The 57,671-nt window shown below is 58.5% G+C and carries 56 protein-coding genes, 1 tRNA gene and 1 riboswitch (1 of these 58 running past the window's edge); of the genes, 7 read left to right on the top strand and 50 right to left on the bottom strand.

Annotated elements, in window-relative coordinates:
• The 17 genes from HMPREF9452_RS01150 to rplS all read right to left on the bottom strand — a co-directional run.
• Positions 1-658, bottom strand: the beginning of a protein-coding gene (locus tag HMPREF9452_RS01150) for a proline--tRNA ligase (protein WP_040362191.1). The gene continues 1,046 nt to the left of window position 1, outside the view; only the first 658 of its 1,704 coding nucleotides appear in the window; it begins with the start codon at positions 656-658; the stop codon falls past the left edge of the window.
• Positions 659-742: 84 nt separating this feature from the next.
• Positions 743-1,813 (bottom strand): flavodoxin-dependent (E)-4-hydroxy-3-methylbut-2-enyl-diphosphate synthase, encoded by a 1,071-nt coding sequence (gene ispG, locus HMPREF9452_RS01145; RefSeq protein WP_009140258.1) that lies wholly within the window; start codon positions 1,811-1,813, stop codon positions 743-745.
• A gap of 15 nt (positions 1,814-1,828) precedes the next feature.
• Positions 1,829-3,187, bottom strand: a complete 1,359-nt coding sequence (locus HMPREF9452_RS01140; RefSeq protein WP_009140257.1) for a M50 family metallopeptidase — start codon at positions 3,185-3,187, stop codon at positions 1,829-1,831.
• Positions 3,188-3,198: 11 nt separating this feature from the next.
• Positions 3,199-4,362 (bottom strand): 1-deoxy-D-xylulose-5-phosphate reductoisomerase, encoded by a 1,164-nt coding sequence (gene dxr / locus HMPREF9452_RS01135; RefSeq protein ID WP_009140256.1) that lies wholly within the window; start codon positions 4,360-4,362, stop codon positions 3,199-3,201.
• Entirely contained in the window at positions 4,362-5,222 is an 861-nt protein-coding gene (locus HMPREF9452_RS01130) for a phosphatidate cytidylyltransferase (RefSeq protein ID WP_232204994.1), read from the bottom strand. Before HMPREF9452_RS01130 ends, dxr begins: the two co-directional genes overlap by 1 nt.
• Before the next feature lie 90 nt (positions 5,223-5,312).
• A complete protein-coding gene (locus HMPREF9452_RS01125) occupies positions 5,313-6,095 on the bottom strand; it encodes an isoprenyl transferase (protein WP_009140254.1) in 783 nt (260 codons plus the stop codon).
• Between the two features lie 2 nt (positions 6,096-6,097).
• A complete protein-coding gene (frr, locus tag HMPREF9452_RS01120; RefSeq protein WP_009140253.1) occupies positions 6,098-6,631 on the bottom strand; it encodes a ribosome recycling factor in 534 nt (177 codons plus the stop codon).
• Positions 6,632-6,633: 2 nt separating this feature from the next.
• Positions 6,634-7,356, bottom strand: a complete 723-nt coding sequence (pyrH, locus tag HMPREF9452_RS01115; RefSeq protein ID WP_009140252.1) for a UMP kinase — start codon at positions 7,354-7,356, stop codon at positions 6,634-6,636.
• A 120-nt stretch (positions 7,357-7,476) separates the two neighbouring features.
• Positions 7,477-8,355: a translation elongation factor Ts gene (gene tsf / locus HMPREF9452_RS01110; RefSeq protein WP_009140251.1), complete on the bottom strand. Its 879-nt coding sequence runs from the start codon at positions 8,353-8,355 to the stop codon at positions 7,477-7,479.
• Positions 8,356-8,407: 52 nt separating this feature from the next.
• Positions 8,408-9,142, bottom strand: coding sequence for a 30S ribosomal protein S2 (gene rpsB / locus HMPREF9452_RS01105; protein ID WP_009140250.1), 735 nt, complete (start codon positions 9,140-9,142; stop codon positions 8,408-8,410).
• A gap of 244 nt (positions 9,143-9,386) precedes the next feature.
• Positions 9,387-10,280: a tyrosine recombinase XerC gene (locus HMPREF9452_RS01100; protein WP_009140249.1), complete on the bottom strand. Its 894-nt coding sequence runs from the start codon at positions 10,278-10,280 to the stop codon at positions 9,387-9,389.
• Positions 10,281-10,321: 41 nt separating this feature from the next.
• Complete coding sequence (trmFO, locus tag HMPREF9452_RS01095) at positions 10,322-11,647, bottom strand: methylenetetrahydrofolate--tRNA-(uracil(54)-C(5))-methyltransferase (FADH(2)-oxidizing) TrmFO (RefSeq protein WP_009140248.1); 1,326 nt, start codon at positions 11,645-11,647, stop codon at positions 10,322-10,324.
• Between the two features lie 11 nt (positions 11,648-11,658).
• Entirely contained in the window at positions 11,659-12,567 is a 909-nt protein-coding gene (locus HMPREF9452_RS01090; RefSeq protein WP_232204992.1) for a DNA-processing protein DprA, read from the bottom strand.
• Between the two features lie 19 nt (positions 12,568-12,586).
• Positions 12,587-14,116, bottom strand: coding sequence for a YifB family Mg chelatase-like AAA ATPase (locus HMPREF9452_RS01085; RefSeq protein ID WP_009140246.1), 1,530 nt, complete (start codon positions 14,114-14,116; stop codon positions 12,587-12,589).
• Positions 14,113-14,595: a YraN family protein gene (locus HMPREF9452_RS01080; RefSeq protein WP_009140245.1), complete on the bottom strand. Its 483-nt coding sequence runs from the start codon at positions 14,593-14,595 to the stop codon at positions 14,113-14,115. Before HMPREF9452_RS01080 ends, HMPREF9452_RS01085 begins: the two co-directional genes overlap by 4 nt.
• 173 nt (positions 14,596-14,768) lie before the next feature.
• The gene (locus tag HMPREF9452_RS01075; RefSeq protein ID WP_009140244.1) at positions 14,769-15,557 is read right to left on the bottom strand and encodes a ribonuclease HII; all 789 of its coding nucleotides are present in this window, start codon (positions 15,555-15,557) and stop codon (positions 14,769-14,771) included.
• Positions 15,558-15,689: 132 nt separating this feature from the next.
• Positions 15,690-16,031 carry a 50S ribosomal protein L19 gene (rplS, locus tag HMPREF9452_RS01070; RefSeq protein WP_009140243.1) on the bottom strand — a complete coding sequence of 114 codons (342 nt, stop codon included), beginning with the start codon at positions 16,029-16,031 and terminating at the stop codon, positions 15,690-15,692.
• A 281-nt stretch (positions 16,032-16,312) separates the two neighbouring features.
• Here rplS and HMPREF9452_RS01065 point away from each other — a divergent pair, with 281 nt between their 5' ends.
• A complete protein-coding gene (locus tag HMPREF9452_RS01065; protein ID WP_009140242.1) occupies positions 16,313-16,873 on the top strand; it encodes a DUF308 domain-containing protein in 561 nt (186 codons plus the stop codon).
• Positions 16,874-16,994: 121 nt separating this feature from the next.
• Here the strand turns inward: HMPREF9452_RS01065 and ppdK are convergent, their stop codons facing one another.
• From ppdK to rpsP, 9 genes are all read right to left on the bottom strand, one after another.
• Complete coding sequence (gene ppdK / locus HMPREF9452_RS01060) at positions 16,995-19,739, bottom strand: pyruvate, phosphate dikinase (RefSeq protein WP_009140241.1); 2,745 nt, start codon at positions 19,737-19,739, stop codon at positions 16,995-16,997.
• 197 nt (positions 19,740-19,936) lie between these two features.
• Entirely contained in the window at positions 19,937-20,794 is an 858-nt protein-coding gene (locus tag HMPREF9452_RS01055) for a pyruvate, water dikinase regulatory protein (protein WP_009140240.1), read from the bottom strand.
• A 161-nt stretch (positions 20,795-20,955) separates the two neighbouring features.
• Positions 20,956-23,043, bottom strand: a complete 2,088-nt coding sequence (glyS, locus tag HMPREF9452_RS01050) for a glycine--tRNA ligase subunit beta (RefSeq protein WP_040362084.1) — start codon at positions 23,041-23,043, stop codon at positions 20,956-20,958.
• Entirely contained in the window at positions 23,043-23,936 is an 894-nt protein-coding gene (locus HMPREF9452_RS01045; protein WP_009140238.1) for a glycine--tRNA ligase subunit alpha, read from the bottom strand. Before HMPREF9452_RS01045 ends, glyS begins: the two co-directional genes overlap by 1 nt.
• Positions 23,937-24,109: 173 nt before the next feature.
• Positions 24,110-24,667, bottom strand: coding sequence for a signal peptidase I (lepB, locus tag HMPREF9452_RS01040; protein ID WP_009140237.1), 558 nt, complete (start codon positions 24,665-24,667; stop codon positions 24,110-24,112).
• A 2-nt stretch (positions 24,668-24,669) separates the two neighbouring features.
• On the bottom strand, positions 24,670-25,437 hold the full coding sequence (gene trmD / locus HMPREF9452_RS01035) for a tRNA (guanosine(37)-N1)-methyltransferase TrmD (protein WP_009140236.1): 768 nt from the start codon (positions 25,435-25,437) through the stop codon (positions 24,670-24,672).
• A gap of 22 nt (positions 25,438-25,459) precedes the next feature.
• On the bottom strand, positions 25,460-25,975 hold the full coding sequence (rimM, locus tag HMPREF9452_RS01030) for a ribosome maturation factor RimM (RefSeq protein WP_009140235.1): 516 nt from the start codon (positions 25,973-25,975) through the stop codon (positions 25,460-25,462).
• 4 nt (positions 25,976-25,979) lie between these two features.
• Positions 25,980-26,285 (bottom strand): KH domain-containing protein, encoded by a 306-nt coding sequence (locus HMPREF9452_RS01025; RefSeq protein WP_009140234.1) that lies wholly within the window; start codon positions 26,283-26,285, stop codon positions 25,980-25,982.
• 6 nt (positions 26,286-26,291) lie between these two features.
• Complete coding sequence (rpsP, locus tag HMPREF9452_RS01020) at positions 26,292-26,636, bottom strand: 30S ribosomal protein S16 (RefSeq protein ID WP_009140233.1); 345 nt, start codon at positions 26,634-26,636, stop codon at positions 26,292-26,294.
• A 190-nt stretch (positions 26,637-26,826) separates the two neighbouring features.
• Between rpsP and dinB the strand changes: the two genes are divergently transcribed.
• Positions 26,827-28,122 (top strand): DNA polymerase IV, encoded by a 1,296-nt coding sequence (gene dinB, locus HMPREF9452_RS01015; protein WP_009140232.1) that lies wholly within the window; start codon positions 26,827-26,829, stop codon positions 28,120-28,122.
• Positions 28,123-28,175: 53 nt separating this feature from the next.
• Here the strand turns inward: dinB and rsfS are convergent, their stop codons facing one another.
• The 20 genes from rsfS to HMPREF9452_RS00915 all read right to left on the bottom strand — a co-directional run bounded on the left by rsfS (position 28,176) and on the right by HMPREF9452_RS00915 (position 50,011).
• Complete coding sequence (gene rsfS, locus HMPREF9452_RS01010; RefSeq protein ID WP_009140231.1) at positions 28,176-28,643, bottom strand: ribosome silencing factor; 468 nt, start codon at positions 28,641-28,643, stop codon at positions 28,176-28,178.
• A gap of 10 nt (positions 28,644-28,653) precedes the next feature.
• Entirely contained in the window at positions 28,654-29,250 is a 597-nt protein-coding gene (gene yqeK / locus HMPREF9452_RS01005; RefSeq protein WP_009140230.1) for a bis(5'-nucleosyl)-tetraphosphatase (symmetrical) YqeK, read from the bottom strand.
• Between the two features lie 62 nt (positions 29,251-29,312).
• Positions 29,313-29,966: a nicotinate-nucleotide adenylyltransferase gene (nadD, locus tag HMPREF9452_RS01000; RefSeq protein ID WP_009140229.1), complete on the bottom strand. Its 654-nt coding sequence runs from the start codon at positions 29,964-29,966 to the stop codon at positions 29,313-29,315.
• A 1-nt stretch (position 29,967) separates the two neighbouring features.
• Entirely contained in the window at positions 29,968-31,383 is a 1,416-nt protein-coding gene (gene obgE / locus HMPREF9452_RS00995) for a GTPase ObgE (protein ID WP_009140228.1), read from the bottom strand.
• Positions 31,384-31,485: 102 nt separating this feature from the next.
• On the bottom strand, positions 31,486-31,743 hold the full coding sequence (gene rpmA, locus HMPREF9452_RS00990) for a 50S ribosomal protein L27 (RefSeq protein WP_009140227.1): 258 nt from the start codon (positions 31,741-31,743) through the stop codon (positions 31,486-31,488).
• A 35-nt stretch (positions 31,744-31,778) separates the two neighbouring features.
• Complete coding sequence (rplU, locus tag HMPREF9452_RS00985; RefSeq protein ID WP_009140226.1) at positions 31,779-32,141, bottom strand: 50S ribosomal protein L21; 363 nt, start codon at positions 32,139-32,141, stop codon at positions 31,779-31,781.
• Between the two features lie 274 nt (positions 32,142-32,415).
• Entirely contained in the window at positions 32,416-33,201 is a 786-nt protein-coding gene (locus HMPREF9452_RS00980) for a TIGR03936 family radical SAM-associated protein (protein WP_009140225.1), read from the bottom strand.
• Positions 33,198-35,075, bottom strand: a complete 1,878-nt coding sequence (locus HMPREF9452_RS00975; RefSeq protein WP_009140224.1) for a TIGR03960 family B12-binding radical SAM protein — start codon at positions 35,073-35,075, stop codon at positions 33,198-33,200. The genes HMPREF9452_RS00980 and HMPREF9452_RS00975 overlap by 4 nt, the downstream gene beginning before the upstream one ends.
• 74 nt (positions 35,076-35,149) lie before the next feature.
• Entirely contained in the window at positions 35,150-36,046 is an 897-nt protein-coding gene (locus HMPREF9452_RS00970; RefSeq protein WP_009140223.1) for a hypothetical protein, read from the bottom strand.
• A gap of 26 nt (positions 36,047-36,072) precedes the next feature.
• Entirely contained in the window at positions 36,073-37,281 is a 1,209-nt protein-coding gene (locus HMPREF9452_RS00965) for an FtsW/RodA/SpoVE family cell cycle protein (RefSeq protein WP_009140222.1), read from the bottom strand.
• Positions 37,282-37,298: 17 nt separating this feature from the next.
• Positions 37,299-39,350, bottom strand: coding sequence for a penicillin-binding protein 2 (gene mrdA, locus HMPREF9452_RS00960; RefSeq protein ID WP_009140221.1), 2,052 nt, complete (start codon positions 39,348-39,350; stop codon positions 37,299-37,301).
• A gap of 17 nt (positions 39,351-39,367) precedes the next feature.
• Entirely contained in the window at positions 39,368-39,922 is a 555-nt protein-coding gene (mreD, locus tag HMPREF9452_RS00955; RefSeq protein ID WP_009140220.1) for a rod shape-determining protein MreD, read from the bottom strand.
• Between the two features lie 10 nt (positions 39,923-39,932).
• A complete protein-coding gene (gene mreC, locus HMPREF9452_RS00950; protein ID WP_009140219.1) occupies positions 39,933-40,856 on the bottom strand; it encodes a rod shape-determining protein MreC in 924 nt (307 codons plus the stop codon).
• Positions 40,857-40,934: 78 nt separating this feature from the next.
• Complete coding sequence (gene mreB, locus HMPREF9452_RS00945; protein ID WP_040362080.1) at positions 40,935-41,966, bottom strand: rod shape-determining protein; 1,032 nt, start codon at positions 41,964-41,966, stop codon at positions 40,935-40,937.
• A gap of 102 nt (positions 41,967-42,068) precedes the next feature.
• On the bottom strand, positions 42,069-43,355 hold the full coding sequence (locus tag HMPREF9452_RS00940; RefSeq protein ID WP_009140217.1) for a tetratricopeptide repeat protein: 1,287 nt from the start codon (positions 43,353-43,355) through the stop codon (positions 42,069-42,071).
• A gap of 39 nt (positions 43,356-43,394) precedes the next feature.
• Positions 43,395-43,937, bottom strand: a complete 543-nt coding sequence (locus HMPREF9452_RS00935; RefSeq protein WP_040362079.1) for a peptidylprolyl isomerase — start codon at positions 43,935-43,937, stop codon at positions 43,395-43,397.
• 87 nt (positions 43,938-44,024) lie between these two features.
• Complete coding sequence (locus tag HMPREF9452_RS00930; RefSeq protein WP_009140215.1) at positions 44,025-45,128, bottom strand: zinc ribbon domain-containing protein; 1,104 nt, start codon at positions 45,126-45,128, stop codon at positions 44,025-44,027.
• Between the two features lie 96 nt (positions 45,129-45,224).
• Positions 45,225-48,125 carry an HAD-IC family P-type ATPase gene (locus HMPREF9452_RS00925; RefSeq protein WP_009140214.1) on the bottom strand — a complete coding sequence of 967 codons (2,901 nt, stop codon included), beginning with the start codon at positions 48,123-48,125 and terminating at the stop codon, positions 45,225-45,227.
• A 41-nt stretch (positions 48,126-48,166) separates the two neighbouring features.
• A tRNA-Arg gene (locus tag HMPREF9452_RS00920) sits at positions 48,167-48,243 on the bottom strand.
• Between the two features lie 463 nt (positions 48,244-48,706).
• Positions 48,707-50,011 carry a M20/M25/M40 family metallo-hydrolase gene (locus HMPREF9452_RS00915; protein WP_009140213.1) on the bottom strand — a complete coding sequence of 435 codons (1,305 nt, stop codon included), beginning with the start codon at positions 50,009-50,011 and terminating at the stop codon, positions 48,707-48,709.
• A gap of 275 nt (positions 50,012-50,286) precedes the next feature.
• Positions 50,287-50,453, top strand: a riboswitch (Lysine riboswitch).
• Between the two features lie 88 nt (positions 50,454-50,541).
• On the opposite strand from HMPREF9452_RS00915, the gene HMPREF9452_RS00910 reads away from it, so the two are divergent.
• From HMPREF9452_RS00910 to dapD, 4 genes are all read left to right on the top strand, one after another.
• Positions 50,542-51,906, top strand: a complete 1,365-nt coding sequence (locus HMPREF9452_RS00910) for a diaminopimelate decarboxylase (RefSeq protein ID WP_009140212.1) — start codon at positions 50,542-50,544, stop codon at positions 51,904-51,906.
• 2 nt (positions 51,907-51,908) lie between these two features.
• Positions 51,909-52,799, top strand: coding sequence for a 4-hydroxy-tetrahydrodipicolinate synthase (gene dapA, locus HMPREF9452_RS00905; protein WP_009140211.1), 891 nt, complete (start codon positions 51,909-51,911; stop codon positions 52,797-52,799).
• On the top strand, positions 52,792-53,541 hold the full coding sequence (gene dapB, locus HMPREF9452_RS00900; protein ID WP_009140210.1) for a 4-hydroxy-tetrahydrodipicolinate reductase: 750 nt from the start codon (positions 52,792-52,794) through the stop codon (positions 53,539-53,541). Before dapA ends, dapB begins: the two co-directional genes overlap by 8 nt.
• A gap of 101 nt (positions 53,542-53,642) precedes the next feature.
• Positions 53,643-54,359 carry a 2,3,4,5-tetrahydropyridine-2,6-dicarboxylate N-acetyltransferase gene (gene dapD / locus HMPREF9452_RS00895; RefSeq protein ID WP_009140209.1) on the top strand — a complete coding sequence of 239 codons (717 nt, stop codon included), beginning with the start codon at positions 53,643-53,645 and terminating at the stop codon, positions 54,357-54,359.
• Between the two features lie 138 nt (positions 54,360-54,497).
• On the opposite strand, the gene HMPREF9452_RS00890 is transcribed toward dapD, so the two are convergent.
• From HMPREF9452_RS00890 to HMPREF9452_RS00875, 4 genes are all read right to left on the bottom strand, one after another.
• Positions 54,498-54,701 (bottom strand): hypothetical protein, encoded by a 204-nt coding sequence (locus HMPREF9452_RS00890; RefSeq protein WP_009140208.1) that lies wholly within the window; start codon positions 54,699-54,701, stop codon positions 54,498-54,500.
• A 19-nt stretch (positions 54,702-54,720) separates the two neighbouring features.
• Positions 54,721-55,341, bottom strand: a complete 621-nt coding sequence (locus HMPREF9452_RS00885) for an SOS response-associated peptidase family protein (protein WP_009140207.1) — start codon at positions 55,339-55,341, stop codon at positions 54,721-54,723.
• 33 nt (positions 55,342-55,374) lie between these two features.
• On the bottom strand, positions 55,375-56,379 hold the full coding sequence (locus HMPREF9452_RS00880) for a nucleoid-associated protein (RefSeq protein WP_009140206.1): 1,005 nt from the start codon (positions 56,377-56,379) through the stop codon (positions 55,375-55,377).
• A gap of 114 nt (positions 56,380-56,493) precedes the next feature.
• Positions 56,494-57,054, bottom strand: a complete 561-nt coding sequence (locus tag HMPREF9452_RS00875; protein ID WP_009140205.1) for a PTS sugar transporter subunit IIA — start codon at positions 57,052-57,054, stop codon at positions 56,494-56,496.
• A 276-nt stretch (positions 57,055-57,330) separates the two neighbouring features.
• Between HMPREF9452_RS00875 and HMPREF9452_RS11905 the strand changes: the two genes are divergently transcribed.
• Positions 57,331-57,671, top strand: a 341-nt coding sequence (locus HMPREF9452_RS11905) for an IS110 family transposase (RefSeq protein ID WP_009140204.1), incomplete at its 3' end; no start/stop codon positions are given.

The raw sequence follows: 57,671 nt of genomic DNA, 5'->3' as shown, positions 1-57,671 counted from the left end.
TCGCCTCGCCAGCGTCCGCCAAAGCCATGAACTCGACGGAGGTATCGCCGCCGATCTGACCGGAGTCGGCGACTACGGGCAGGGCCTTAAGGCCGCAGCGCTCGCAGATGCGGGCATAGGCGTCCTTCATGTCGTCGTAGATCTCCTGCAGGCTCTCCTGCGTGGCGGAGAAGGAATAGCCGTCCTTCATGATGAACTCGCGGCCGCGCATGAGGCCGAAGCGGGGACGCATCTCATCGCGGAACTTATCTTGGATCTGATACAAGTTGACGGGCAGCTGCTTATAGGAACGCAACTCGTTTTTCACCAAATCGGTGATGGTCTCCTCATGAGTGGGACCAAGAACAAACTCACGGTCGTGGCGGTCCTTCATACGCATCAGCTCGGGCCCATAAGCGTTCCAACGGCCGCTCTCATGCCACAGGGCGCCATCGACGACCATGGGCATAAGAAGCTCCTGTGCCCCGGCGGCGTCCATCTCGTCGCGGACGATGTCCTCGATCTTCTTGAGCGAGCGCCAAGCCAGCGGCAGGTAGCTATACAGGCCGGCGGCCTGCTTGCGGATCATACCGGCGCGCAGCAGCAGACGATGGCTGGCGAGCTCGGCCTCCGCCGGATCCTCTTTAAGCGTGGGGGCGTACAACGCGGACATCTTCATGGCCTTGGTGCGTTTGGTAGACACTATGGAACTCCTCTGATATATGTGCAAAACAACAGCAATGATACCGCAAACGGGACGACGCTACAGCGCCTCCACCTCTTCGATGAGGGCATCGACGATCTGAGACTCATCGACCTTCCTCACAACTTCGCCATGGCGGAACAACAAGGCGGAACCTCGTCCGCAAGCAACGCCCACGTCCGCATCCGAAGCCTCACCGGGTCCGTTGACAACGCAACCCATGACGGCAACAGTGACGGGCTTGGTGCAAGACGCAAGGCGACGAGTCACTTCGTCCGCGATCTCGATAAGATCGACCTGGCAGCGGGCACAGGTTGGGCACGAAACAATCTCCGGTCCACGACGACGAAGCTCGAGCGCGGACAAGATACCCCAGGCGACGGGGACCTCCTCGACAGGGTCGGCCGTAAGGGACACACGCATGGTGTCGCCAATACCCTCCGCTAGCAGCGCACCCAAAGCGATAGAGCTCTTAATGGTGCCCTGCTGGATACCGCCGGCCTCAGTCACGCCAAGATGCAAGGGGATCTGCGGCAATTCGGAAGAGAGCCTGCGGTAGGTCTCGAGCGTGGTGGAAACGCTGTGAGCCTTGGCAGACAAGACGATATCGGTAAAGCCTCGGGTCTCGAAATGCTCGACGAACTGCATGGACGAGGCGACGAGCTTGTCAACTTGCGATAAGTCCTCGCGCGAGGCGATATCTTTATCAAGCGACCCCGCATTCACACCAATGCGAATCGCAGCGCCAGCCTGGCCGGCAGCGTCGATGACGGCGTCGACACGATCCCAAGACCCAATGTTTCCGGGGTTGATGCGCAGCTTTGAAGCCCCGTGTTCGACCGCAGCGATGGCGAGCCGATAGTCGAAATGAATATCGGCCACAATGGGAACGGGGCTTAACGAGCAGATTCGTCCAAACGGCTCGACGGCTTCCGCCGTGGGCACGGACACCCGGACGATGTCACAGCCCGCCTGGACAAGAGTATTGACCTGCGCGAGCGTGACATCGGCATCGGTGGTGGGAGTGCACGTCATCGACTGGACGACAACGGGCGCTCCCCCGCCAATCTGCACCCCGCCAACATTAACGGGACGCGTGAGGTTACGTGCGGGAACGGACGCCTTCGACATGGGAAACCCCCTTCTCTAAAGCAAGCGCAGGATATCAACCCTGAGCATGTATACAAACAGCAATCCGAACAAAATGATACCCAGCCAGGAAAAAGCAGCCTGGACCTTGATGGGCACCTGCCGGCGAGACAGAGCTTGGACGATTTCAATCAGCAGCTTGCCGCCGTCTAGCGGCGGAATGGGCAACAGGTTCATGAATCCCAGCGAGAAAGAGATGAGCGCCGCAAAGCTGAGGAACGTGCCCGCACCGGCTTGTGCTGCTTGGGCGGAAAGAACCGAGATGCCAACGATTGACGCGGAGTTATTCAGCATCTCAACCGTATGCTGCGGGGTAAGCATGCGAATGACGCCCTGCGCTGTTTGGACGATGTACATGGCTCCCACCCGCATGGAATCCAATGGATTAAGGCGAACCGTGCGGACGGACGCGCTGATACCAAGCGTGCCCTGATCGCTTAGCTCGATACTCATCTGCCGTTGAGAGCCGCCATGCTCGACCGTGAGGTCAACGGTGCCGTCCTCCCCCGATTCCTGTAAGGCGTTATACACCTCTTCCCACGTAGCGGTACTCTCTCCATCGACCATGAGAATAGCGTCTCCGGCTTTAAGGCCAGCGCTCGCCGCAGGAGACCCCGCTTCGACAGCCCCGATGGTATTGACGTTGTCAACTGACTGAATGCCAACAATTGAGTAGACACCCACCATGAGAATGAATCCGGTCAAGATGTTCACGATAATGCCCGCAACAAGCATGAACGCGCGCTTCCAAAAACCCTTGCCCAAATAGGTATGGGAGCGCTCGCAGCGATAGAACTCATCATCACCCATGGGAGGAACCCACGCATCGCCCTGCTTAGTCGCATGGGTTCGGTCGAAGGCCTTGCCATCATATACGGTGTTTCCCGCAGCGTCGCGCGGCATGGACGCATACGTCATGGGGTAATACTTGGAGCTCTGCTTGCTCTCGTCCTCATACACGGGCGCGATTGAACCCCAGCCAAGAAGAAACGCGCATGCATCCAAAACGTCATCCGGATCAAGCTCGAGTTCGCGAGCAAGCTCGGATACGCTTACCGTGCCGCGACGATGCACAGCCGCGAGAACCGCCGGCGCGCACGGAACCGTTTGCGGATCCATACCGCATATAGCAGCGTAGCCGCCGATGAGAAGCGGCGTCACTCCAAATTTGGTACCAATACGCTTGGAGGAGAAATGAACGTTAAAACGACAGGGCATCCCCAAAAAAAGCTCGGTTACGCGGACGCCGCAAGCCCGCGCGGCAAGAAAATGCCCACCCTCGTGAACGAAGACGAGCACGGACAGCAAAAGAACGCCCCAAAAAATAGGAGCGATAATTTCAGAAATTGCTTCCATATACGCCAACCCTATCCCACGCGGCAGCGAATGACCTCACGGGCAGCATCGCGCGCCCACGCGTCGATGTCCAACAGTTGCTCAAGCGTCTCAACGTCCTGACGGGCATGGGTACCAAGGCATTCCTCGACCACCTCGTCGATGCCCGTGAACGGGAGATCCCCGTGAAGAAACGCATCGACAGCGACCTCGTTGGCAGCGTTGAGCACACAGGGCATGGTTCCCCCATCACGTCCGGCATAATCGGCAAGCTTAAGGCAACGAAAGCTCTCCATATCAGGGCTATCGAAATCAAGGCTGCCAATGGTGCGGAAATCAACACGGGGGGCGGGAGCTGCCCAGCGCTGGGGATAGGAGAAAGCGTATTGGATGGGAATTCGCATGTCAGAGGCACCAAGATGCGCGATGACGGAACCATCGTCGAACTCGACCATAGAATGAATCTTGGACTGGCGCTGGATGACAACGACGATATCGTCCATACCCACGTTAAACAGATGCTTGGCTTCGATACGCTCAAGCCCCTTGTTCATAAGGGTCGCAGAATCGATGGTGATCTTGGCACCCATATTCCACGTGGGATGAGCCAGCGCATCGGCCGGGGTGACCGAAGCAAGTTGATCGCGCGTGCGACCAAAGAACGGACCACCAGAGCACGTAAGCCAGATGCAGTGCGTCTCACGAGGATTCTCGCCCTGATAGCACTGGAAAATCGCCGCATGTTCGGAATCAACGGGAAGCATCTGGCCCGGCTTAACCATGGGCATAATAAGGTCGCCGCCCACAACGAGCGATTCCTTGTTGGCAAGGGCAACTTGCTTACCAGCGGCAATAAGCTGATACGTTGCGGAAAGACCAGCAGCGCCCACTATGGAGACAAGAACGATATCGACGTCTTCATGCATACAAATGTCGATTGCCGCCTGGGAACCCTTATACAAAGAACAGGCATCCGGCAGATCGCACAGCGATGCATCATCGAAATGATCAGGATCCGTAACGGCTACGCGGGCAACGCCAAACTCCCTGGCGAACATGGCAAGGTCGGAAGTTCTAGAGTGAGCGGAAAGGGCGACAACACTTAGTTTGTCCGCATGCTGACGGCACACATCGAGAGCCTGGGTTCCAATTGACCCCGTACAGCCAAGAATCGCGACTCGCTTGAGATCCTGCATTATAGGATGCCTCCAATAGTCAAGATTAGATGGGCGGTAATGCAGCCGAAGATAAGGGAATCGCTGCGGTCAAGCATGCCACCATGACCTGGGATAAGATTCCCGGAGTCCTTCACACCGACCCCGCGCTTAATCCGCGACTCGATAAGGTCGCCGAAGACACCCAATATCGCAACCGCGACGCCGCACAACAACGTCATGGGAATGTTGAGCTTATAAAAACCAGTAGCATAAAGAATAAACCAGATGATAAGCGACCCGCCGATGCTGCCGGCGAAGCCCTCCCATGTCTTGTTGGGCGAGATCTTGGGAGCCATCTTGTGTTTGCCGAACCTGCTTCCAACCATATAGGCAAACGAATCGCTGACCCAAAGAGAAGCGCAGATACCGATGGATAGCAACGCGCCTGCAAGGCCAGGGATAGACGCGCGCGTCAACACGATGGCAGAGAGCATGAAGCCGGTATACAAAGGACCGAATATGGTAACCGCAACATCGGCGATACGCGTGCGGGGCGAATAGAGGTACCACATACCCACGGACAAGATAAGGATGAAAAGCGTAGCGGTAAGCAACACCGACTCGCCAAGCGCAGACAGGGGGAACAAGACGGCGGCGGTCAGCCCAAGGATCTCATTGGGAACCTTGCCGTCGAGCCTCATCATTCGATAGAACTCGAAGCAGCAAAACCAACTCATAACAGCGACAAAGGCCGCGGTAGGAACCACGCCAAGCAATAGGCAGGCGATAAATATCGCGGCATAAGCGATACCAAAGCCCGCTCGAACAATAAAGGAATGAAGCCGCGAAGGGGCGGCCTTAGAATCGGCAGAAGAAGAGGCGTCGCGTGCTTGCTGCACAGACGCCCCCTGAACTGCGGAATTTTTCTTACGAGAAGATTCCACCGTACATACTCCTAGTGAACGCGAAATGATGATCCGCAGCGCAACTTACGCGCTAAGACCGCCAAAACGCCTGTCGCGTCCCTGGAACGCGGCGACGGCGCGCAGCATTCCCCAACGATCAAAATCCGGCCAATACGTATCCGTGATGTAGAACTCGGAATACGCTGCCTGCCACAGCAGGTAATTAGAAATCCTAAGCTCGCCGGACGTGCGAATTATGAGCTCGGGATCGGGCAGTCCCGCAGTATAAAGCCGATTGGACACCGAGTTCTCGTCAATATCGGCAACATCGATGGCCCCGCTAAGGACGTCCATTGCAAGCAGACGCGCGGCGCGGGCGATTTCGGCACGGGCACCGTAGTTTACGGCAAGCGCGAGCACCATGCCCGTATGGGACTCGCACTCCTTCAAGCCGTACTCAAAGACGTCGCGCGTCTTCTTGGGCAGGGCGGAAATATCACCCAAGAAGACGACGCGAACGTTTTCGCGCTTAAGCAAGGGAAGCTCATCGATAAACGTCTTGGCAAACAAATGCATAAGGACGTTGACCTCGTGCTGGGGCCTCCCCCAGTTCTCGGTCGAGAACGCATATGCCGAAAGCACGTCGACGCCAAGCCTCACGGCGGTGGTGATAACCTCCCGCAACGCGACGATACCGGCTTTATGTCCCTCGGTGCGAGCAAGCCCGCGAGAGGTTGCCCACCTTCCATTGCCATCCATAATGCAGGAAATGTGACGGGGCACGCGCGTGAGGTCGATATCGTTTAGGCAGATATCGTCCGGAGCGTCGGCAAAGTGCGCAACGAGCTTCTCTTCGTCATATAGCACGATTAGATCTCCATTACCTCGGACTCTTTGGACTTGAAGAGCTCATCGATCTTGGCAATGTACTCGTCGGTATACTTCTGGACCTTAGCCTGCTCGCGACGAACTTCGTCTTCGGTAAGCTCTTCATCGCGCTCGATCTTATTGTTGAAGTCGCGACGGATATTGCGGATGGCGACACGAGCCTGCTCGGCGATATCGCGGCACTCCTTTACCAGCTCGCGGCGACGCTCCTCGGTGGGAGCCGGGAACGGCAGGCGGACGATAGAGCCGTCGCTGCTGGGCGTGATGCCAAGATCGGACGCAGAAACCGCCTTAACAATAGCGTTGACAAGCGCTTTGTCCCACGGCTCGATGACAAGCATGTGCGCCTCAGGAGTCTTGACGGCCGCCACCTGACTGATGGGAGTGGCAACGCCATAATAATCGACGGTGATGTCCGAAAGGATATTGGCATTCGCGCGACCCGTGCGAACCTTGGCAAAATTGTGCTTGAGGCTCTCGATGGTCTTGTCCATGTGCTCGGTAATGCTCGCCATTGTTAGTCCTCCTGAACGACGACGGTGCCGACGGGCTCTCCGCAAAGAGCGCGCTTGATATTATCCTCGCCCTCGATATTGAGGACGATGATGGGCATGCGGTTATCCTGGCAAAGAGCGGTTGCGGTAGAATCCATAACCTGCAAGCCGCGCACCAGGACCTCATGATAACTGATGGTGTCGAAACGAACCGCGTCTGTATGGGAGACCGGATCCTTATCGTACACGCCGTCAACCTTGGTTGCCTTGAGCAGGCAGTCAGCATCGATCTCGCATGCGCGCAGCGCAGCAGCGGTATCGGTGGTGAAATATGGGTTGCCGGAGCCGGCTGCAAAAATGACGATATCGCCCTTTTCAAGATGATGCATCGCACGACGACGAATGTAGGGCTCGCAGACCTCGTTCATTTGAATAGCACTCATAACGCGGCAAGAGCAGTCCTCATGCTCAAAGGCGTCCTGAAGCGCGAGGGCGTTCATCACCGTGGCGAGCATGCCCATATAGTCTGCCTGAGCGCGATCCATGCCCTTGGCGGAACCAGCAAGGCCACGGAAGATGTTGCCGCCACCGACAACAATACCGACCTCGATGCCGTCTTCATGAATCGACTTGATCTGGCGAGCAAGCATCTCGGTCACTGACGGATCGATGGCGGATACGGCATCGCCCATCAGGGCCTCGCCGGAGAGCTTGAGTAGAACGCGCTTGTACCGGTAGTCAGACAAGGCTCCTCCTTAAAAAAAGTTACACTGCTTGTGATTTTAGCAGCAAAGTAGACGCGGTCCATAAAAAAGCAGGCTGCAGGATAACCCCACAGCCTGCTAAAAGGCATAGTAACGAAGACCTTAGTTGTCGGACTCACCGCGAACCAGGCGATCGAAAGCGATAACCTTGACGGTGTCGCCAAGCTCCTTGGAAACGGACTCAGAGTAAGACTTGACGGTCATGTTGGAATCCTTGATGAACTCCTGCTCATTCAGAACAGAGCCCTTGAAGAACTTCTCAAGGCGGCCAACAGCCATCTTCTCCTGAATTGCCTCGGGCTTACCGGACTCGGCGGCCTGAGCCATGTAGATGGCCTTCTCGCGCTCAACGATCTCAGCGGGAACATCCTCGCGGCGGGCGCTGACCGGAGCCGTGGCAGCGACCTGCATGGCAACATCGTGAGCAAAAGTCTTGAACGCATCGGCGGAAGCGGTCTCGGGCTTATCGAAGGAGAACTCGCAAAGAACGCCAATCTTACCACCCATGTGGATATAGGAGGAAAGGGCACCGGCCTCGACGGTGCGGACGGCGAAGCGAGCGATCTTCATGTTCTCGCCGATAACGTGGATGAGCTCGGTGAGCTCGGCCTCGACGGTCTCGCCATTCATCTCGGCGGCCAGGAGGGCCTCAACATCAGCAGGCTTAACGTCGGCAACAACCTTGGCCAAGGAGCTGGCAAAGCCGGTGAACTTAGGGTTGGAAGCAACGAAGTCGGTCTCGCAGGAAAGCTCGACCAGGGCACCGGTCTTACCATCCTCGGAGATATAAGCGGCGACGGCACCCTCGTTGGTCTCGCGACCGGCCTTCTTAGCGGCCTTGGCAAGGCCGTTCTTGCGGAGAACGTCAACGGCGGCGTCCATGTCGCCGTCGGCCTCGACGAGGGCCTTCTTGCACTCCATCATAGGAGAGTCGGTCATCTCGCGAAGCTGCTTAACCATAGCAGCGGTGATCTGGGCCATGATGGCTCCTTTCAAATGAGAGGTGAACGAACCTTAACGTACCAAAACGTGTTTACTGGGCGTCAGCAGCGGTCTCGCCGGCCATCTCAGCCTCGGAAATCTGCTCCTTGCCAGCGCCAGCCAGGCAGGCGTCAGCAAACAGCTCGCACATGAGGGAGACAGCGGAGATGGCATCGTCGTTGCAGGGGACGCCGTAGTCGACCTCGTCCGGATCAGAGTTGGTGTCGATCAGGGCGACAACGGGGATGTTCAGGCGCTGGGCCTCCTTGATGGCGTTCTCCTCGCGCTTGGTGTCGATGACGAAGAGCGCAGAGGGCAGACCCTTCATATCGCGGGCGCCACCGAGGTTGGTCTGGAGCTTAGCGAGCTCCTTACCAAGAACAGCCTGCTCCTTCTTGGGCAGAAGAGCCATGCGGCCGTCCTCGACCATAGCCTCGAGCTCCTCCATGCGATTGATGCGGGAGCGAATGGTGACGAAGTTGGTCAGCATACCGCCGAGCCAGCGCTGGTTGATGTAGGGCATGCCGGCGCGCTCTGCAGCGGACTTGACGGCCTCCTGGGCCTGCTTCTTGGTGCCGACGAAGAGAACCTGGCCACCGCGGGAAACGGTCTTGAGGAAGGAATAGGCCTGGTCGGCGTTGATGATGGTCTGCTTCAGGTCGAGGATGTAGATGCCGTTGCGCTCGCCGAAGATGTACTCCTTCATCTTGGGATTCCAGCGGCGGGTCTGGTGACCGAAGTGGCAGCCGGCCTCGAGCAGGGTACGGATGTTGATTGTGGTAGCCATGATACCTCCTGTGGTTTGCCTCCGCGCGGTGTCGACCTTCACAGCCACCCGAGCATGAGCTACCAAGTCCCGGGCACCACGGCTGAAAAGTAGTCGCGCGTGTGTGATACAAGCGCTGCACATAGCAGCAACCTGAAGCATGATAGCAGGAATCAAGAACGATTCCAACAGCAGGGCTTGGCTTGTGTTGGTGTTGTGTGAAGCGGCGCGCTGCTTGCCTGACGGAGAATCGGAGCGCCCCTCATCACTCGCCCCTGGGGTGAGCCTGCTTTAAAGCGCCCTTCATCCTATCAACGCTTAGGTGCGTATATATTTGCGTAGTAGATAAACTTGCATGGCCCAATAGCTCCTGAACGGAGCGAAGATCAGCCCCTCCATCAAGCAGGTCGGTCGCAAACGTATGGCGCATCGTATGGGGCGTGATGTCACTAGGCAGGCCGGCCCTTCGTGAAAGCGCCTTGAAACGATATCTCAAAGCGGCGGAGTCCATAACGCGGCCTTTCTTGGAAATGAAAAACGAAGAGGTATCAAGGGGCCGTTTATGGCTGCTGTTGGACAATAAAGCAGGCCTGCCTATTTGAACGTACTCATGCACGGCCTCGGCCGCACGCTGATGCACGGGCACGATTCGCTCCTTGGAGCCCTTGCCAAACAACCGCACGCAGCGACTCGACCAATCGAAGGAATCGAGCCTCAGTGACGCGAGCTCGGATATACGGGCCCCCGTCGCGTAGAACAGCTCGAGCATGCAAGCATCTCGCAATCCCGAAGGGGTGCCGCTCTCGACAACGCTGAAAAGAGCGCGCATCTGTCGAGCGGACACCGTCACCGGCAATGCTTCAGGAAGCTTGGGGGACGTCAAGGCTTCAGCCGGATTCGAGTCGATGAGGCCCTCGACGATCATCCATCGAAAAAAGGAGCGAATGGACGAGAGATGAGCGGCGACGCTTCGTTGCGACAGGCCCGAGGAGCGCATGTCGCCTATATAAGAACGCAGCTGGCGGACGGTCACCCGAAGCGGGTCGATGCTGCGAACATCGCACCAATCGACGAACGCATGAAGATGTTGTCCATAAGCGCGAACGGTGTTTTCCGACAGGCACAAGACACTTGCGACGTACGCGATGTAATCATCCACATATCCGAGCGCCCGATCGTGCGTCCGGCCGTCCGCTTCATCTAGCAAAACAGGTCGCCGCGGTTCTTGATATAAACGGAAAGATCCCTGGTCGCGCGCTCAGCGTAGGCGGCGTATCGATCGCGCTTGGAACGGCGCTTTCCATCCTCGAGCGGCGGAATGATTCCGAAATTCACGTGCATGGGTTGATATCCCTGGGTGGCCGGGTCCGTGGCGTAGGCGACGAGGGAACCGAAAGCGCTGGTACGAGGCAACTCGACGCGCGGCAATCCGGCAAGATCGGCATATGTATTGAGAGCCGCGAGAAGGCCGGACGCAACCGCCTCGGCATAACCCTCGGTGCCCGTAATCTGCCCAGCGAGACGCACTGATGTCCCCGGAACGCAAAATGAGCGATCAAGAACATGGGGTGAATCGACAAACGTGTTGCGATGCATAACGCCGTAGCGGAAGAATTCGGCGTTCTCCAAGCCCGGAATCATCCTGAACACTCGCTTCTGTTCGCCGAAGGTGAGATTCGTTTGGAAGCCGACAAGGTTGTAGGCGCTGTGATCGGCGTTTTCGGCACGAAGCTGAACTGCCGCCCAAGGTCTTTTTCCAGTCCTCGGATCGGTTAGGCCAACGGGCTTCATCGCACCGAATCGAATGGCATCGATACCGGTTCGCGCAACCTCCTCAGCAGGCTGGCAAGCTTGGAACAGGTCCTTTCGCTCAAAATCTTTAAGCACGACTCGCTCCGCAGAAATGAGCGCCTCGATAAAAGCCTCGTACTCCTCGCGATTCAACGGTGCGTTGAGGTAGTCTCCCGTCCCCTCCTCCCCGTAGCGAGACTGGGTAAACAAAACGTCCATATCCAGCGTAGACGCATCGACAATGGGAGCGGCGGCGTCGAAGAACGACAGCGCATCGCCTCCAACCAATGACAAGACTCGCTGCGACAAAGAGGGCGAGCAAAGCGGGCCCGCAGCGATGACCACGGGCCCGCTGGGAATATCAACCGCCTCTTCGCGAACGACTTCGATGAGCGGACGCGATTCGACCTCTGCCTCTACTTCTTGAGAGAACTGGCCTCGATCGACGGCAAGAGCTCCGCCGGCAGGCACCGCCGCCCGATCAGCACAGGACATGAGGACGGAGCCCATCGATCGAAGCTCCTGCTTCAACAGCCCGGCAGCGGAATCGGGGCGCGTGGACTTGAAGGAATTAGAGCAGACCAGCTCGGCAAGATGATCGGTATGGTGAGCGGGCGACATCTGACTCGGACGCATCTCAAACAGCCTAACGGCGACGCCACGGTCCGCCAACTGACAGGCGCACTCGCTTCCTGCAAGCCCTCCGCCAATCACGGTCACGCGCTCATATGCCATGGTCTCCCCTTTCACGTTTTCATCGAACCCATATTGTGACCCAAACGGCTGCGGGCGTGAAGCGCGATCTTGGTCGGCGCGAATCGTCCATCAAAAAGCGTTTCCACCAATCCTCGAACCGAAAGAGCACCGAGAAATTTCAAGGTGGTGGCAACGTCCTTCTTAAGCATCGCTGAAACCTGGTCTATGCGCATAGGGTTTGCGATAAGCGCGTCAAGCACCAGCGACTCGGTTTCATTCAGCCCTATCAAACCGGGCGCGGCACCGCGCTGGCACCGTAGCGTGCCGTAGATGCGCGATATCGCCACCTCAAGAGATTCCTCATCCGTAATGCACGTCGCGCCCTCGGAAATGAGGTAGTTTGTCCCTTTTGATTCCGGAGACAGAATAGAGCCCGGAATAGAGAGAACTTCCCTACCCAAGCCCAGCGCGGACTCGGCAGTTGAGATGGTACCCGACGGCAACCCCGCCTCTGTCACAAACAAGGCCTTCGACAAAGCGGCGATCACCCTGTTGCGCTTGGGAAACGTGTACTTGCGAGGCTGGGCGCCCCACGGTTCGATAGAGATGACCGCGCCTGCCTGGGACAGCGTTCGCTCCACTAGGTCTTCAGCCCCGCGCGGATAGACGACATCCGCCCCGCTTCCAAAAACCACCACGTGTCTACCGCCCGCCTCAAGAGCAGCACGCCCTGCAGCCTGGTCGCAACCTAAAGCCCCTCCGGATACGACAACCAAATTCGATTCCGCGGCAACATGCGCCGCCATCTCGGCGACGGCAAGGCCGTAAGGTGTTGCCTTCCGCGATCCGATAATCGAGATGCATGAAGCATTGAGGGCTGTGGGATCGCCTCTCACGTAGATGGTCTTCGGCGGGTCCGGCAGCTCTGCGACCATGCTTGGATATAAGGGTTGTCCCAACCTGAGCTCCATCCTCCCCCTACATACGCCCATCGTTCCTCCTTCCCTGGTACATCGCGGCCTCGAGAACATGGCCGACCGCGATTGTTGGACTCTGGTCGATGTCGGCAACGGTCCTTGCAATGCGGCAGAGACGAACGATGCCCCTTGCGCTCAGATGGTTACGTGCGGCTATGTCGAGCAGAACATCAGAAGAGTCGCCTTTCATGCCGCTCTGCTCGATAACTCTCTCGAAACGTTCCGTTCCCTCTAAAATCGAAGTGCCCCATTTAGCCGCACGGTCTTTTCCAAAAGCTCGCCCGCGCTCGACCATCTCAAGCAATTCACTCGATGTAAGCCCTTCTTCACCCTCGATGATGAGAGATGGATCCGGCCTTGAGACATCGAGAACGATGTCGATGCGGTCTACAAGCGGCCCTGCGAGCTTGGCCCTATATTTTGAGATGGCGCTCGGCGTGCACCTACAGGCTACCTCCCCATCTCCCAAATGACCGCACGGGCAGGGATTGCTTGCTGCAAGCAGCTGGAAACGTGATGGAAAAATATATGTGCCATCAACACGGGCGATGCGCACGCACCCCTCTTCAATAGGCTGCCTTAGCGTCTGGAGGACGCCCGTGGGAAACTCCCCGAGCTCATCGAGGTAGAGAACGCCACCGTGCGCGAGGCTCGCCTCACCCGGCCGCACCGGCCTTCCACCTCCCACCAAACCAGCAGGGGTGATGCTGTGGTGCGGTCTACGAAACGGCCTTTCCCCCGCAAGAAGGCCCTCGTACCCATCTCCCGCGACGGAATGGATGCACAGGGCCTCCTGGCGCTCGACGGGATCAATCGGCGGCAATATCGTTGTCATCCTTTTCGCAAGCATGCTCTTACCGGAGCCGGGAGGTCCAATCATAAGCATGCCCAACCCGCCTGCCGCCGCCACCGCGATCGCCCGTTTAGCAACCTCTTGTCCAACGACATCGGCATAGTCAAGTCGAGGCTGGACCACGCTTTCCGATATGGGAGATACGGGATAGGGCTTGCAAGCCCAATCGACGCCCATGCGAAGCGCTCCTATGCTATCCAGATATGATGACGCCACGCCGTCGAAGGGAACATGATCCGGCCTCAAGGCCCCCACAAGAGAAAGCCCCGCCTCTCGAGCAAGCAAGGTGTAGGCGACCTCACCTTTGCAGGGAAGGACTTCGCCGTCCAATCCCACCTCGCCCACAAACAGCCGATCATCGAGGCCCGTGCGCGGTATCTGCCCCGACATGGCGAGTATTGCAACGGCGATGGGCAGGTCGAATCCAGAACCGGTCTTCCTCAAATCGCCAGGCGATAAGTTCACGATGATCGCGCGACGCGGAACGTCGAATCCGCAGGCAACCAGGGCGCAGCGAATTCTCACCCGCGCCTCGAGAACCGAACTGTCCGCCATGCCCACGATCGTGATACCCGGTATGCTTCCGCCGTATGAGACCTCGACCGTAACGGGCTGTGCCTCGACCCCTCTGATACATGCAGCATGGACGGCAAACGACCCGGGCCTATCAGAACTCACGGCTCCGCCTCCCAGTCAAAGGCCCCTACCATATGCCTGATGCCCGCAAGGTGACCGGACGCAACCGAAACGGCGACCACATCGAAACGAATCGCGGGTACGGGAAAGCGATCCATAAGATAATTTGCGGCGATACGGCGATACCGACGGCGCTTCTTATCGTTAACTGCCTCTTCGGGATACCCATCGTCATCGAGATGACGGACCCTTCGCGTCTTGACCTCAACCAGAACGATGACGCCCTCGACCGTATCGAGCGCTATAAGGTCCGCCTCCCCTTCATGGCAACGGTAATTGCGCTCGAGAATGTCGTATCCCCGCTCCTTCAAATAGAGCGCCGCGATCGCTTCGCCAACGTTACCCAGTTGTTTTGTAGTAAGGCCGTCGAGCATCCTATCATCATCAAGGCACGCATCCTCTGACAACAGGTCCTCGAAACCGCCAAGATCAGGAACTCGGTCCTTGCTTCGCCGTGACATTTCGCGCTCCTTTCCGTTGGAAAATAATTAACGGAAAGCATGGAGGCGTATTAGCTCGCGCAAGGTCGGCTGAATCTTCCAGAAATGCCGAAAGTAAAACGATGATTTATTGCAAAACAATGCTAGCGAAAGCTAGAACGTGCCGCCAGCGTGGGCAAAAGCGCCCGGCGCCATTAAAAAAGGGTGCCTGTCTGCAAGAAATTACCACAAAAGCTCACTCGGTGAATGGGGGTCAAACCATGTTCCTGTATGGCCTTGATATGATCGGGCGATGCGTAGCCCTTTGATTGCGCCAGATGGTATCCGGGATATTCTGCATCCAGCTCGACCATCATCTCGTCGCGGGTGACTTTGGCAACAATCGAGGCGGCGGCGATACAAGCCACTTGCGAGTCACCGTGAACCACATCGCGCTCGTTGGGGACCGCGCCCAGAGGGTTTCCATCCATCAAAACGCAATCGGGTTCAAGTCCGGTATCGGCAACGGCGCCCGCGACGGCCTCGCGAAGAGCAGATGCCATGCCGACGGAATCGATGCGCTCGGGAGATATGTGACAGATGCCGATCGCGACCGCTTCCTGCGCGATTCTGGAAGCCAGGGCCTCGCGCTTTGCGGGAGTTAACTGCTTGGAATCGTTGATGCCCCAAATCTTAGGATCGGAGGGAAGGCAGACGGCGCAGACGGTCAAAGGCCCCGCGACGGAACCACGTCCCACCTCGTCCACGCCGACCACGATACCGCTGCCGCCAAGCTCATCCATGAGACGGTACATGCCGTCTACTCGCTCGTGTTCCGCCTTCTCCTTGCTCCAGCGCTTCAACGCGCGTTCGCAGGCCTTTTGAACTTGAACGCGAGGGTCCTCACGATAACGATCGACAAGCAACTGAATTTCATCAAACGGAGCGCTCCCCAGCTCTGCCGCAACCTGCGCGGCGGGGGCCGAACTTGTCATATTTGCCATTGGGACTCCTTGGATGCAGACCGTCATCTTTTCCATGGTACCGCGAACGCCGTTAAACGAAAGCGTAATGCAACCAAAAAGGCCGCCCCTTTCGGAGCGGCCAGGTGCGCGTAATTGAAAAAAGAATGAAGCTTAGCGCTTCTCGGGAATGCGGGCAGCCTTGCCCACCTTGTCGCGGAGGTAGTACAGCTTGGCGCGACGAACCTTACCGTGACGGATAACCTCGAGCTTGGCGATCTTGGGGCTGTGAAGCGGGAAGGTACGCTCGACACCGATGCCGAAGGAAAGCTTGCGGACGGTGAAGGTCTCGCGGGAGGAGCCGCCGCTCATGCGGATGACGTCGCCCTGGAAGACCTGGATACGCTCGCGGTCGCCTTCCTTGATGCGATAATGCACCTTGACGTTGTCGCCAACGCGGACCTGAGGAATGTCCTCACGGATCTGCTGGCGCTCGATTGCGCGGATGTAATCCATCTTTCGATCCTTACTCTTCTAGAGGTGCCGCGCGCGTACGCCGACACATAGGTTGAACAAACTATTTCAGTATAAGCATTTCGCTGGTAGCCAAGGGATGAACCTCATCCAACACCTTATCTGCACATTTATGGCTGACCATACGAAAGGAAAGAGGTATCCATGTATATACCTATGATAACGAACATACGATGCCAAATGCGGGAACAATACATCAGACGGCTAATCCGACCTAACCGTCACCAGAATTAGACAGCAGATTTGAAAGGAACTATCCCATCATGGCACGAATCGATTCCGTCAGCGAAATCAAACAGCAGCCAACGCCTGGAAAGGCTGCGATCATTGCATCCCTGCTGTTCCCTTTCATCGGGATCGCCTGCATACTAGCGCCGGAAGGAATCATGAACTTCCTACCATATCTTCTGGGCGGCCTGATGCTCGTGGTTGGAGCCGCGGACTTGATTACGGACCTTACAGATCCAAATAAGAAAGCCAGCAGCATCAGCCAGGGTTCCGACGTCGTCATGATCGTGGTCGGAGGAATGCTGCTGGTAAAGGGAACCGCCCTGCTCACCCTGGTAGGAGTTGTCTGGGGATTCATAGGATTAAGCAAGGCCGCCGGAGAGATAGACGAGACATTCCATGCGATTCGCGCTAGGGCGCCCTTCGCGCTGCTCGCGCTTTCCTCCGCCATAGAAGTGGTACTCGGCACGCTCCTCATTGCTAGTCCACTTGAAAATATCGAGCATCATGTGCTGCTGCTTGGAATCGAACTGATCTTGCACCCGTTCACCATCCACAGCGACAACGGGAGAACGCACCTTTCCGCAGAAGCGTAGCGCCAGCCATCCATCCAAAAAGCAAAAGGGTCCGCGTCCTTATACCTCTGGGAACGCGGGCCCTTTATCATGCTTGCCGGCAGCGCGCAGTCGTCATCGCCAGATGCGGGCAGCTAAGCACCTATCGTAGCTCGAGCATCGCATGGGCCGCAGAAAGCCTCGCGACAGGAACGCGATAAGGAGAACAGGAGACATAGTCGACGTTCGCATCCTTAAAGAACCGCTTGATGGACAAGGGGTCTCCGCCGTGTTCGCCGCAGACACCGTAGCTCATGGCGGGATTGGATTCGCGGCCCTTGGACACCGCCATCGATACCATTTCAAGAACCGCGTCATCAATGGTCTCGAATGGATTGACGTCAAGAATCCCCTTATGCAGGTAGACGGGTATAAACTTTGCCTCGGCATCGTCACGCGAGAAGCCGAACACCGTCTGGGTAAGATCGTTCGTTCCAAAGCAGAAGAAGTCTGCATGCTTAGCGATCTGGTCGGCGACCAGACAGGCTCGAGGAAGCTCGATCATGGTGCCCACGGGAATCTCGAGCTTCACGCCATATTCCCTTTCCACCTGACCGATAACGCCTTCGATAACGTCTCGAACTTGCACATGTTCCCGAGTAACGGACACGAGCGGAACCATGATTTCTGGCCTAGGGTCCAGCCCCTCGTCACGCTTAAGGGCGGCCGCCGCGCTAGCGATGGCCCTTACCTGCATCAAGGGAAGCTCGGGATAGAGCAACGACAACCGCACTCCTCGCAAGCCGAGCATGGGGTTGGACTCCGCCATCCCGTCGATCCGTCGAAGCAGCGAGCGAGCCTCGAGAAGTCGCTCCCCTTCTGCACCCGACGCCTCGAGACGGGCAATCGAAACCGCGAGCTCACGAGGATCGTCCAAAAACTCGTGAAGCGGTGGATCGAGCAAACGGACGACGACGTCCCTGCCGTTCATGGTTCGGAACATCGAGAGGAAATCATCGGTCTGGACCTCGAGCAATTGAGCAAGGGCAGCCGAACGCACAGCGGCATCCTCGGACAGGATGAATGATTGGATAATCTGCTTGCGATCGCCCAGGAACATATGCTCTGTTCGGCACAATCCTATCGCCTCGGCGCCGAAACTCAAGGCAAGCCCCGCATCCTTCGGGTTGTCGGCATTGACGCGAACGTGGAATCCGCGGCCATCGGGGCCATCAAGACGAATCTCATCCGCCCATGCGAGCAGAGTATCAAGGTCTTTGGTCAATGAAGCCGTGGTGAGCGGTACCGCGCCCAAAACGACGATTCCCCGGGCTCCGTCGAACGATATGACATCGCCCTCGTGAAGCACAAGGTCCGTGCCGGAGATGCGCACCTCCTTTGCCTTCGCATCGATCTGGAACGACTCAACGCCGCATACGCAGGGCGTCCCCATACCACGCGCGATCACAGCCGCATGACTGGTTTTGCCGCCGTGGCTGGTCAGGATTCCCTCCGCCACCGTCATGCCCTTGAGATCATCGGGATTTGTCTCCCAGCGGACCAAGACGACCCGCCGGCCCGATGCCACGGCCTTAACAGCGTCATCGGACGAGAAGACGATCTCCCCCACCGCGGCCCCCGGACTCGCGTTGAGCCCGCAGGCCAGCACCTCGATATCGGCCGCGGGGTCGAATTGCGGATGAAGCAACTGATCGAGCTGCTTGGGGCTCACGCGCCCAACAGCCTCCTCACGCGTGATGATCCCCTCCTCGACCATATCAATAGCGATTTTGATCGCAGCCGCCGCGGTTCGCTTGCCCACACGCGTCTGCAGCATCCACAGCTTACCTTGCTCTATGGTGAACTCGATATCGCATATATCACGATAATGGCTCTCGAGGATGCCGAATATCGACTCGAGCTGCTCCCCCGCTTCCTTGAAAGTGGGATTAGCCTTAAGTTGGGAAATAGGCTCTGTGTTGCGGATGCCCGCGACAACATCTTCACCCTGTGCGTTAACTAGGAAGTCTCCGTAAAACTCTTTAGTTCCATCTGCCGCGTTGCGCGTAAAGGCGACGCCCGTAGCCGAGCTCTCACCCTTGTTGCCAAACACCATCGCCTGCACGTTTACCGCTGTTCCGAGGTCATCGGAAATACCATTCTGCTTGCGGTACAGACAAGCCCGTTCGTTGAGCCAGCTGCCAAATACAGCTTGGATGGCGAGACGGAGCTGAAGCGCGGGATCAGCAGGGAAAGCAGCGTCCCCGGCTGCATCGGCGAGCTCTGGATGAAGAAGGACCGAGACGTTATCTCGGAAGATTGCTTTGAACTCGCTAACGAGTTGACAGAGATCCTCCGCGGAAAGGTCGCTGTCTTGCCGGACACCTGCGATCAGGCGCCGTTTCGACAGCGCGTTTTCAAACAGATCTGCATCGACTCCAAGAACAACATTGGAGAACATCTGGATAAACCTGCGATAGGAATCCCAAGCGAACCGAGGATTCTCGGTCTGCCGAATTAAACCTTGAACGGATTCATCGTTAAGACCGAGATTGAGGACGGTATCCATCATGCCGGGCATGGAGAACGGGGCTCCGGATCGCACGGACACCAACAGGGGATCATCGGGATCACCCAAGCGCTTGCCCATGCGCTCTTCGAGATCGCGCGTAGCCGCATCTATCTGGTCAAGCACGCCCTGCTGCCATTCGTTGCCGCTATTCGCATATCCCATGCATGTTTTGCAAGTGATGGTAAAGCCAGGAGGAACGGGCAAACCCAGGCGCGCCATCTCGGCAAGATTAGCCCCCTTACCCCCAAGGACAAAGTTCATGCTGGCATCGCCCTCTGTGACGTCGACGCCATCCGCTGCCGCACCAAACCTGTACACACACTTTTCCGTTTCCATACAAACCCCCTTCTCAAGGTGCAACGCGGCACCAATGCGAATAAACCGCCGCGTCGTATGGGGACCCGACGGATATCGTGCATGATAGGAAGAAATGAATAAATTGCTTTGAAGAACGTATGAACCGAAGCGAGCGTTGAATTTATAACGGCAAACGGACGTACTTGTGGTCATACCGTGGTGATACCAGCTGGTATTTATTTAGCACTACCACATTCTCGAACAGAACGTTGACTAAGAACATAGTCCAGATGCCCGATAATCTCGGCAGCGGATTCCTCAATGGCCTTGCGGTCGGTCTTGATGACGATACAGCCGATCCTTCCCATAAGCGCACGGGCGGCGCGCTGCTCCTCAAAGATAATGGATGGATCGGCATACCGCCCCGCTACGCTGCGAGAAACCTCATCACCCAAGCGACTAGAGCGGATCTGCGCAATCTCCTCGACCGTTGAGACGAGACCGAACACACGGGCTGGGTCAACATCGAATAGAGCTGCAGGCGGCTCAATCCCCAGCGCAAGGGGAATATTGGCAACCTTATAACCAAGATATGCAAGATACATTGATAAAGGAGTCTTAGAGGTGCGGGAAACGCCGATAAGAACCAAATCCGCATCGGACAAATCGTTGCAATTTCGTCCATCGTCATGTGCGACAAAGTACTCCATGGCCTGGATTCGCTCAAAATATCGCGCGTCGGTTTGATGGACGGCGCCAACCCGCTGAGAAGGGCTCTGCCCCAAAACCATCGAGAGCGCGTCGAGCGCCGGACCGATCACATCGATTATGGGAATGCAGCGAGAATCAAGGAGGCCTTCGACCTTCCGACGAAGCGCAACGTCTACGATGGTATGGAGGACCACAACGGATCGGCTCGACGACTCGTCCAAAACAACACGGAGCAACTCCACGTCATTGATCTTTGCAAGTCTTCGAACCTCACACGAACCATGCTTGAACTGAGCAAGAGCCGCGCGCAGAACGGCAAAAGCCGTGTCTCCAAGGGAATCGGAAACGACGAGGACGAGCGGACGAGCCTCTTCATGCAACATAGTCCTGCCCTTTCTACATGAATCGCATTGGTTAATCCCTACCGTAGCAAATTCTCAGAATCGCAAGACCGCAAATACGGAGTAGATAAAAAAACGGGGGCCGCCGGATGACGACCCCTGTAAATCATATTGCGAATCAATCCGCCATCAAGCAGTCCGGATTATTTCTTGCGTGCGAGCTCTCCAATATTAGCGACATCGGAAAACACAGCTTCAAAGCGGTTGAGCAACCGAAGGCGGTTGGTGCGCAAAGCCTCATCCTGATCCATTACAAGCACCTCGTCGAAGAAACGGTCGACAGGTGCGCGGAGACCGGCCAGGGCTGCGATGACAGCAGTGAAATCTTTGGCAGAGAATGCAGCGTCAACAGCGGCCTGGGCGGCGTCAGATGCCTGCAACAGCTCGCGCTCGGCATCGCCAAGAAGCGACGCGTCGACATCGACGCCGAGATCGGCATCTGCAAGATGGCTGGCGCGAGCATAGGCGGTCGCAAGGTTATCGAAAGTGTCCGCATCGTTGTCACGGGCGTCCTTAAGGGCGTGCGCCAGAGCGAAGTAATCAACCGGAGCGCTCACGGAGCCAGCGGAAACGGCGGCGACGGTATCGGCGTCGATCTTCTCGTCGCGGGCCATCTGCTCCAAACGACCCTTGATAAACGCGCAAACCGAAGCGCGGACGGCACCTGCATCGAACTCGATGCCCTGCTCTGCATAGGATTCGAGCGCTGCGGGAACGAGCTCCTCATACCCGATGTGGAGCTTCTCGCGAAGAATGTTCAAAATACCGATAGCGCTGCGGCGAAGCGCGAAGGGGTCCTTGGAGCCGGTAGGAGGCTCATCGATGGCAAACATGCCGGCGATGGTATCCAACTTGTCGGCGACGGCGACAACGCAGCCGGCGATATTGCGAGGCAGCTCGTCGCCAGCGAAGCGCGGACGATAATGGTCGCTCATGGCGATGGCCACGTCCTCGTGCTCGCCAGCAGCTTTGGCATAGTATGCGCCCATGACGCCCTGTTGGCTGGTGAACTCAATGACAGCGCCGGAAACAAGGTCCGCCTTGGCAAAGTGCGCGGCGCGAATGGCGTCCGCGGAAGTCTCCGCATCAAGGCCGGCAACCTCGCAGATTGCGGACGAGAGGCGCTCGACGCGCTCGGACTTCTGCAGAACGGTGCCGAGCTTCTCCTGGAAACCCACGCGTGCCAAGCGACTACGGAACTCCTCGAGGGAGACCTTGAGGTCCTCGTCGTAGAAGAACTTGGCATCGTACAGACGGGCGCGAACGACGCGCTCGTTACCATCGACTACCGTATCGGCAACGTCGAGCGGAGTGTTGGCGACAAGGATAAAGTTGCGGGTCAATTCACCGCTCTGGGCGTTATACAGCGGGAAGTAGCGCTGGTTGGACAGCATGGATTCGCAGATGATCTCATGCGGTACCCGGAGGAACTCCTCATCGAAGGCGCCCATAAGGACCTGAGGCCACTCAACCAGATTAACGACTTCGTCGAAGATCTTCGCAGGGGTCTCGGCGCGGAGGCCGTTTTCGTCCTCGATCTTCTTGATGCCATCGAGAATGAGCTGGCGACGGCGGTCGGTATCGACTATGACGCCGGCGTCCTCGAGAACAGACTCATACGAAGCGACGTCGGCGATAGCGGGCTCGACGTGCAGCACGCGAAGACCGCGGGTGGTGCGACCCGCCTCGACGCCGGCAAAGCGAACAGGAACGACCTCGTCGCCGAACAGGGAGACGATCCAACGCAGCGGGCGACCAAACGTTTCATGACCGCGGCCCCAGCGCTGAGAACGAGGCCAGGAAAGCTTGGGGATAGAGGCGGAGACCACCTCGGTGATGATCTCGGTTGCAGGGCGGGCAGGCTTCTCGATGTCAAGGAAAACGTACTCGCGGCCTTCGTCCTCGCGGACAACAAGCTCGGATGCATCGGCCCCCTTGCCGCGGGCAAAGCCCTGGGCGGCCTTAGTGGGATTGCCGTCGGCATCGAACGCGATAGCGGCAGCCGGGCCGCGAAGGCTCAGCGACTCAGCCTCGGTAGCCTCGGCGAGATTGGAAACGATGACGGTGATGCGACGCGGGGTGCTCATAGAGCGGACGTCGCCGTGGGCGAGACCGGCGGCATCAAGGCCGTCGCGAACCAGGTCGCCAAACTGCTTGGTCGCCTTGTACAGCGGAATAGCGGGCAGCTCCTCGCAGCCCAGCTCGATCAGATAATCACGTGTAGCCACGATTAAGCCTCCTTAGATGCATCTGCGGTGGAAGCAGCCAGCCATGCCTCGCAGCAGGCCTTGGCGATGGTGCGGACGCGCAAGATGTAGCCCATGCGCTCCGTAGCGGAGAGGGCACCGCGCGCGTCGAGAATGTTGAAGGAATGGGAGCACTTGAGAACGCAATCGTATGCCGCCAGCGGAATACCCGCCTCTAGGCAGGAATGGCACTCTGCCTCGAATTCATCAAACTTGGAACGCATAAGCTCCACGTTAGCGACCTCGAAGTTGTATTTAGAGAACTCGCGCTCGTTCTCCAGGAAGACATCGCCGTACGTTACAACGGAACCATCTTCAGAACGGCTCCAGACAAGATCGTACACGGAGTCGACGCCCTGGATGTACATGGCCAGGCGCTCCAGGCCATAGGTGATCTCCACGGGAACGGGATCGACCTCAAGGCCGCCCACCTGCTGGAAATAGGTGAACTGCGTGACCTCCATGCCGTTGAGCCAGACCTCCCAGCCAAGTCCCCAGGCGCCCAGCGTGGGGCTCTCCCAGTCGTCCTCGACAAAACGGATATCGTGCTCGTCAGGATTGATGCCAATAGCAGACAGCGACTCAAGGTAGAGCTCCTGAGAGTTCTCCGGAGAGGGCTTGATCAAGACCTGGAACTGATAATAGTGCTGCATGCGGTTGGGATTCTCGCCGTAACGGCCGTCGGCAGGGCGGCGACAGGGCTGGGCATAGCAGGCGCGCCAGTCCTTAGGACCAAGCGAGCGAAGCAGCGTGGCAGTATGGAACGTGCCCGCGCCCACCTCTGAATCATACGGCTGGATGACGACGCATCCCTTTGAAGCCCAGAAATGCTGGAGCTTCAGGATGATGTCTTGGAAGGAAAGAGCTGAAGCGTTCATGAACCTGCTATCTCCTCGACGTTGGATAAAACAACCATTAATTCTAGCGCAACTGCACACGTATGTAACATAAGGGTTCCAAGCTGCGATATTTTTACGATTCTCATTAAAAAGAAAAACCCGGCGAAGCAGAAGCTCCAGCCGGGTCGCTAAGTGCTTTTGGACGATGAGCCCTAGATTCCGCCGATGCGGTTAAGGGGCCAGTAGCGGAACAACGCAACGCCCACAACGCTGTCCTGCGGGATCGCACCGAAATATCGAGAGTCAGCCGAATTCTCGCGATTATCGCCCATTACCCAGACGCAGCCATCGGGAACCGTATAGGGATAGTCTAGATCGACATCGACCGCCTGCTGATCCAAAGGATACGTCTTGCCGACGGTGTAGTCTTCATCCAAAGCCTCCCCGTCGACAAAAACACGGCCGCCGATAAACGTAACGGTCTGCCCCTCAGTCGCGATCACTCGCTTGACAAGGAAATCATGATCGGAATCGGTCTCCGGGTTGGTGAAAACCACAACGTCGCCTGCAGATACGGGCTGACCCAAAGAAAGCGTCACTTTCTCAGCGACCAGCTGATCTCCAATCTCAATGGTATGCTCCATCGATCCGGTGGGAACCACAAAGGGCATGGCGACAAACGTTCTGATGAAGAAACCAACAACCAGGGCGATCGCGATGATGACAACCCATTCGAGAATGCTTCTGAAAACGGAAGGCTTCTGTTCCACGGCTACTCCATTTCCTCATGAGGGTGCATCCGAGCAATGAGGTCGAGAGCAAACGCACGCTCTTGCTCGGTAAGGCCAGCGGACTCGATAAGATCGGGACGCCAGCGGCACGTGCGTTCAATGGCGTTTCGGCGGCGCCAGGCGTCTACTTTAGCATGGTCGCCGGACAGCAGGATGGGCGGGACGTCCATGCCATTAAAGGATGAGGGTCGAGTGTACTGCTCATACTCCAGAAGCCCGCCATCTTCACCGGTAGCGAAGGACTCGTCTACGCTGCTCATAGAATCGCCGAGCGCTCCCGGTATAAGACGAACCACGGCGTCGGTTACCACCATAGCGGCGAGTTCACCGCCGGTAAGAACGTAATCACCAATAGACAGCCGCTCGTCAGCAAGCGAGTAGGCTCGCTCATCCATACCCTCATAGCGACCGCAGACAAACAATAGGCGCTCGCAGCCCGCGAGGCGCTCGGCAACATGCTGTGTAAAAGGCGCGCCGCAGGGCGTGAAAAAAATAACGCGCGGAGGGCACAAATCCGACTGTGACTTGAGTTCGCTGATGGCCTCGTAGATAGGCTCGACCTTCATGAGCATACCGGCACCGCCACCATATGGCTCATCGTCCACCGTGCGATGCCGATCATGCGTCCAATCACGCAAATCATGTGCCTTAAAGTCGAACAGGCCGCGAGAACGCGCCCTTCCAAGAATGGAGGCGGACATCACGGGCTCGAACATCTCTGGGAAAACAGAAAGCGTCTCAATGAGCATCCGCAGCATGCCTCTCTTCTCGTTACTCGTTAATGAGTCCGTCCATAATTTGGACGAGGATGGGTCCATCCTGGGGGATCGACGATACAACATGGGAAACCACGGGAATCAGGACCTCGCCGTAAGGTCCCCCGTCAATAACCCAGACATCGTTAGCCGGGGTCTCCATAACCTCGACGATACGGCCGAGCGAACCGCGACGGCGGTCGATCACATCGCGATCGATGAGGTCTTCATACGCCGCAGTAAGCTCATCAAGCTCGATGTCCTCCTCATGCGCCAAAATAAAGCACCCTTGGAGAGCCTCGGCATCATCGATAGAAGACGAGCAGGAGAACAGAACGCGGGCAGTGTCCCCATCGTCGCTAACGGCGTCAACGGTCACAAACCTATCGCGATTAAGGGCGGGAGGCGTGAGCGCGACCTCCATGCCCGGTTCTACAAGAAGAGGAAGGCCCCGCAGCGGTGCCACGGTGACCTCCCCCTTAGACCCATGCGCCTTAAGCACGCGGGCAATATTTCTATACTGGCTGGACATAGGTCTAGCCCAGAACCTCTACCTCGACAGAAGTGCCGAGGCGAGCAGCCAACGCGCGCGCAAGCGTGCGAATGGCCTTGATGGTGCGCCCGTGGCGCCCGATGACCTTAGCGACGTCACCCTCGGCAACGGTCACTTCGATAGTGGAGGAATCTGCGCCATCGATGACCTCGAGGCTGACGGAATCCACGTCATCAACGATATTCACGATGAGATACTCAACCAAGTCCGCAATGCGGTCGGAGAGCAGGGCCTCGGTGTCGGCGCCCTCGACGATCTCATCGAGTTCGGTGTTGATCTCAGAAGACACCTTGGATTACTCCTCGGAAGCCTCGGCAGCGGCAGCGGCGGCCTCCTCAGCAGCCTTGGCCTCCTTGGCCAGCTGCTTCTTGGACTTCTTGGGCTCGGCGGCAGCCTTCTCACCCTCGTTAGCGGCCTTCACCAGAGCGGCGACGGCATCGGTGAGCTGAGCGCCCTTGACCTGCCAGTCAGCGATCTTCTCAAGATCGAGGCTGATGGTCTTGGGGGTGGTCAGCGGATTGTAGCGGCCGACCTCCTCGATGAAACGGCCATCGCGGGGCGAACGGGCGTCGGCGACGACAACACGGTAATACGGACGCTTCTTAGAGCCGTGACGGGCAAGGCGAATCTTGACTGCCAATGCAAACTCCTCCAACCAAGCAGCTTTCTGCTGCAACGATAAACAAACGACTGAATATTCTACGCCAACGGCGGGAGCAGGTGAAGTCCTTACACAGGAACTTCTTCGAAATTGCCGCAGACGTTTTTCTATCTTACGCAGGAAATGACAAAATGCAAGCATATTCAACAAAACGCGCTATACTTGCCTCATGGATATCGAACACACATACGATTGCGACCGCGGCTTCGATGCCGCAGTCTTCACCGCCGGCCTCTTCGGTGGCTGGGACGGTCCGGCAATTGGCCTTATGGACCTCGACGCGTTCTTTGCCAGCGTTGAGCAGCTCGACCACCCGCAATGGCGCGGCAAACCCGTCATCGTGGGCGGAAGCTCGACTCAGCGCGGCGTTGTCTCGACCGCTTCCTACGAGGCAAGAGCCTTTGGCGTGCATTCCGCCATGCCCTCAGCGCAAGCGGAACGCCTTTGCCCGCAAGCGATCTGGACACCCGGACATTTCGATCGTTATCGAGAGGTAAGCGCTCTTGTAATGCAGATTCTCGTTGATGAGACGCCCTTCGTCGACCGCGTCTCCATCGACGAGGCATTCTTTGACATCACGCCGGGCCGCTATTGCTCGGAAAGTCCTATAGACATAGCCCGACGAATATCAAAACGCGTTTCGAGCTTGGGCGTGACATGCTCGATAGGCTTGGGCTGCAATAAAACCGTCGCCAAGATAGCAAGCGAGCGCGACAAGCCGCGAGGGCTCACCGTTGTCCTGCCCGGAACCGAACAGGGATTCCTGTCTCCCCTCCCCGTCCGCGCTATGAGCGGAATCGGCAAACGAGCCGAACACGAGCTATCAAAAGCAGGAATCCACACGCTTGGCCAGCTCGCCTCGGCATCGCCCTCAATCCTTCGCCCCATTTTTGGCGTCAACGCAGAGCTGATAAAGCGCCGTGCGCAGGGGCGAGAGAGAAGCGCGGTCGCGCGCATAGACGATCCCGAGGACGTGAAATCGGTCAGCAACGAGCGAACGTTCGCCCGCGACCTTACCGACCGAGGAGATATCGAGGCGGCCATCGCCGTGTTGGGCGAGTCCGTGGGCAGAAGGCTGCGCAAAAAAGGGCTTGCCGGCCGCACCGTCACCCTCAAGCTGAAATACTCCTACGGAAGCGGCAGGTCCGCCCAGCGCAAACTCGCTCATCCCACCGATGACGAGAATATCTTTGTCCCGGTGGCGACAGGGCTGCTCGACAGCATTTGGTCGCCCGACATGCCCGTGAGGCTGGCCGGCATAGGTCTTAGCGGATTCGATTTGGAAGGCGGAATCCAGACGGATCTGTTCTGCGAGGTCGACGAACGGGGTGCGGTGGCGAGTTCCAGACGCGATCTTTCAATCGCCCTGGACGCTGTTCGCGAGCGCTTTGGCGATGCGGCCGTAGGTTATGGACGCGCGACCCGATTTGATTCCGACCTAGTCAACCGTGATAAATGGAAATAGCAAACGGGACGTCTCCCGACGTCCCGCCAAGTGTAAAAATTAAACTTTAGGACCTAGTCGAGAACGAGGTCCAGCACCGGAGCGTCGCCCCACAGCTTTTCCAAGCGATAGTAGTCGTGAGCCTCGGGCGTGAAGACGTGAACGACGACCGAACCGTAGTCCATCAAGATCCAGGAGCGCTCGTCGCGTCCCTCGATCGAAAACGGATGCTCATCGCACTTCTTGGCAACCTGCTCTTCGATCTCATCAACGATTGAATCGACGAGGCGCGTATTGCTACCCGTGGCGATAACGAAGTAATCGCACACATCGGAAAGCTCGGTGAGATCGAGAACCTGGATATCATCGCCGTTCTTATCATAGGCTGCCTGGGCAGCGACTTCCGCAACCGCACGAGCATCGATGCCGGCGCTTGAAAGCGATGCTGCCGCGCGCTCGGGTCTGGCGGTGTAGCTCTCGTTTACACCCTTCCCATCGCCTTCGGTCTTCTCAACGTCCTGATTTGCAATCTGGTCTGACATAGCTGCCTTTCTAATGAGAACGCGCGCACGCGTAATGATTATAGATGGTAATTGCCGTGGGATACATATAGCGACCGGTAGAGATGACGTAGGAAAGTCCTTGGGAGAAACATTGGAAGAATAGCTCGCCCAAGGAAGCCTCGCCCACCATCTCGCGAAGACGGATAGCGTAGTCACCACGTCGACCGGGCTCGATCGCATCTGCGATAAAGACGACCATATCGAGCGGCGTCATATCTACAGCGCCTACCGTGTGGCGCGCGATCGCCTGGAACACGCTTGGATTGAGCGCGGGGAAAAGCTCGAGGAGCTCGAGCGCGGCAACGGGGCCGTGCAGCAGCCCAACGGCCATGGAGGGCGAACCGGCGACCTCGATGCCCATGTGAGCAGCGCGGACCAGCAGCTCATGATCGTCGAGAACCTTATCCCAATCATGTAGCAGACCCGCCGCCGCAGCATCGAACTGGTCGACCCCATAGGTTTTGGCAAGCGACGCCGCGCACGAGGCGACGCCGAGCGAATGCGAATAACGACGGGGCTTGGACACCATTCGCTCCTCGAGCAGCGCCTTGATTCGCTCAAGCTCCTCAATCTGATCTTGGGGCACGCGACCCTCCTTTCAAGCAAGGCGACGGCAAGCAGCGCATCGCCGCAAGATGGGTACCGACGCTATCGATACAAGCCGTTCTTGCGAATATAACCTATTACGGATTCCGAGGTGAGATACCGAACGCTCTTACCCTCGCTAACGCGCTGCCGAATGTTAGTAGAGCTGATGGCAAGGGCCGGAATCTCGATATAACGAACGTCGAACGAGATGCCGGATGCCTCGACCCTCTCACATGCCTGGTTGATATCGTATCCAGGCCGAGTAGCGGCGATTAGCGTGGCGAGCCCCGCAATGGATTCCGCATCATGCCATGTCACGATATCAAGTATCGCATCGGCGCCCGTGATAAAGAACAGCTTCACGTTATCTGGATAATACGCGCGAAGCGCCCTGAGCGTATCGGCTGTGTAGGTAGTTCCGTCGCGATCGATCTCGAAACGGCTGGCGATAAAGTCAGCGTTTGCCGCAGTGGCGAGCACCGTCATCGCGTAGCGGTCCTCAGCACTCGTCACCACCTCATCATCCTTGAACGCGGGGCTGCCCGCGGGCATAAAGAGGACCAAATCAAGGTCAAGCGCCTCGCGAGCCTGCTCTGCAGTTACCAGGTGTCCGTAATGCACAGGATCAAACGTGCCACCCATGATGCCAAGGCGGTACTCGTGCTGCGGATCAAGTCCAAGCTCGGGAAGGCGCTGCGGGGCTCGAGCGGGCATCTTACTCCTCCGTATCCTCGTCATCTAGAGCAAGAGCCTCGTAATCGACGTCGTCTTCATAATCGACGTCGTCTTCATAATCGTCGTCGTCAAGGTCACCAGCACCCTCGAAGTCGAAAGCATAGCCCACGATGCGGACTTCGTCGCCAGGTTTGCAGCCCGCCTTGACCAAAGCATCATCCACGCCGATACGACCCAAACGATGCTGAAGGTAGATAACGGCCTCCTCGTTCTCCCAGTCGGTTTGAACAACCAGGCGCTCGATACCGCGACCAACCACGCGCCATGCTACGCCATCTTCGCGTACAACCCGGAAGCGACGATCGCGAGCCTGACGCTCGCGCTCCCACTTGCCCTCATCAAGTTCTGGGGCGTCGCTGGTCTCGGCAAGCTCGCGGCGAAGCTCGGCAACCTGCTCACCGCAAGCAAGCATCAGCGTTTGAAGGCCGGCGCCGGTAAGAGCCGAGACGGCGAAGAAGGCGTGGCCGTCATCCAAAGCCGCCCGCTTAAGCTCGGCGACTCGCTCGGTCATGCCGCTGGCATCGCATTTGTTCGCGATAACAATCTGCGGACGCACTGCGAGCTCGGGAGCATAGGCGGCAAGTTCGTCATTGATGATGCGGTAATCTTCAAGCGGATCGCGCCCCTCAAAACCACCGGTGATATCGACGACATGCAAGATCAAAGCGGTGCGTTCGATATGACGCAGGAACTGGTGGCCCAGGCCGCGGCCCTCGCTTGCACCCTCGATAAGGCCGGGGACGTCTGCGACCACGTAGGAATATTCACCCGCGCGAACAACGCCCAGGTTGGGGACGAGAGTAGTGAACGGATAATCGGCGATCTTCGGACGAGCGGCGCTCATGCGGGCGATAAGCGAGGATTTGCCGACCGAGGGCATGCCCACGAGAGCAGCATCGGCCATCAACTTCATCTCGAGCTCGATCCAGTGCTCAATCGCCGGCTCGCCCTTCTCGGCAAAAGCGGGCGCACGTCGCGTCGAGGTGACAAAATGAGGATTGCCGCGTCCTCCGGTACCGCCGGGAGCAACAACTACGCTCTCCCCGTCGTGGGTAAGGTCGGCGATCTCATAGGCGGGCTCCATGGTCTCGCCGTCGATCTCGCGAACCACGGTTCCCATGGGGACCTTCAAGATAAGGTCGCTGCCGTTCTTACCGTCTTTACGCGAACCCTGGCCGTGGGTGCCGCGCTCGGCACGGAAATGATGCTTAAAGCGGTAATCAATCAGCGAGGACAGCTGCGCGTCAGCCTTGACAATAACGTTGCCGCCATGACCGCCGTCGCCGCCGTCAGGACCGCCCTTGGGAACATATGCCTCTCGGCGGAACGACATGCAGCCAGCGCCGCCGTCGCCGCCCTTGACATTGATGCGGCAAATATCGGTAAACTGGGACATCTGCGTATCCTCCTCGTTATCGGTAAAACTACCCTGAGCATATCAAAAGAGGCCCCCGGCTACAGCCGAGGGCCTCCCTATTTGCCTATGCTGTGAAGGGACTTAGGCTTCAACCACGGGAAGGACGTTCACGCGATGCTTAGCACCACGGGTGAACTTGACCTTGCCCTCGGCCAGAGCGAACAGGGTGTCGTCCTTGCCACGACCCACGTTCTCACCGGGGTGGATGTGGGTGCCGCACTGACGGACGAGAACCTCGCCGGTCTTCACGAACTGACCGTCGAAACGCTTGGTGCCGAGACGCTGACCGCGGGAGTCGCGGCCGTTACGGGAGGAACCAAGACCTTTTTTGTGTGCCATGTCTGATACCTACTCTCTACAGTTCTTGGGTGGAGTTACTCCGCTGCGGGAGCAGCGGCGTCCTCGGCAACGGCCTTCTTGGCGCGGGAAGTAGCCTGGACCTTGGTGATCTTCAGCTTGGTGAGCTGCTGACGGTGACCCTGAAGCTTGTGATAGCGCTTGCGCTTCTTGAACTTGTAAACAAGCTGCTTCTCACCCTTGAACTGGTCGACGATCTCAGCAGTGACCTTAGCCTTTGCGAGCTTGGCAGGATCCGTGATGATCTTCTTGCCGTCGTTCAGGAAGATGACGGGGAGCTCGACCTTGGTACCGGCCTCGCCCTCGATCTTCTCGACCGTAAGAACATCATCGGTGGCGACCTTATACTGCTTGCCGCCCGTTGTTACGATTGCGTACATTGTTTCTTGCCCTTCATGCATCAGTTAGTGCAACAGCCGAATATAGTAGCAGGGGAATCTTAACCCGTCAACAAAGACGAGGAACATTTCCCCAGCGTATTCACAAGTTGCCCTTGTTTCACTGGATTGACGCTGCACCTGCATACGGATGATGCGAGCTGGACGACGCTGCGCCAGGTGCTAACTATAGCTCAAAGCCCGTATACATGGTGCGGCTACATAAAATGACCAGCTTGAACGGTAACCCGCCCGCGCCCTCCGTCAGCCAGCAAAGCTAGCGACGAGCCGCAAGGGGGTCTACCAGGCTGCCGTTTTCATCCTCCACCATCTGAAACACGCGCTCCACGCGATAACTCTTGATGGACACAAGATCCTGGATGCCGGTGGAAACAATGGGGCGCTCCTCGGGCGAAATCTCCTGGCCCAACAGGAAGCGATCGAGCGCGGCAAGCAGAATCTCGGGCCTCAAGGCACCCTCGTTATCGCAGCGCGTATCGAGCTGGACGATGAAATCGCCCAAAGCCGCACCGGGAGCCACCTGGTAACCAACCAACGTGCGCTCGATATCCATCACCTTGCTCTTTTTTCCGCGCGCATAGGGAATCTGCCCAAGCCGAGCGATGGCGTCCAGACCCCGCTCGATATCGCTCGACTCAAAGGAGGCTGATTCACGGCAGAAAAGCCCCACCCTATACCCCACGCGCGTTATCTGCGCCGTGAGCGCGGGCGTGCGAACATCGACGTAGGCGCACTCCTGAGTCATAAGGTCCTCAGGCGAGGCAGCGACCAGTCGCTGCAAAGCCTCTGCGTGAGGCACAAGCTCGGTCAAGAACACGTCATAGTATTCGCATGTCGAGCTAGTACCAACGGGGAGCGCGGAGGAGAATCCCACCCGCATGTGCGGAGAAAAGCCCTGCGTAACAGCATAGGGCAACGCCGCTCGACGGATTACGCGCTCGATGGTATGCAGGACCTCGAGGTGGCCGAGGTACGCCAGGCGCCCGTGCTTGATATAACGGACGCGCAAGCGGAAGAGGGACGGAAGATTCTGGTCGCTCACGAGCGCTCACCTACCAAAACGTTCTCAGCATGAAGCGTGGGGCAGATACCGCAGCCCGCACAGGAGCTACGGGTGCAATCGGGGGTGGTTACGCCGTCAAGGGCGCGACGGTATTCGCGTTTAAGAAAGCCCTGGGATACACCCGGGCTCACATGCTGCCACGGAAGGCGCATATCAAGGTCAAAGGGAGTCCTGGCGATATGGCGCAAGTCGATGCCGTTGCTCTCCGCGGCGCGCTCCCAGCGCTCAAGCGAGAACTGCTCGGTCCACGCATCGAAGCGGGCGCCGGCACGCCACGCGTCCACGATAACCGGAGCCATATCGCGGCCGGCGCGGGAGAGGACGGCCTCGAGCAACGACGTCTCGGCATCGTGGTAATGCACGCGAACGGCACGGTTCTTGACGCTTTTCAGCAACAGCTGCTGGCGGCGCTTGACCTCATCATCAGGCGTCTGAGCGCACCATTGGAACGGCGTGGACGACTTGGGAATGAAAACGGAAACGGAGATGGATACGGAAATACCGCCGCGTTGGCCCTTGGGAACCACTTCGCGGGCAATGTCCAGCACATGGTCGGCCAGATTGGCGATCGCGACGATATCTTCGTCCCGTTCCCCAGGAAGCCCCATCATGAAATAGAGCTTGCAACGACGCCAACCCGCTTCGAACGCGGCGCGCGTCGCGCGCTCCAGGTCTTCCTCGGTAACGCCCTTGTTGATGACATTGCGCATGCGCTGGCTACCCGCCTCGGGCGCAAACGTCAAGCCGCCCTTTTTCTCGCCCGCAACCTGCAGCGCCATGTTCACGCCAAAGGAGTCCAAGCGCTGAGAGGGAATGGAAACGGAGATTCCCGTATCCTCAAGACGGCGATTAAGGCGTGACAGGATCTGCTCGCAGCAAGAATGATCGGTGGTCGAGAGCGAGGTGAGCGACACCTCGTCGTAGCCGGTCTTAGCCAGGCCACGCGTTACCGCGGAGACAATCTGGTCTGCCGAGCGCTCGCGCACCGGGCGGTACGTGATGCCCGCCTGGCAGAATCGGCAACCGCGGGCGCAGCCGCGCAAAACCTCGACAGACAGGCGGTCATGAACCAGCTGGGTATACGGAATGACAGACTGACTCAGCGGGTCGGTAGCGCCAAAGTCCTCGACCACGCGCTTATATACGACTTCGGGAACATCCTCCCCCTCACGAGGGACCGCATACCCGTGCTCCGTGCAGGGCTCGTCATACCTAATCTCATAAAGGCTCGGAACGTAGGTGCCCGCAACGCGGGCAAGACCGCGCAGGATCTCTTGACGGGTGGCCCCGGCATCGCGCAGGCGCTGGTGCTCGCGACAGACCTCGACAATGGACTCCTCGCCCTCACCGATCAAAATCGCATCGAAAAACGGCGCAAGGGGCTCCGGATTATAAACGGAAGGACCACCGGCGATGATGATGGGGTCGTCCTCCCCGCGATCGGCAGAATAAAACGGAATGCCCGCGAGATCCATCGCTTCAAGATAATTGGTGCATGCCATCTCGTGTGGGACATGAAAACCCACCACGTCAAAAGACGCGACAGGAGCCGCGCCCTCAAGCGACAACAAGGGGACCCCGGCCTCGCGCATGGCATCGGCCATATCCACCCAAGGCACGTATCCGCGCTCGCACGAGATGCCCTCCTGCTTGTTGAGCACGTTGTACAAAATGGCGATACCCTGGTTGGGAAGACCAACCTCATAGGTGTCGGGATAAATCAGGCACGCGCGGTAATCCGCGTCGACCTTCGATAGGGTTCCCCATTCGTGGTCGATGTAGCGGCTAGGCTTCTCAACGCGAGCAAGCAGGGGTTCAAGATCTGCGAAGCGATCCTCATAGGGAATGCGCACGCTGCCTCCTTTTTATTGCAGTTTTATCAGGACGATGATTTGGACGATAACGGGATGGGTGGCAAACGACTCCCCTATTCCTGCCTGGCCGTCTCGGCTCCTCCAGCAAATGCCTGGCGAACACGGTCGGCAACACCCAGGACAACGCGGTTGACGGGCTCGTAATCTATATCGCTTTCGTAGACCAACGTCAGCGCGCGCCCCATAGCATAGGTGCCGGCAGCCGCACACAGCGCTTTGACCGCAAACGCGCCATACCCGGCGCGGCTCGACAGTTGCCGTGCGACGGCACGCACCGCTAAGCCGGAAACGACCACGCCAGCGGCTTCGTATGCGCGCTCCAAGCGTATAGGCTTATCGTATGCACTCGCAAGCTGGAAGAGCATGCCTATTTGAGCCAGTGTCATCACGGGATAATCGGCGCCCGGTATAAATACCAAAGCCCCCGTAAGGGCATTGGCCGCAACGGTAGAAGCGATCACGCGATTAGACGCGGCGCGCCGCATAAAGGCAAAGCAGGCAGCAAAGGCAGTCTGCTTATCCGTGCGGTCCATAATCCATTCAGAGAGTTGACCAAGCAGGTGGTCGGCATCTTGCGCAGCAATCAACCCCAGCACGGGCGTATCGCTTTGGATAAACGGAGCCTCGACGCTCGATTCGCATAGGACGCACACGGGCGCTCCGCCAACCACAAGCTCCCGGACGGCGCTTTGCAGACGGTCCGACCCGCAAGAAAGAACAAGGACCACATCGGTGTCAGGCTTGATGGCGACGGGATCTTCGCCCAGGCGGTCAACCCGCACCAATCCAGACGTGGTCGAAGGAACCAACGCGTGGCGCACGGTATCGATGAGAAAGCGCGTCGCGGTCGCATCAACAAACACGGCGACGCGAACGGGAACATCTTGCTCGCGCTTTGCAGCAGCGCCCATCTTAACGGCGCTTGCCACCTTATCGACGGGAACTCGCATGGCAGCCTCCTGTCTCCTAACATGTGTTACGCGGCTTTGGAGCGATGGCTCCAAATGGATTGGATGATACCTACCATGGTGAACTGCATCAACATGGAGCTGGAACCAAAGCTGATGAACGGAAGCGGAATGCCCGTGATGGGCATGAGCCCGATGCACATACCGATGTTCTCAAAGATCTGAAACGTCCACATGCCCACCAGGCCCACGGCGACCAACTTAAGGAAAAGCGAATCGCTCTTTACGGCAACGCGAATGCTCGAGAAGATAAGTAGGACAAACAAAGCCAGAAGGATGATTGCGCCCACAAAGCCAAACTCCTCAGACAGCAATGCGAACACAAAGTCGGTATGGGCCTCGGGCAAGAAGCCTTCTGCAGCCTGAGTCGCGTTACCGATGCCCTTACCAAAAAAGCCGCCAGAACCCACGGCGATAAGCGACTGCATAAGGTTGTAACCCGCTCCAGAGGTATCCGCGGAAGGATCGATGAATACCAGCAAGCGATTCATCTGATACTGCTTAATGAGGACATCCTTGCCAAGCAGGGCATCGACAACCGAGTCGGCCGCTAAAAGCAGCGAGACCAAGCCGATAAGGATGGCTATGGTCGAGAGAACCCACTCCCTCTTTGCACCGCTCATCATGATAATAACGGCGCCGCCGGCAAAGACCACAAGGCCGCTGCCCAGGTCTCCCGCCGCCAGAACGCACAAAAATGGAACGGCGAGCATGCCGCACAGCTTCACGTAATCGCGTACGGTATCGATGTGGCCGTTATACTGCGCGCCCAAACCAGCGATAAAAAACGTAGTGATGATCTTCGCGAGCTCAACCGGCTGAAACGTCAACCCTATCAAAGGGATCTGAACCCAGCCGGTCATGCCCTTAGCGTTGTAAGAAAGGCCCGGTATATACGGGGAGAAGATGACGATGATATCGAGCACCAAAAGCACTGTCGACATATTCGCCAATCCACGCAGATCAGTCCTCCAAACAAGGATGCTGAGGATGGCTCCCAAGCCAACACCGACCAGGTGGCGCGGAAAGGAGGCATTTGAAATGGACAGCGAGGCGGTCCAGATCACCAAGATGCCGTAAATAACCAGTCCCAATGTAGCGACCAGAACCGGAACATTCACGCGCTGGGAAAAGGAGTTGCGCGAGGACACCACTTTTTTGTTGACGCGCTTGAGGCTGCTCGCGGAAGACGAGCGCCCTTGGGCGGCTGTTGCCATGGCCATCACTTCCTTTCCTAGTCGCCGCTGCCGCCGGAGACAGCCATAGAGTCCGGAGCGTCGTAGATGACGCCGAGCACGTACCTTGTTCCCACCATGGCGGAAGTGGAGCCAAAGCCACCCTGCTCGACCAGTGTGACGACAACGTATTTGGGTTCGTCTGCCGGTGCATAGGAGATAAACCAGGAGTAGTCGTCATCGCCCGTCTTCTGACCGGTACCAGACTTGCCCGCTACGCGAACGCCCAGAGAGCTAAAGTGGTTTGCCATGGACGAACTCGCCTCGTAAATAACCCCCTCGAGTCCGTTGTGAACCAGGTCGAGTTCGCTTTCGTTGTTCACCTGGACATCGCGCAATTCCTTGACCTGGTAACTCGCCGCATCGCCATCGCCGTCGCGCGAAACCGCAGAAAGGAATACATGGGGCACGTACTCCTTGCCGCCATTGGCAATGCCGGCATAGGCGGTCGCCATCTGCAGCGGCGTAACCAAAATGTCACCCTGTCCAATGACGATGTTGAGCATGTCGCCCGGGTTCCACGAGCGCTCCTCATCAGACCAGCTGCTGAAGTACTCCTTCTTCCACTCGGCCGTGGGCACGCGCCCCTCGGCTTCGCTAGGAAGATCCACGCCGGTAAGGGAGCCAAGGCCCCACCGCTTGAACATCTCCTGAAGGCCTTCGGGGTTCTTCTCGTCATAATAAAAAGCCTTGCCGATATCGTAGAAGACGGCGTCGCATGACAGCGTGATTCCCTTTTGAAGGCCAAGCGTGCCGTGACCTGCGTGGTCCCAGCACCAACGGCCGGCGGAATCGCCCAGGCCAGTCCACCAACCAGGGCAATTAGACGTTTGGGACGAGGTGTAGACGCCATACTCAAGTGCAGCGAGCGAACTGAAGGGCTTAATGGTAGACGCGGACATATACTGGCCGCTAACGCAGCGGTTGATCATGGGTCGCCCGCCGTCATCGCTGTTGAGCTTAGACCAGTCATCGCTCGAGACGCCACCGATAAATACGGACGGATCGAACGAGGGGGCGCTCGCCATGCCCAAGATCTCGCCGTTGGTGCAATCCATGCAGATGCACGCGCCGGCGTTCGCCTTATAACCAGAGGCCTGGCCCTTTTCCATTGCGCGCTTGAGACCCTCTTCGCAGGCCTGCTGGATTTGGAGGTCGATCGTGAGCTTGACATCGCTACCGGCTCGCGGCGGAACTGCCCCCGCCTCGGCGGTGACGTTACCCGAGGCATCGACCTTTACCGTCTGCTCGCCACGGATTCCCTGCAACAGGCTTTCGTAGCGCGTCTCGACACCCGCCTGGCCAACGATGTCACCAGACTGGTACTCGATATCGTTCGCAGAGGTCTCACCGTTCTCCTCGCGCTCATCTTGCGCAGCGAGTTGGTCGCTGGTAATGGTACCGGTGTAGCCAAGCACGTGGCACGCAAGCGTTCCATAGGGGTAAACGCGCTCGGTGCGCTCGTAGACATGGACATCGGGAAACTCGGTCGCATGCTCCTGGATATGGGCGACCGTCGACAAGCGAACGTCAGATGCAACGGTATGCAGACTCTGCGCGCTCTGCGAGTAGTCCTGAATGTTGCGCAGCGCTGCCATATAAGGTATGCCCAGCACGTTAGCGAGATGCCTTACGGCAACGGCATCGTCCGCAAAATCACGATAGACACCCACCACAAGAGATGGACGGTTGGTGACAAGCTCTATGCCGTTTCGGTCGAGGATGCGACCGCGCGGGGCGGGCGTGGTGACCGTACGCGTCTGGTTATCCTGAGATAGGCCCTCATAATAATCAGAGGAGACCATCTGCATGCTCCACAGCTTCGCCGCGACCGCGGCAAATACCGCGCCAACGCCGGCGGTCAAAATCTGGAAACGCCCCTTCATGGCTACGCCGGGGGTATTTCCCTCGCCCTCTGAGGCGCGGGGCCTGGTACCGTTCTTTGTATCAAACGTGAACTTGCTGGAATAGCCGCGTAGAAACAGCAACGAACCGATAACCGCGACAAAGAGAATGATTCCAGCAACGATGACGACCATTTGGGCATCCATGCACGATCACCCCCTTTTTACTTCAGGCTCTTGTAATTCTTGAACCGTGTACCCTTAGCGCGTGCCGAGAAACCCTTTTTTGGCTCCGACGCACCAACAAGCACAAGAAAAGGAAGAGCGGCTATCGTATCGAGAACGGTGCAGGCAAGACCGTAAACGAGCACGGCGGAAACAAAACCGCCCTCAACGCCCATGAAGAACAGCACGACCCCATTGACAACGTTAATTGCCAGAATCGCGACCGCGATTAAGCGCATCGAATCCGAGGACGCGTTTCCCGAGACGCCGTGGGATACGGTAGCCAACGAAAAGCATCCAATGGTGAGGAGCAGCGACATCAAACCCACCGGAGCCGCCGACGTCATATCGTAGAACAGGCCCGAAAAGAAGCCAATCAACACGGCAGAGCCGATCTCGTTCCCCATCGACATGCAAAGGGCGAAGACGAGCATGAAATTGAAAGCGCCGCCAAACAAAGAAATCTGGGGCGCCAAGGCAAGCTGAAGTACGGCGGCGACAGCGCATGCGATGGCAAGCGAGCGGCGCTGGCGATGAGGATCGCGAACTTCCAAAGGTCCCCTCCTATTCCTTAGTAGAGCCGTCGGCGGATGCGTCAGCCGAATCAGCGGAAGCATCCTGGGTAGAGGCGACGCCATTCCCCTGGGCAGCGGTATTGGCGGCAGCGACGTCCTCGGAAGAAGCAGCCTGCTCATCGGTCAGAGACGTGATGATGAGCACCTCTTCATTGCTCTCGGCAGTCGAGATGGCCCTGACCACGATGGTGTAGTAGGTCGCGTTGGCAGCGCGGCTAACCGAAGAAACCGTACCCAAGGGAAGTCCTTTGGGAAAACGCCCACCGAGACCCGAGGTGATAATGACGTCGCCGACTTTAACATCGGCATCGGCGGGGACATAGCTCAACATAAGCGTGCCATCGGGCTGACCTTGAAGAATTCCCTGCGCGCGCGTGCTCTGAACCATAGCGGAGACGCCGGAATTCTCGTCATTGATAAGGCGTACCGTAGACGTTGCGGCGGAAACCTCGATGATCTGCCCGATTACGCCACCGGAGTTGCAAACAGGCATGCCGATCTCAAATCCATTGGCAGAGCCCTTGTCAATCGTCACCGTCTGAGACCAGGCGTCGCCGGTGGTGCCGATTATGCGGGCGGCAGTGGACTGCAAGTTGTAAGTGGACTGAAGACCCAAGAGGCTCTCGAGTCGTTCAGCGGTCTTCTCGGCCTCGGTAAGCTGGGCAAGCTCAGAGGTGAGTTCCTCGTTTTGCTTCTTAAGCTCCGATAGCGTCTCCTGAGGCGCCGAAAGGTTTGTGAAAACGTTACCGATCGCGTTGAACGGCGTCGCCACCACGGCACCGACCATCCTCACGGGCGTAGCGACCGTGTTGACACCGCTGCGAATCGAGTGAATGACGCCGGCCTCCCCTTCGCGCACGTAAAACGTGAGCAGCAATAGGGAGACCAGGCAACAAATAACAAACGGGCGCATTCCCGATGACTGTCTTCTATTGTTCAGCGTCGATGTATAGCGCTTCTTGTTGGATCGAGGCAAAACGATAACGCCCCTTTACGCGTTGCTCTGGACAAAGCCGCCGTCGAAGGCATTCGCCTCCAGTACGCGCGCGCAGCCATTGACCACGTTATCGAGAGCGGTGGGGCTGACGTTGACCGCAACACCCGTCTCATCACGAAGGCGCACATCGAGACCACGCAGCATAGCGCCGCCGCCGGTAAGGAGAATGCCGTAGTACATAAGGTCGCTCGCAAGATCGGGAGGAGTGGCGTCGAGGGCGTCCTTAACAGCCTTGGACATCTCGTCCAGCGGCTTGTTAAGCGCCCTGCGAATCTCCTCGCTCTCAATGCGAACCGTTTTAGGCAAACCGCTTATAACGTCGCGGCCGTTCACCTCGACGTCGAGCTCGTCTTTGAGAGGAACAGCGGAACCAACCTTGATCTTGATATCCTCGGCAGTGCGCTCGCCGATTGCCAGGTTATAGGCATCGCGAACATGGGTGAGGATCGCCTGGTCGAACTCATCGCCCGCAACACGGATAGACTGCGAAACAACGATGCCGCCCATGGCGATGACCGCGACCTCGGTAGTGCCGCCGCCGATATCGATGACCATGGATCCGGTAGGCTCCTCGACGGGAAGATCGGCGCCGATCGCAGCGGCCATGGGCTCCTCGATGAGGTAAGCCTGGCGAGCTCCGGCCTGAATGGTCGCTTCAAAGACGGCACGCTTCTCAACGCTGGTAACGCCGGAGGGGACGCAGACAACAACGCGGGGACGCGGCGTCCACGGATAGCGCTTCTCAGAGGCCTTATCGATAAAGTAGCGAAGCATAGCCTCCGTCACATCGAAGTCGGCGATAACGCCGTCCTTCAAAGGGCGAACGGCAACGATATTGCCCGGAGTACGGCCCAGCATGCGCTTGGCCTCGATGCCGACGGCAAGGATTCGCTCGTCATTCTTATCGATTGCGACCACGGAAGGTTCGCGGATGACGATGCCCTTGCCGCGAACGGACACCAGGGTATTGGCGGTTCCAAGGTCGATGGCAAGGTCGCCATCATACTGACCGAAGAACATATCCATCAATGAAAACAAGGTCACTCCAAAAGGTTAGGGTTCCAAAGAAGTGTAGCGCTGACGTATGGAGACGCTGAGAACGACGGTGCGATTCGAAAAAGTTACCATCTATTCAGACGCGGAGTCAGCGTCACCGAAATCAATGGAGATGCCGGAAACGACCCAGCCGATGCCCTCGCGAACAAAATCAACGGTGTAATCCATGCTGCCGCCCTTGGAAAGCTCAACGGACACGGTCGCGGTGCTCTCGGTCATAGACTTATCGAGACCCTGGATAGTGGGGACGGAGCCCTCGGGAATGGAAGAAACGAGCACGGACTTAGCATCGTCAGAAAGGCCGGGAGCAAGATAGGAATCGGTCTCGGTTCCGTTGGTTACCGCCTCGAACAGCTTGGTAAGCGTATCTTGCTGGGTGGGGTAGCCATATCCGCGGGTATAGGCAAAGCCAAGTCCGCCGGCGGCGATAAGAACGAGCAGCAAAATGACCAGGAAGATCTTAAGTCCAACATGGCGATGGCGACGGCGGACCTTCATCTCCTTCTTATCCTGCTGAATCATCTCAGACTCCGAAAGGGTGAAGAAACCGGTATCGGAAGGATCGGGAATAAGGTTGCCGGACTGTCCCAGCGGATCGAGGGGGTCGACGCCGGGAGCATAGGCGCCGGTGGTCTGCGGAACGGTAGGAGCCATGGAGCGCTGGGCGGACAGGGTGTCCTGCGCCGTGGCGAGCGACTGCTGCTGCTCGGGCGTAAGTTGATAGATACCGTCTGAAGTGGCGCGGCCAAATGCCTCGATAGCATCAGCGTAACGACCGGCGGCAGCAAGCGCCTGGCCGAGGCCGGCGTTGATAGCGCGCGGATCATCGTGAGGCCCGACGAAGTCAAGTGCGGTGCGGTAGGCCTCGACTGCATCTTCGGGACGAGAAATGAGCAAGAAGCAGTCGCCGAGATTCATCAGTGCGGCAGCCGGAGCGGGATTGGCTCCGTCGATGGCGGCGGAGCGGAACGCCACGCCGGCGTCCGTAGGGTTACCGCTCTTCAACAGAGCGTTACCAAGGCCCATGTACGCCTTGTACGGGGTCGCATAGGAGGAATCCTGCACGGCAAGACCGAAGCTGTTCGCGGCCCCTGTAAGGTCGCCGGCGGCGGCGAGAGCTTTGCCCTGATTGGTTAGCAAAGCGCCGGACTTTCCATACGAAGCATCGCGCAAAGCGGCGGAATAAGCGTCGGCAGCATCCTGGAAAAGGCCGAGCCTCATCAAAGAGTTACCGCGAAGGTGATCGGCCTCGCCGCAAATCTCGTCAGCAGTCTTGGCAGAGGCGAATAGCTGGGCGGCGGAGGAAAAATCTCCGGCACGGTACGCTGCGCGGGCCTGGTCCATAAGCTGTGCGTTCATATATGCTCCTTCGTTTATAGCTTGGTGCCGGGCATGCGCCTAGCGTGTCTCGTGGACAATCTCGACGTGGACAATCTCGTCTCCGGCGCGCAGCTTGGAAATGACGTCCTTGCCCTCGATAGTGCTGCCAAACACCGTGTAGCCGGAATCAAGGTTGTGCTGCGGACCAAGGCAGAAGTAGAACTGGGAACCGGCGGAATCGGGGTTCATGGAACGGGCCATGGCAAGCGCGCCGTCCTCATGGCTGTTATTTGGGTTGGTGAGGTACTCGGCCTTGATGCAATAGCCCGGGCCGCCGGTGCCGGGCATGCCGTCGGGGCCCTCGAGGCCGCGAGCGACCTCGTCGCGCGTCATGTCGCGGGTATTGGGGCAGCCGCCCTGGATGACAAAGCCGGGAACATAGCGATGGAACTTCAACCCATCATAGAAACCCATGGTAGAAAGCTCGCAGAAATTAGCGACGTGGATGGGTGCGCCCTCACCGTCCAGGCGCACGCGAATGGTACCCTGGGACGTCTCGATGACGGCGACCTCGTCACCGGCAAGCGTGTACTCGGGAGTGTGAAGTTTCTTACCAAACATGAGCAGCCCTTCCGCCGTCAAGAAATAGTCATCCTTGCAATTTTAGCAAAAGGGCGGCTTGTTCACGAATTCGGCATGCGAGCGGGATTATTCCGCAGAAGCGCCGTCTTTCTCAACGGGTTTCCACTGAACCACGTTGGCGTAGTAGGAATCGCGCGCCTCGGAATCCTCTTGCGTGCGGTCCCTCAACGGCGCCAAGATATCCGACTGATGGGCAGAGGGCTTCTCCCCTTCCGGTACGGCCAAGGAGATATCCCATGAGGCGCAGTACACATCGACGCGCGTACGTGCCCATCCCGCAAGTTGGATAAGACGCTGCGCGTCCTCGTAGTAGACGGAATCCTCGTCCAAATCAAGCTGACCGATCTCGTCCACAACCTGATCAAGCGCGTCGCGGGCGGCATACGCGCTGGAGGACTTATCCTGGCGAACGGACTTGTCATTAGCGATAAAGCCGTACTCGTAATCATCGATTATGGTGCCCAGGGAGTCATACGCAGAGACGATCTTGTTGTAAGACGAGCTCAGGATCTGAAAGACGCGCTCATCCGTCATCTCCACGGACTGCGTCGACGCCTGGCTTTCAGAAGACGCGGGCGAGGAGCCTTGCGGAAGCTGACGGCTAGGGTACATATCGCGGGCCGCCTCCTCAAACGCTTGATAGAACCCGGGCATCACACCCAAGGGATCCTCCATGACAAAATAGGCTCCGCCGCCCACCAGGGCGATTGCGAGCGCAGAGCAGACGAGCGGCTTGACGTAGCGCTTCTTGGGCTTATGGTAGGGATCGACGTCGGAAGACGGCGAGGCCGCAGCGGCCTCGATGTCGGAGGCGCGCAAAACATTGGTCGCGGACGGATCCATCGAGTCAGAGAGAACCTGCGCCGCAGTGGGGGCAGACGGACGGGGCGAGGGCATCTCGGACTCGATCATGCTCTGCGTTAGACGCGGAAAGCTCGCGGTCTTGCCGGCGGCGAGATCGGACGAGGAGGATTTGGTAGACAGAATGCCCGGCGCAGGACGGCCGCACTTAGGGCAGGTGCGATCATGCGCGGAAAGCCTGGCACCGCACCCCTCGCAAAATACAAACTCATCGTGCACGGAAACTTCCGCGCCGCCTACATACGTGCTGCAATGCGGACAGAAGGAAGCGTCATCTTCGATTGTCTTGAAGCAATGGGGGCAGATCACGTTGTAACCCTTCGCATAGGAACCAAGCCGTAGCCAATATACGCTCTCATGAGGATAGAACCATCTTAGCCGCGGCTACGAGAAAACCACGCGACGCTATGAGATTTCCTTGTCGTCCTTTTTGGGCCGCGGCTTGCCTTTGAGACGCCGAGCGCCCCTTGTGGGCATCTTGACCGTGATGCCGGACGAAGACTTTTCAACCTTCATAGAGCTTGCGGACGCCCTGGCAACCGATGAGGCGCGCGACGCCGCGCGCTGCTGCGTGACGCGCGTCAAAGCGGGCCGACCAGGCTCGACCTGTTTTGCCGGCATGTCAGCCTCATGCCCCGTCTCGACCGCGCGCAGGGCCTCCGATTGAGCGCGCTTGAGTTCACGCTGGGTGCGGTTACGCTCCACGCGGGCGCGCCCCGTCTGCACGGCGCGTCTGAACGCCGAGCCGGTGGACGAAACGCTCTTACCGCGGCGCCCGAGTTTAACGCGAACACCTCGGCCGAAACCTGTAGCAGAACGGGTGCGCCTCTCAAGCGAGGTCTCGCACAGATCCGCCAGTTTGAAGAACAGCAGGCAACCGACCGCAACAATGGCGGCGAGCACGATCGCCTGGCCCCACGTGAGCGAAGCGATGGAGAAGAAGTCCGGGAACAACGTGATGCCTATGCCGATACCCGCGACCACAAAAACGAACACGACGGCGCGAAGCGGCGTAAACGGCCAGGAAATGCGCCAGATAAGGGCCGCGCCCACCGAGCAGGTTGCGACCAGGCAGAAAGTCGACAACTGGTACTCATCCAAACCAAGCAGCGTGGAAGCAGCCATGCAGGCAACGGACGAAATGACGACGGTGGCAGCGGCGGGAAGCGCCTTCTTAAGCACGTTGATGAGGAACGATCCGCTCACGCGCGAGTTGTTGGGCTCGAGCGCCAGCACAAAACTGGGGAAGCCGATGCAGAAGAAGTTGATCAGCGTCATGGTGATGGGCTGGAAGGGATATGGGGGAAAAGCGATGCACAGCGCCGCCAAGCCCATGGAGAACAGGGTTTTGGTGAGGAAGAGCGCGGCGGAGCGCTGCAGGTTGTTGATGGACCGCCTGCCCTCTGCCACCACCGCGGGCATAGAAGCGAAGTCGTTATCGACCAAGACGATCTCTGCAACATTGCGCGCCGCATCGGAACCGGCGGCCATGGCGACCGAGCAATCGGCCTCTTTGAGCGCGAGCACGTCGTTGACCCCGTCGCCGGTCATGGCAACCGTGTGCCCGCGCTTCTTCAACGCGACCACGAGCTCGCGCTTTTGCTGCGGGGTGACGCGGCCAAAAACGTGATAGCGGTCCACGGCGGCATCGATCTTGGCGGGCGTATCGAGCGTGGTGGCGTCGACGAACTGCCCCGCGCCGGGAACTCCCACCACGCGTGCGATGGACGCAACCGTCCTGGGATCGTCACCGGAAATCACGTTGAGAGTTACGCCCTGCTCGCAAAAATAGCGGATGGTCTCAGCCGCACTCGAGCGAATCTCATCGCGAATGGTGACGAAGCCAACGGGCCGAGCCTCGCCTATCATGTCGCCCTCGTCCGTAAACCCGTCCACGCAGGCAACCACAAGCACGCGGCACGTATCGGCGAGAGCCGCGACGCGGTTCTCGACCAACGCGAACGCATGCGGAGAGAGTACAAACTGGGCCGCGCCCATGATGAAGGAACCTTCGTCAAAAGAGGCTCCGCTCCATTTTTTCGCTGACGAGAATGGTATGACGGAGCAAGGATCCTTGATAGGCACACCGGAATCCCTGTAATGGTCGAGCAGGGCCTTACAGGTCTCGTTAGCATCCATGGATGTGGCCTGCGCGATGTTGGCGAGGGCGAAATCGAGAACGGATACGCCCGCGGGCACGCCATGTTTGGCTTCGCCCTCAAACTCGCCCACAGCTATGGGATAGGTACCCTCAACCTGCATGCGCCCAGAGGTGATAGTGCCCGTTTTATCCAAGCACAGCACATCGACGCGAGCGAGGGTCTCGATGCAATAGAGCTGTTGGGCAAGCACCTTGCGGCGCGCCAGCCGGATGGTGGCGATTGCAAGAACGGACGAGGTGAGCAAGACCAAGCCTTGCGGGATCATGCCCAGCAGAGCGCCCACGGTGGTGAGAATCGCATCGGAGATGGAGTGCCACGGCGCCTGCCCCGAGAACAGCCAGGACATAATCGTAAGGTCCTGAGGAGCGGTTTTGATATAGGACTCGTGCACGCTTGAGACAAACAGCGCAAGGCCCAGCGGAATCATGATGACGCTGGCGAAGCGCACGATCGCGTTGAGCGCGTTCATGATTTCCGAATTGACCTTCTTGACGTATTTGGCCTCGTTATTGATCTTGGCAACGTAGTTGTCCGCGCCAACGTGGATAACACGCGCGAACACCATACCGGAATCGATAAAGCTGCCACTCATGAGACTGCTGCCGGGTTGCTTGCGAATTAGGTTGCTCTCACCCGTAAGCAGGCTCTCGTTTACCTGGGCGTCGCCGGAAACCACGACGGCGTCCGCGGGAATTTGGTCGCCACGGCCAAGGCGCACCAAATCGTCCAATACGATCTGGTCAAGGTCGAGCTCGACCTCTTCCCCGTCGCGGATGGCGACGACGCGCTTGGTAGCGAGCAGGGTGAGCTTATCGACCATGCGTTTAGATCGAACCGACTGGACGACACCGATGGCGGTATTCAAGAACACCACGCCCAAAAACGTGAGGTTCTTAAAGGCCCCGGTGACAAGAACCAAAATGGACAGAACAAGGTTAATGAGGTTGAAGAGCGTGCAGAGGTTCTCTATGAACAGCTCTTTGATGGATTTGGTTTTAAGATCGGTGTTGAGATTGATCTTGCCCTGGGAAATGCGCTCTTCCACTTGGGCGGACGTAAGGCCGCGAAGCTCTGTGGGGTGAGTCTGCGGCACCTCCTCCGCCTTCGCATCGAGCAAAGAGGGGTCGAACGAGGAGCTAGACATACACCATCCAATGATTGAGCAAGTCAAACGAAAAGAAGGAATGGTGCCCCGTATAGGGTTCGAACCTACGGCCTTCTGCTCCGGAGGCAGACGCTCTAATCCACTGAGCTAACGGGGCACGGTGAAAATGATTATACCCAAACGGCATAGCGCGAGACGTACTTTTTTTGCGTTCGTGGATCCGCGCGCGTGGCGCGGACGTCGGCGGCGCGGGCCGCTGTGCCAAATAACGCCTTAGTGCGTGAAGGGCGGTGTGTCAAAAAACGCGTTAGTGCGGAGGTTTGGCCAAATAGCGCGTTAGTGCGGACTGGAGAGGGCCTGACGAGCTTTACCTATTCATCAGACGGCATCGCCCAAGCCTTCTAGCTTGGCCGACATAAAAGCCCTATTCATAAGGTACCCATGCTATATGTCGCCCTTTCCGCACTAACGCATTATTTGTCGCACTCGGGACCGCACTAAGCGACTATTTGTCCCAACCTCCGCACTAAGCCATTATTTGGTACAGCGCCACCGCTGCGGTCAGGCGCCGGCGGCTCCATAAGCCCGGCGGCGCGCACGAAGCCGAAACGCGGGCACGGCTACGCGATCGGCCCCAACCCCAACAGCCTGCAATACGTATCGACGCCTGCCAGCAGGGGCTCTTCGTCGAAGTAAAGGTCATCCGCATGCAGCGAGGACGTGGCTCCGCCGGGACACGCCGGGCACGCCCCCACGCCCAGCAGCATAAACAGCCCAGCGATACGCTGCTGGTAAAAAGAGAAGTCCTCGGCGGTGAGCGACGGAGAATCAAGCTCCATCATATGGGGAACCGCCGCGCGAGCACGCTCGAACAGCGCCGCATCATTGATGACGGGCGGGTAGCCCGACGCAAAAGAGACCTCGTAGGTACAGCCGGTCGAGACACAGGCGTCCTCCAGGCAGGAGCGCACGCCGTCGCGCGCCGCGTCGAACAGCTGGTCGGAATACACGCGTATGCTGCCCTCGATATGGGCGTCGTCCGCAACCGCGTTGCACACCGTGCCGGCGCGCAGCAGGCCAAACTTGGCGATACAGTACTCGCGCTCGCCCAACTGCATCATCAGACGGCGCGCGCCCTCGACAAAGCGAGCGGCGGCAAGCATCGCATCATGAGTCTGCTCGTCAGGGACAACGTAGGTGGCGGCGATATGCGCGGACACGCCCTTGATGTCGATGTGCGTCTCGCTGGAACGGGCGAACAGCGGGCCGGGACGAGACGCCACCGTGCCCGCCGGCAGGTCGGGCCATACGTGGAATCCAAAGATCGCGCTCACTCCATAGCGCTCGAACACGCCGGATTCGCAGACGGACCTGGCGCCGCCCGTGGTCTCCTCCGCAGGCTGAAAGATAAACAACACGTTAGAGGCGGGTGCGGTGCATTTTTTGGACGAGGATTGGGCTTCGCATCCCCCATCTTCGCGCTCCCCCGCGCCGCACGTCCCCGCGTCATCCGCAACGAAGGCGCTTTCGCTAGCGATTGCGCGGTCTACCACGCTGGCAAACGTCAGTGCCATGGCCATATGCGCATCATGGCCGCAGGCGTGCATGTGCCCCGGGGTTTCCGAGGGTGTCGGCGCGCAGGACCGCTCCGTGATGGGAAGGGCGTCCATATCCGCGCGGACGGCGACGGTGGAATCGCATCCGGCATCAAAGTACGCGCACACGCAAGAGCGGCAGGGCTCAAAGACCTCGCAGGAAAGGCCGTCCAAATGGTGACGGACGTACTCGATGGTGCGCGGAAGTTCAAAATCGAGCTCCGGTATGCGGTGCAACGCTTGACGATGGCGACGCAGCTCCCCAAGAATCCACTCCGCGTCCGCACCCGCCACGGTGTCAACGGGAGCGCCAAGCATCCATGCACTCATCTACAAAGCCCCTTCCTGATCCGCATCTTCCCCATCGCCTGCATCGACCGCACAATCCACATCGGTTGCGAAATCCGCAGCAGCCGCATACAACCGTTACCAATAGCACCTGCGGTCGTCTTTATAAGACCGCACCACGCGCGGCCCATCAGCAAAACGTTGCGCCATTATACGGGGCGGGTGCCCGCACGGACGCTCTTTGGAATCGAATTGTTTTAAAACGGTAACGAACCAACTATTGCGCCAAATAGACGCTTCGCCATGATAAAGTATCTCTACTCGATAGAGGCGCGGGCGCGAAGATGCGCGGGCGAGCCGGCAGGCGTCGACCCCGTGCGGAGGCAAACCCGCCGAATCCTACCTCCGGGCGCGGAGGTTTGGGTGGGCCCGTGCGAAACACGTCCGGGACTGTCTGCAAGCATGCAGGGGTGCTATTCGAAGTGATTTCTTGGTCGCCGGGGCGGTATTTCATGCCCCCGTGCGCGGACGAGGACTGCGAACAAGCCCCGTGCCGCACAGGAAGGCCACAGATGGAAGACCATCAGCAAAACCAAGAAGACCTGGACCGCGCCTATGCGGCCAAACAGCCCTTTGCCACAAAAGAACAGATCGAAAGCCTAGTGCAGCACTATCCAACCCCCTTCCATCTGTATGATGAGGCGGGCATACGCAAGAATATGGAGGCCATCCGCGACGCCTTTGCATGGAACCCGGGATTCAAGGAGTACTTTGCCGTAAAGGCCAATCCCAACCCGCGGCTTATCTCGATCCTGCGCGAATACGGGTGCGGCGCCGACTGTTCAAGCGATACCGAGCTTATGATCGCCCGCTCGCTGGGCATCACGGGATCTGACATCATGTTCTCGTCCAACAACACGCCCGCAGCGGACTTCGCGCTTGCAAGCGAGCTTGGCGCCACCATCAATTTTGACGATATCACCCACATCGACTTCTTTGAGCGCACGGCCGGCGCTGTCCCCAAAACCGTAAGCTGCCGCTTCAACCCAGGCGGGCTGTTCCAGCTAGCAAACGGCATCATGGATAACCCCGGCGACTCCAAGTACGGCATGACCGAGGAGCAGCTTTTCGACGCCTACCGCATGCTAAAGGAAAAGGGCGCCGAAACCTTTGGCCTGCACGCCTTTCTTGCAAGCAACACCGTAACCAATGAATACTACCCTGCGCTCGCGCGCATTCTATTCGACCTCGCGCGCCGACTGCAGGAGGAGACCGGCTGCCGCGTTGGCTTTATCAACCTCTCCGGCGGCGTGGGCATCCCCTATCGTCCCGAACAGCAGGCAAACGACATCCGCGCCATCGGCGAGGGCGTTCGCCGCGCCTATGAGGAGATCTTGGTTCCAGCGGGCATGGACGATGTAGCCGTCTTTGCTGAGATGGGCCGCTTTGTGATGGGCCCCTATGGCTGCTTGGTCACGCGCGCCATCCACACCAAGGACATCTACAAGCACTACGTTGGCGTAGATGCCAACGCATGCAACCTCATTCGCCCGGCTATGTACGGCGCCTATCACCACGTCACCGTAGTGGGCCAGCCAGGTGGTCCGGACAAGACGCACGCCTCCGCAGACGCCGTCTACGACATTGTGGGCAACCTGTGCGAGAACAACGACAAGTTCGCCGTCGACCGCGCCATGCCCCATATAGACATAGGTGACCTGCTGGTGATTCACGACACCGGTGCCCACGGACACTCTATGGGCTACAACTACAACGGACGCCTGCGCTCCGCCGAGGTGCTGCTGCGCTCCGATGGCACCGACGAACTCATTCGACGCGCCGAACGGCCGGATGACTACTTTGCGACCCTGGACGTTTTGCCAGAAGGACGCGCCCTGATCAACGCTTGCCGCGATTGCGGCGGAAAGGACGAGTAACCATGGATGCACGCGAACTCACGGGATCGATCGTCGCGCTTGTGACGCCGTTTGCGAGCGATGGCTCAATCGACTTCGAAGCCCTGTCTCACCTGGTGGACTTCCACCTGCAGAACCATACGGACGGCTTATTGATCCTGGGTACAACGGGCGAATCGTCCACCATGACGCATGAAGAGGACAACGCCGTGGTCCAGGCCGTGGTCAAGCAGGTTGGGGGCCGCATCCCCGTAATCGCCGGATCAGGTTCCAACTGCACGCAAACCATGGTGGAGAAGAGCCTGGCCTACCAAGAACTGGGAGCAGACGGCCTGCTCATCATCACCCCCTACTACAACAAAAGCAACGAGGAAGGCATCTACCAGCACCTCAAAGAAGTCGCCGACGCGGTGGACATCCCCTGCATCCTCTACAACATCCCCGGCCGCACCGGCTGCTCCATCTCGCTGCGCAACATCGAGCGCCTCGCCGTGCACCCTAACGTCATGGGCCTCAAGGAGGCTTCCGGCAACGTGGGATTCGCCGCCGACGCCGCGTGCTTTATCAACGATGGCTTCCGCATGTATTCGGGCGAGGATGCGCTCACCGTACCGCTGATGTCGCTTGGTGCAAGCGGCACCATATCCGTATGGGCAAACCTTCAGCCGCGCGAGGTGCACCACATGTGCGCGGCCTTCCTGGACGGCGACGTTGAGACCGCACGCAGCCTGCAGCTCGCCGCGCTCCCCCTTATCCACGGGCTGTTTAGCGAGGTGAATCCCATTCCCGTCAAAGAGGCCCTGGCACAGATGGGAATGATCGAGGCGAATTACCGCCTGCCGCTTACCGCCATGTCAAACGGCGCCGCCCAGGCGCTGCGTTCCGCCTTGAAGGAGGCTGGTCTAGTTGCTTAACATCGCCATCATGGGTAACGGCCGCATGGGATCGCTCATTCGCCAGACAGCAGAGGCCATGCGCGACGCAGATCAAAACCCCGTCTTTAACGTAGTGGCCCAAATCGGATTCGACCTTGAACGGACTCAAGCCGCGCCCGCAGCGGACGTGCTGATCGACTTCTCAAACGTCGCGACCCTGCCCGCGGTCGAGGCCTACGTGAAGCGATGCGAATGCGCCCTGGTTAGCGGCACAACCGGCTATTCCGTGGACGAGATGGAGCGCCTGCGCGTGCTGGGCAACGACGTCGCCGTCCTGCACTCGGGCAACTACTCCATAGGCGTTGCGGCCCTGCGCCACCTCACGGCCCAAGCGGCCCGCGAGCTCCCCGGCTTTGACGTGGAGATCTGTGAGACGCATCACAACCAAAAGGTCGATGCGCCCAGCGGAACGGCGAATCTACTGCTCGATGCCGTTATGGATGCCCAGGCAGCCGCCGGCCGCGGGGAGTATTCCCCCGTGTTTGGCCGCTCCGGTATGTGCGGTGCGCGCGACCCGCACGAGATCGGCATGCACTCTCTTCGCGGCGGCACCGTGGCGGGCGTGCACACGGTCTCCTTCTTTGGCCCGGACGAAGAGGTCACGCTTACGCACCGTGCCGGCAGCCGCCAGATATTTGTCAACGGCGCACTTGCCGCAGCGCTCAAGATGGCGACGCGTCAGCCCGGCTTCTACACCTTTGATCAGGTCATGTTCGACTGATTTTGCGGCAGATTTCCCCTCCGCAGACCAAACCAACCTGCAGGGGACGCCATCAACCAGGCACTCAAACCAGTACAGATTCTTGCAAAGAGAGGAACACCATGGACAACACCCAGATGAACGCCCAAGAAATCATCGATTTCATCCGCTGCGCGGAGAAGAAGACGCCGGTGAAGCTGTATGTTCGCGAAAAGCCCGGTCAGCGAATTGACTGGAAGGGCGCGCATGTCTTCGGTGGCCGCAAGGGCAAGATCATCTTCGGTGACTGGGGCGAGCTGTCCGGCATCCTGCAGGACAGCGCCGACTCCATCGATTACTACGAGGTCGAGAACGACTGCCGCAACTCCGCCGTGCCCCTGCTCGACACCAAGGGCGTCAACGCGCGCATCGAGCCCGGCGCGATCATTCGCGATCGCGTCTCCATCGGCGACAACGCCGTCATCATGATGGGCGCCGTCATTAACATCGGCGCTGTCATCGGCGAGGGAACCATGATCGACATGGGCGCCATCCTGGGCGGCCGCGCCACGGTGGGCAAGAACTGCCACATTGGCGCAGGCACCGTGCTCGCGGGCGTAGTCGAGCCGGCAAGCGCCACACCCGTGATTATCGAGGACGGCGTCATGATCGGCGCCAACGCCGTGGTGCTCGAAGGCGTCCACGTTGGCAGAGGCGCGGTTGTCGCAGCGGGCGCTGTCGTTGTCGAGGACGTTCCCGATAACACCGTTGTCGCCGGCGTTCCCGCTCGCGTGATTAAACAACGCGATGAAAAGACCGATAGCAAGACAGGCCTGGAAGAGGGCCTGCGTCAACTGTAAGGACAAACACGCAAAAGGTGCCCCTCCGTTTACTGTTAGGATGCGCGCTTCGCGAAGCATCCCGCAGGCAAGCGGAGGGGCTTTTCGTTAGCCCTTGTCACTTGCCGTGCACGGAGGACTCCACGAACCCTCGCTAAGTCACCTGAGCCCCTGGGAGATTCTTTTATCAAGCTCATCGCCGTCAAGAACCTCCACGCGATAGCCCTTCATTTCGAAGATCATCGTGTGCGCGGGAACCTGACCCTTGGGGCAACTAACAAAGTCGACGCACTCACCGGTCTCCTTGTCAAAAGCAATTACCCACAGATTGCCGCCTTTAGATTCCCTTGCCCTATCGTTCACGTAAACCTCCACGCACTCATCAGTGTTCGGAAATTGCAGTAAGTTGAATCGCCGACCTGTCCGCCAGCGTTGCAAAATCTGCACCCAACCAGATGCTCGACTCCCCCGCCCCAAGCACCAACGGCATACGATCGTGCACGGGAGAGACGGCTGCATTGGGCTGGGTAGTAACGATGGATAGCTGGCCTTCTTGCTGAACGCCGGCTAGCAAAAATGCGCCGGCATGCTGCAGCCTAAACCTGTACTGACGGCGAACGGGCTTTCCCGTCTTCTCGCTCAATTCGGTTTCTGTGCGGTGTCCCTCGCAAAATGCCCAAACGGGAACCAGGCATCGCCCACGAGCTATCGCGTTGGCCCACATGCCGCGCCTCCCTTGGCGAAGTTGTTCTAAAGCGGACTCTATGCGCGTGTTGTAGACGGATCCCTTCTTACCCTCAAGCGAAAAACCCCACGTAAGGGCCACGGTGACAAGATTGCCGTCTGGACCAGGCACATAGGCGGGAACGCGAGCGCCGGGATACGCATCGAAATCGGCATCGAATTCGTCCGCGCGCTTCACCCTCGCCCTGCCCGTTTGCTTACGGGCCTCGAGCGCATCCTGAGCCTCCTCAAAGCTTAAAGGGCACATGCGAACACACATAGAGCCTCCCTCCCCCATCGCCGAGTCAAACGCCTATCGGTTCTCGAAACTGCCGATATTGCGCAGAGAAATGGAGATTAGTCCATTGGGCTCGTTCACAAACTCAATGTAATCCGGATTGTCGACCATTTCCGCAGGAAAGCTGATCTCTATGCCGGTGTCGGTACGGATCTTATGGTTGCGGACCGCCGCGCGTTCAACCTGCGCGCGCTCCACCGGAACGCGCTCGGGCAGGCGCTCCTCCTTTAGGCTCGCCTTGATGGCGTCGCGCATAACGGGCTCATCCTCAAACGCCTCGTCCACAATATCCCACGGCGGAAGCTCCTCGTCCTCTTCCACTGCCTCGGCAACAGCAGCCTTCGCTTTGGCGAGGGCCACCGCGGTATTGGCGCCATGCTCTTCCGCCACCTGCTCCACCACGCGCGTCACGGCATCGATAACCTCTTTGCCGGAAACCCCTGTCCCGCACTGCAGCAGGCCGTCGGGAATCAAGAAGGTATCTTCGCCGGCGATCTTGCGCTTCTTGTCCTGGAAATAAACGTCCATGGTGCTGGCGCGAACCAACGCGAACGATGCCACCTTTTGCGAAGGGCTGGGCAGAATCGCGTAATGACGGGCGATATCGTTGCGAACCTCGCCGCCCTCGCGCGCTACCTCGTGCATAAACGCCATGCGGCTGTTCATAAGCATGACGGCGAACCAGCGGACGTCGTCATCGTCCTCAAAATCCGCCACAAAGACATCGGTCGACTCAACCTTCTCCGCCTTTGCAAGCTCACCGGAGACAAATTCCGCGATCTGCTGGGACAAATCGATGAAGTCGCGCTCGCCAAAGAAGAAGCTCTTAAGCTCACCGGCAAAGGCGCTGTTCTCGGCGAACGCCCCGCGTTTGTTATCACCGGAAGTACGGGCGCGACGCAGGTGTGAGGTGACAAAGGACCTCACCGCCCGCGTGTCCAGGTCGAGCTCGCGCTGCGACATGACGTTTACGGCCGACTCGAAATCGAGAATATGCAAGATGGCGTGATTGACTTTCATGTAACCTCTAACTACCCGTTGATACGCATAAAAGGAGCGCCGCCGTACCCGTAAGGCAGGGGCGCTCCCAATCGATATGAATGAACGAGAAGCCCTTGGACTCCACGCACGCCGTTAGGCCTTGACGACCACGAGCGGGTCACCGATCTTGACCAACGGATGATCGGCGAACAGCGTGTTGGACTGGCCGACGAGCTTCACCTTATCAAGCAGCGACGGGCTGGTGACGATAACCGTAACCACGTCATCGTAGCCCGCGGCCTTGATAGCGTCGTCATCGAAAACCAGAATGGGCTGGCCGGCTTTGACCTCTTGCTCGGACTCAACCAGGCGGTTGAAGCCCTTGCCCTCCATCTTGACGGTGTCGATACCAACGTGAATGATAAGCTCGATGCCGTTATCGGTGCGCAGACCGATAGAGTGGTTGCTGACGGTGGTGGCGGCGATGCGGCCGTTAGCGGGGGCGTAGATGACGTTGCCAACGGGGACGATGCCGTAGCCGCGGCCAAACAAACCGGATGAGATGGAATCGTCGTCAATCTCCGAAAGCTCTACCAGAACGCCCGAGATGGGGGCGTAGATGGAATCCGGCCTGGTTGCGAACGTAGCACTGGGATGCTCCACCGTCTCGGAAGAGAATCCCAGGCTCTTCTTGATCTTGTCCACAAGAATCATATGCAGCCTCCTGCAGGGTAATGAGACAAAGGCCTACCGCCCGCCTCGCCAGTAGCTACATATTACCCAAGCAAGACGCAAAACTGGCCACAATACCCAGCAATCATCCAACAAACGCGGATGACCGCCTCCTTGCATCGCCAGATGAGGCGGAAACGAGACGATATGAGTTGAACATTGGGAGCCCCTCCCCTTGCAGCTCTATCGTGGGTCGGGCGACAATGGTCGTAGCGCCAACCGTGGCCGCGCGCCACATGCGACGGAGAGGGGCCCGCCATGTCCAATTATGTCACAGCCATCGGTCTCGACGTCCACGCGAGGAGCATCTCCGCATGCGCCTTCGACCCCATGACCGGCGAGGTGTCCCGCGCAAGGTTCGGATACGACCCCGCGTCGGTCGCCGAGTGGGCACTGGGGTTCGAGTCGCCCAAGGCGGTGTACGAGAGCGGCCCGACCGGCTTCCACCTCTGCCGCGCCCTGAGGGCGCTCGGCGTCGACTGCGCCGTAGGCGCCGTCTCCAAGATGCACCGGCCGGCCGCCGACCGCGGGCGCAAGAACGACCGGCGCGACGCCGAGTGGCTCGCCAGGCTCCTCGCCTGCCGCAACGTCGTCGAGGT

It is taken from the genome of Collinsella tanakaei YIT 12063 (genome assembly GCF_000225705.1).
In the GTDB taxonomy this organism is placed as follows: Bacteria; Actinomycetota; Coriobacteriia; order Coriobacteriales; family Coriobacteriaceae; genus Collinsella; species Collinsella tanakaei.
This window is presented reverse-complemented; position numbering and strand designations above follow the sequence as displayed.

Coding starts and splice junctions, on each gene's coding strand:
- dapD (WP_009140209.1), top strand. CDS start 53,643: ATGGACAACACCCAGATGAACGCCCAAGAAATCATCGATTTCATCCGC.
- rpsB (WP_009140250.1), bottom strand. CDS start 9,142: ATGGCTACCACAATCAACATCCGTACCCTGCTCGAGGCCGGCTGCCAC.
- obgE (WP_009140228.1), bottom strand. CDS start 31,383: ATGTCCCAGTTTACCGATATTTGCCGCATCAATGTCAAGGGCGGCGAC.
- dapA (WP_009140211.1), top strand. CDS start 51,909: ATGGATGCACGCGAACTCACGGGATCGATCGTCGCGCTTGTGACGCCG.
- dxr (WP_009140256.1), bottom strand. CDS start 4,362: ATGCAGGATCTCAAGCGAGTCGCGATTCTTGGCTGTACGGGGTCAATT.
- HMPREF9452_RS00915 (WP_009140213.1), bottom strand. CDS start 50,011: ATGAGTGCATGGATGCTTGGCGCTCCCGTTGACACCGTGGCGGGTGCG.
- dinB (WP_009140232.1), top strand. CDS start 26,827: ATGGATATCGAACACACATACGATTGCGACCGCGGCTTCGATGCCGCA.
- ppdK (WP_009140241.1), bottom strand. CDS start 19,739: ATGGAAACGGAAAAGTGTGTGTACAGGTTTGGTGCGGCAGCGGATGGC.
- frr (WP_009140253.1), bottom strand. CDS start 6,631: ATGGCGAGCATTACCGAGCACATGGACAAGACCATCGAGAGCCTCAAG.
- rplU (WP_009140226.1), bottom strand. CDS start 32,141: ATGTACGCAATCGTAACAACGGGCGGCAAGCAGTATAAGGTCGCCACC.
- trmFO (WP_009140248.1), bottom strand. CDS start 11,647: ATGGCATATGAGCGCGTGACCGTGATTGGCGGAGGGCTTGCAGGAAGC.
- rplS (WP_009140243.1), bottom strand. CDS start 16,031: ATGGATTACATCCGCGCAATCGAGCGCCAGCAGATCCGTGAGGACATT.
- HMPREF9452_RS00935 (WP_040362079.1), bottom strand. CDS start 43,937: ATGTTTGGTAAGAAACTTCACACTCCCGAGTACACGCTTGCCGGTGAC.
- HMPREF9452_RS00885 (WP_009140207.1), bottom strand. CDS start 55,341: ATGTGTGTTCGCATGTGCCCTTTAAGCTTTGAGGAGGCTCAGGATGCG.
- HMPREF9452_RS00940 (WP_009140217.1), bottom strand. CDS start 43,355: ATGAACGCACAGCTTATGGACCAGGCCCGCGCAGCGTACCGTGCCGGA.
- tsf (WP_009140251.1), bottom strand. CDS start 8,355: ATGGCCCAGATCACCGCTGCTATGGTTAAGCAGCTTCGCGAGATGACC.
- mreC (WP_009140219.1), bottom strand. CDS start 40,856: ATGCGCCCGTTTGTTATTTGTTGCCTGGTCTCCCTATTGCTGCTCACG.
- nadD (WP_009140229.1), bottom strand. CDS start 29,966: ATGCCCGCTCGAGCCCCGCAGCGCCTTCCCGAGCTTGGACTTGATCCG.
- HMPREF9452_RS01140 (WP_009140257.1), bottom strand. CDS start 3,187: ATGGAAGCAATTTCTGAAATTATCGCTCCTATTTTTTGGGGCGTTCTT.
- HMPREF9452_RS00925 (WP_009140214.1), bottom strand. CDS start 48,125: ATGTCTAGCTCCTCGTTCGACCCCTCTTTGCTCGATGCGAAGGCGGAG.
- HMPREF9452_RS01075 (WP_009140244.1), bottom strand. CDS start 15,557: ATGGCAAATATGACAAGTTCGGCCCCCGCCGCGCAGGTTGCGGCAGAG.
- trmD (WP_009140236.1), bottom strand. CDS start 25,437: ATGCTCATTGAGACGCTTTCTGTTTTCCCAGAGATGTTCGAGCCCGTG.
- HMPREF9452_RS00965 (WP_009140222.1), bottom strand. CDS start 37,281: ATGGCAACAGCCGCCCAAGGGCGCTCGTCTTCCGCGAGCAGCCTCAAG.
- HMPREF9452_RS01065 (WP_009140242.1), top strand. CDS start 16,313: ATGGCACGAATCGATTCCGTCAGCGAAATCAAACAGCAGCCAACGCCT.
- HMPREF9452_RS01055 (WP_009140240.1), bottom strand. CDS start 20,794: ATGTTGCATGAAGAGGCTCGTCCGCTCGTCCTCGTCGTTTCCGATTCC.
- HMPREF9452_RS00910 (WP_009140212.1), top strand. CDS start 50,542: ATGGAAGACCATCAGCAAAACCAAGAAGACCTGGACCGCGCCTATGCG.
- HMPREF9452_RS00875 (WP_009140205.1), bottom strand. CDS start 57,054: ATGATTCTTGTGGACAAGATCAAGAAGAGCCTGGGATTCTCTTCCGAG.
- ispG (WP_009140258.1), bottom strand. CDS start 1,813: ATGTCGAAGGCGTCCGTTCCCGCACGTAACCTCACGCGTCCCGTTAAT.
- HMPREF9452_RS00880 (WP_009140206.1), bottom strand. CDS start 56,379: ATGAAAGTCAATCACGCCATCTTGCATATTCTCGATTTCGAGTCGGCC.
- HMPREF9452_RS01045 (WP_009140238.1), bottom strand. CDS start 23,936: ATGAACGCTTCAGCTCTTTCCTTCCAAGACATCATCCTGAAGCTCCAG.
- HMPREF9452_RS00970 (WP_009140223.1), bottom strand. CDS start 36,046: ATGCGAGTTCCCGTCGATAAGGTGGCAAGCGCCGTTAAGATGGGCGCT.
- rpmA (WP_009140227.1), bottom strand. CDS start 31,743: ATGGCACACAAAAAAGGTCTTGGTTCCTCCCGTAACGGCCGCGACTCC.
- mrdA (WP_009140221.1), bottom strand. CDS start 39,350: ATGGATGCCCAAATGGTCGTCATCGTTGCTGGAATCATTCTCTTTGTC.
- mreB (WP_040362080.1), bottom strand. CDS start 41,966: ATGGATATGTTCTTCGGTCAGTATGATGGCGACCTTGCCATCGACCTT.
- rsfS (WP_009140231.1), bottom strand. CDS start 28,643: ATGTCAGACCAGATTGCAAATCAGGACGTTGAGAAGACCGAAGGCGAT.
- HMPREF9452_RS01080 (WP_009140245.1), bottom strand. CDS start 14,595: ATGTCACGGCGAAGCAAGGACCGAGTTCCTGATCTTGGCGGTTTCGAG.
- rimM (WP_009140235.1), bottom strand. CDS start 25,975: ATGTCCAGCCAGTATAGAAATATTGCCCGCGTGCTTAAGGCGCATGGG.